The following is a 57,671-nucleotide window of genomic DNA, read 5'->3' as shown; positions in this document are numbered from 1 at the left end:
AACCCGGCTGCGAACCCGCTGCTACTTCCTTTTTCAAACGCTCGCGAATCTTCGGGTCCTTTAGCCGTTGCACACCTTGTTCGACTCCCTGCTCGAACACCCAGTTGGGCACGGTGATCTCCAGGCCGGTGCCACCGGCCGGGTAGACATACATATCTGCGGCAATGTTGACACCCCGCGCTCGCGCAGCCTCGATCAGTCGGCCCGCTTCGGGCACGAGCTTCCCCCAGCCGGGTGCATAGGCGCCCTTGAAGTGGAAGATCTCTACTTGAATGCCCGACTTCTCGCCGATTTCGATCGACTCGCCAATTGCTTCCAGCAGCTTCGCGCTCTCATCACGCATGTGGCTCGCGTAGATGCCGTCATACTTCGCGGCGACGTGCGCCAACTCGATCAGATCTTCGGTACTCTGAAAGCTGTGAGGCGGATAGATCAGTGCTGTGGCGATGCCCATGGCGCCAGCGCGCATCGCTTCGGCCACATGCGTCTTCATCTTATCCATCTGCGCAGCAGTGGGCTTGCCGGCCACGTCGCCCATCGCTTCTACGCGCGCCTGACCCGCGCCGTAGTACGTGCCAAAGTTGAGCGAGATTCCTTGAGCCTGGAGCTGGGATAGATAGTCGGCAACCTGTGCCGATGGCACCGGCGTGCCGCCCTCCCCAGCAATCGCCGTTGTAACGCCTTGACGTAATTTGTTCTCGGCGAGGCCGTTCTTCAACAGCACCTCGCCGGACTGGTCCATCATGTCGATCCAACCGGGTGAGACATAGTCGTTGGACGCGTCAACCTCGCGGCGGCCTCGTCCCTCCACGCGACCGATCTTGGCGAAACGACCGTCCTTGATGGCGACGTCCGCGCGCACCCAGGGATTACCCTGGCCATCGAGCACTCGGCCGTTGCGGATCACCAGGTCATAGTCGTATGTCGGCTCGTCGGCCCGCACGAGCGCAGCCGATAACAACATAACTGCACCCAACGCCATAATGGCCCGTGCGGGACGGCGGCAACTGGTCGACATTCGATCGCTCATTCTCAATGTTCCTAAACTCAGCAGGCGCGCCCCAGCCTCACGTGTGACTCGGAATCGATGCGCTACTTTTCGAATTTGACAATCTCACCCTCTGCCGGGATCGCCATCGCGCGCGCCTCGGACTTGCCGGGGTCGGCGAGTTGCGCATTGATCTCGTCGCGCCCGACTTCAATGGAGCCCTGAACTTCGAAGGTACGCAGGGCATAAGGAAAGCCCTCGGCGCCCAGCGGCTCGGGTGAATTAGAAACATGGAAGTGCAGGTGCGGCTCGGTGGAGTTGCCGGTGTTTCCGACCAGGCCGATGACCTGGCCACGGCGCACCTTGTCACCTGCTTTGACTCGCAGCGAGCCAGGCTGCAGATGCGCGTAGAACGCATACAGTCCGCCGCCCAAATCGAGCTGGACGAAATTGCCGCCGACATTCGCGAGCGTAATCGGCTGAGCGCGCGAATCGATGCCCGGCACATTATTCGGAATTCCATCCAGCACCGCGGCGACGACTCCGTCCGCCACGGCCAATGCGTCGCGGCCGAAGGCGTAGTAGCTCTCGTTGTCTTTCGGATCGCCGCTGTAGGTCTTGCCATCGTTGCCCACCTGCACCCAATCGATGGCAAAGCGCTGCGCGATGGCGGCGTGTCCCTCGATCGGAATCAACGATCGACGGTGAGCGGATGTGTTGGATGGGCCGTTCGCTGCGACCCAATGGTCCCCACTCAGCGGCGCGCCAATCACTAGAGGATTCTTGGCCACCGCGAGCGCGCGAGTCTGGACGTCGATCGTCTCCGGATAGTCACCCACCTTGACCTTGAAGCGATTGCTCAACTTGGCCGGCGCATCCTGCAAGCGATCGAACGTCACCCAGACGAACACGACATCGGCCTTCTGCGTTCCCAGCACCGTCTTCTCGCTGGCCTGACGCATCATGCGTTCGAGATCGGCCTGACTGAAAGTTGCAAGTACCCGCGACGCGTCGTCGCCATCGACCACTTCGAGCGATAACAGCTGCAGATCCCACTGGCCCAGGTTGGTGATATGGAGCTCATAAGCCAGATGAGCCTTGCCACCGGCGCTGAAAGCCGTCGGCGCGATCGGCACATTCACATTCATCGCGACGGCGAACGGCTTGCTGGCGGGTCCCTTCTGCGTGGCAGACGGGTTGGCGAGCGCCTCAAAAGGAATATTCAGGATCGGATACTGCTGCCAGTCCTTGAAGTCGAAGTGCCACCATTCCGTCTCATAAACCGCGAAGCCCTCTCGCTCCATCGCCGCGCGCAGCAAGTCACGAAGCCGTCGCTGCTCTGGCGTTCCACCCGCGTAGCTCGGATAAGAACGTTCGGACATCTCGTCGTACACGCCTGGCATTTGTACCGCTGCGCCCGTCCTCAGATCGTACAGCGTCAGATCAACCGCGCAGCCGCGGTTGTGACGTGAGCCCTGGGCCGGATCGGCGACGAACTTGCGCCATTGCACCGGCGTCGCTTCCCAAAAAACTTTCGTGACCCACCAGGGACGATAGGCGTCGTGGATCAGCAGGCCGTACCCTTGCTTCATCAAGGCGCGATGCGCGCGCGACAGTGCTTCGGCGGCAGGTCGCTGCAGAACGGCCCGCGGCTGGTCGTACAGCGGCGTGCTCAGGAAGTTGTCCGAGGTGGCGTACCGAATGTCGAGCTTGATGGTTGGATCGAGCGTCGTGAGATCCGCCAGTTCGGCTTCACGAAACGTTCCTTGTTCCTTCGGTGGCTGCGCGGCCATTGCCTCTTCGCGCAGCTCGGCTACCGGCCGCAGCGGCTCGATGCGGAAGATCCCCTGCTCGATACCGGCACCGTGGCAAGCGCTCGCAAACGCGAGTGAAACAAACAACAGCCCACCCAATCTCAGACTCTTGGACATGCGTTCACCAGACGATTACTGCGCAGGTAGCGATCCCGGATCGCTCACATCAGAAGCTCGCACGCAAGCCGAGCGTGAAGTACCGGCCGACGATATCGAAGTACGGCGAGTTCACGGCCGCGAGCGGCGGCTCCTTGTCGAACACGTTCTGAACATTGCCAAAAATGGTCAGACGGGTATCGTCCATTATCGGCAGATAGGCGCGCAGACCCAGATCGACGTAGGTGCGGCTGGCGATGCGATTGTTGCCGATGTCGGCTAGCACGTTCGGTGGCGCATAGCCGCCGCCATCGAGATAGCGGGCGCGAAGGTCGGCGCCGAGCACATCGCTTTCGTAACTGGCCGTCAGCGAGCCGCGCCATTTCGGCACCAGGAATTCGGCTTGCGCACCGAGGTAGCCCGCGCCCTCGATCGTGATGATCCCATTGTCTACCGACAGCGTGTCCACATAGTTTACCAACGCGCGAGCGGTCAGCTGACCGGCGAGGAAAGGCATCTTGTATGAAAGCTCGAGGTCGTAGCCCTTGTTGTTGAACTCCGCGATGTTGATATAGGTCGCGTCGATCTGCGACAGCGTGCCGGATGCGTCGCGTGTGAGCTGAGCGCAGGCGGCCTGAGTGCCCTGCTGATAGCAGCTATTGATGATCTGCTGCGCCGTCAGCGTGCTGATCACGTCCTCGATCTCGATGTCGTAGTAGTCGAGCGACACTTCCAAGCCGGGCAGGAGCGACGGTGAGTACACCGCGCCGACAGTCACGGTATCGGCGATCTCGGGGTCCAGGTTCCGATTGCCGCCAGTGAACAGGATCACCTGATTTTGGGTGGGCGGGGACCGCGAGATGTCCTGGACGTTCGTAAAGAACGTGCTTGGCGCCGAGAACAGCTCTGTCAGGTTAGGTGCGCGAATGTCTCGAGAACGAGTCGCGCGGAACTTGAAATCGTCCACCAGTTGCCAGGTGCCACCGAGCTTCCAGGACCAGATCGAACCGCTGGTGCTGTAGTCGGAGATGCGCGCGGCGCCGTTGAAGTTGAGCGACTCGACCAGGGTCATGTCGGCCAACAGCGGCACGGCGACTTCGACGAAGGCTTCCGTCACGTCGTTACCGGTGCGCGGGAGGTTGACGCCGTTGATGGTAGCGAAGCGCTCGGCGAGCGAGTTCTCGTCGTAGACTTCCTCGACCTCCTGCTTGCGATACTCGACGCCCGTGGCGAACGACACGGGCTGATTCCACAGCTGGAAGGGCTCACCGCTCAAGACAATGCCGGCGGTCTCCAGCCAGGTCGTCTGGACCGGATGCCAGTCCGCAGTGACGTAGTCGATGGCCGCCGGATCGGCGCGGCCGGAGCCGAACAGATTCAACGGACGGCAGGCGGTGCTCGGATTGGTCAGTGCGACTCGGCACACCGGCGCTCCGCCCGGCCCCGCAACCGCGTCAATCGCTTCAAGGAACGGTTCCGTCAGCACCAGGTTATGCAGGGTCGAGTCATGTTCTTGCTTGCCGCGGCCGTAGTAAGCGTTGTACCGCCATTGGCCGTCGGCGAATTCGCCGTCGATGCCGACCGTGGCTTGCAGGGCGTCACGCTCGTATTCAAAAGTCGCGAGCGCGACGTCGGTGACTGCGCGGCCCATTGTGAACGTCGTCTCGCCCGCCGCCTGCACCGCGGAGCGCTGCGCCGGCGTCAGATTCAAGAAGGGGTTGGCATACGACATGGGCAGTTGCGCGATGGCGAGGTCGGGGAAGTAGACGCGCTCGTCGCCCACGTTGTTGTAGTTGACCTCCGCCCACACCTTCATGGAATCGGTCGCTTCGAAGGAAAAGCGGGTCAGAAAATTGGTGCGCTCGATAGGCGCCGTGACCGAGCGGAATTGATCGACGTGATAGCCCTCGCCACCGACGAAGTAACCGGAACTGGGCGTCTCACCGGGATGGAACGGACGCAGGCTGCCGTCGGGATCGAACTGCAGGCCGGCCAGCACGCCGGTGTTGATCAAGCCTCCTTCGGTGCGCGTCGCCTCGCGAACGTTTGCGGTTGGGTAGAGCTTGTTGTCGGGCCCGAGCGTGAAGGCCGTCGCGCCGATCTGCGGCCGGCGGGTGCCCGGAATGATGCCGTCATCTTTCAGATAGTCGGCACCGATCAGGATATGACCGCGACCGTCGAACAGCTTGCTGCCGAAAGAGGCCTCGACCAAAGTCTTGTCTGCGTCGCCATGCGTGGAGCGACCTCGTTGAACGCCGATCTCGGCGCCTTCCTTATCGTCATCGAGAAGGATGTTGACGACACCGGCGACGGCGTCCGAGCCGTAAGCCGCCGAGGCGCCGCCGGTGACGACATCGATGCGCTTGACCAGCGAGTACGGCACGGTCTGCAGATCGTTCGAGCCGATGTAGCGACGGTTGTTGACCAGCACGAGCGTGCGCGAAGTGCCCAAGCCGCGCAGGTCGGCAGGCGTTTGACCCGACTCGGTGGTGGTATTCGTGGTGGCGCCGGACACAGTTGAACGGAACTGGGGCAGATCGGTCAACGTCGCCGCGATATCGGTGCGGCCGGCCTGGCGCAGCTCGGCTTCGCCCAACACCGTGGTGGGTGTAGGTGCGTCGAATCCCGCGGTGCTGATACGCGAGCCGGTGACTACGATCTCGGTAACGCCTTCGGAGGCAGCATCCACGGACCCCGCGGCGGACTGGGCATGAGCGGATCCGCAGGCGATCGCCACTGCGAACGTGATAGCACAGCTGCGGACTTGTGCTAAACGATGAAAGCCGTCGACTACAACCATGACTCTCCCCTTCATGCGTTTTCTGTTTGAGCGGTGCGCGCGCCGAGTTTTTTATAGCGAGCTCCGCGCTATGGGCAATGCACGATTTCTATCTGCAATCGATAGAAATTCTGCTAAGGGTCGATGGCCAACAACGTGAGGGTTTCTTTCTGTGTTCGCGCCAAGCCGCCCGCCAACCATGCGGCGAAGCGCGCGCAACGTGAGTCGGCGGCCTCTTCGGCCCGCGACAGCACTCGGTAATGAGCGCTTGGCACTGGCGGAATATTTCCGCCGAGAACGAGACTGCCCGTCTTGAGCAGGCCGTTGACGATCACCGAGCGCCCCATCGCCATGCCCTGTCCATGGATTGCGGCCTGATACGCGAGAGAAGCGAGATTGAAATGTCGGTCGGTATTGATCGCGAAGTCGCAACTGCTACCGGCGAGCGCCAGCCATTCCTGCCACTCGGCGCGCGGCGGCTCGCCTTCGCGCCATGGATCGTCATCATGCAGGGCAGTGACGAATCGTTCTTCAATCGGTTGGGCGCGCAAGTGGTCGTGATAGGCGCGCGAGCACACCGGGAAGGTCAGCTCCTGCAGCGATGCGAGCTCGATCAGACCGGCCGGGCGCGCGCGATTGTGGGTGATCACCACGTCGACCCCTTCGTTCTTCATCCATTCTGCCGTCGGCCGACTCATCTCGGAGCGCACAGTCAACTCGACGTCAGGGCACTCGCGATAGAACTCCTGCAGGTGTGGCATCAGCCATTCCATCGCAAGCGATGGCGTGCAACTCACAACGATGCTGTCGTGTTGCTGACGCCCCAGGCGCGAAAGAGCGTTGGTCAGCGTCGTGGACACGCCGTTCATTGCTTCGAGCACAATGCTGCCGGCTGAAGTGAGCGCGAGTCTCCCCTTATCGCGCTGGAACAGCCTTTCCTTTAAGCGCGCTTCCAGCCGCAACACTCGCTGGCTGACTGCGCCAGCCGTGACGTTGAGCTGCGCGGCAGCGGCGCTCATGCTGCCGGCGCGCGCAACTGCCCTGTACACCCACAGATCCGAAAGCAGCTGAGCGTCGAGCCGTCGAAGCTCCCGTTCTGTCTTGTTCGGTCTCGTATGTTCCATTTGCTCTGCGTGTTCGATGCGGAATCCCCACGCTAGTGCGTTTCCTTGCGACCGCCATCGACATGCGCGATCACGATCGGACCGGATGGCGTGTAGATGATGCCAACCTCGTTCGTGACCGAACCCGTATCGCCCGTCTTATTGCCGGACGGAACGGAGAGATAGTGCGGAATCTTGTGGGTAACCTGCTGACCTGCTCTGGCGTGAGCCCCCTAGATTTAGGGCGGCCGCCGGCAGTCGCCCCCACCTCTTTACGGCACGAATAGACATGAATGCCCCCGATCGGACCGGCGTCGACGCACGGAGGCATGGTATTGATGATTGCCTAAATAGGCAACTTATTCTCTAATCCGGATAACATTCTCTAGAGCCTCATTGTCCGCCATTGAGGTGGCGGCGGAACGCTGTATGTCTGCCGCCGCTCAATGACCTTGCGCTGACGAGCGCTTGCCGCACGTCGATGCATCCGTGCACCCGGAGAATTTGTGTTCTGCGAGCAGTGCGCGGAACACGGGTACCTGGAGTTTTGCAAAGTCCTCGGTGACGTGATTCGCGTCTTTGTAGACCAGCACGCCAGACTTCACGCCGGGGCAGGTGAGGTCATCGCAAAACTCAGCCGTGAGGTCACCAAATGCGGCGCCCGTCGATGCGGCGACGGCGCTTTCGAGCGCGGTGAGTCTGGAGTCGATCGCGTTTGTTCGCGGAACGTCGCAATCCGATTCCGGTGTGCCGCGCCATCGTGCGCGACCGATGCAGTGGCCGATGTTCTCTCTGGGTAAGGGGCTGTCTCGCAGCAGTAGGACGGGGACCTTGGCTGCTTGCAGTTGCTGCAGAGAACGACGTAGCCCGGCTTCCCATTGCTCATGAGTGACGGCGTATCTACCGCGAGAAGTCCACGGGCCGTGAATGAAGCCATTGGACATTTGCGAAACAATGACCAGATCGGGTTGCAATCGGCGAATCTCTGCGAGCGCGTTAGCTCGCCATCTTGCGCATTCAGGCCAATAGCGCCTCCAGCGAGGGTTGTAATCGACGATATCCGCCACCGAGCACGTGGCCTTGAGAAGCGTGACCAGCCGCCAGCCTTGCTCGGTGGCCAGCTGCGCGAGCGGAGTCGACCATTGATCGGCATGTGAGTCGCCGAACAGCACCACCGTCCTGGGAGAGCCAGTTGCTCCGAAGGTGCAAGTGACGGGCTCGCTGTACTTGAACATGAGCAGGCAGTTTTGTCTGCTGCCACTCGCCAGAGGTTCTTCGTTGATTGACCGGATGAGTGACGCATGTTTGGGCTGCGCCGAGAAAACGCGCACGGCCTGTGCAACACTCAAGGCGATCAGACAGCCGACAAGCATCAGCGTTGCGCCAGTCCCGACCGATCGCAAGCGGTTCGCCGCGAGCCATGGGCTCGATGTAACGGGATGCTCCACCCACCGAACGCTGATCGCGGCGCAGATCAATGTCAGCACGCCGCAGATCGCGATCATCGTTGGCTGGTCGCCGATCTTCAGCACCGTGGCGAACATGATGATGGGCCAGTGCCATAAGTAGATGGAATAGGAGTGCTCGCCCAGCCATTGCAGCCAGGAGAACTTGAGAAATGCAGCCGGCCCGCCGCGTCGGCCACTCACACCACTGATGAGAATAGCGGCAGTCGCCAGCACTGGCACTGGAGCAATCCATCCGGGGAAACGTGCGTCCTCGGTCAATAGCAGAATGGTCGCGCACAGCGCCGCAACTCCCAGCCAACCGAGCGGTACAGCAACTCTGGTGCGCCGAGCCCAGTCCGTCACTGGTCGCAAGGCCGCCAGAGCGCCCACGCCGAACTCCCAGGCGCGGGTGGGTGTCGCGTAGAAGGCCCAGGATTGCTTTCGATAACTCAACCAAAGACACAACGCGAAGGACAGCAACGTCACCGCCGTTATCGCGAGCGTCATGGTCCGTGCTGTTGCTCGCCAGCGCCAAACAAACAACAGCAAGACAGGCCACGCCAGGTACAACTGCCCCGCGGCCGAGAGCGCCCAGGTGTGCAGGAACGGATTGAAGGTACTCTCCGGCGCGAAGTAGTCGGGCAGCAACGTCATGAACCAGAGATTGCTCGCGTACAAGGACGAGGCGAGCGCACCCTTGGCCGCGGATGTTTGCTCGGCAGGAGAAAGAAACACTAGCGCTAGCAGCAGTGTCACGACCGAAACCAGCACGGCAAGCGGCAGCAACCGTCGCGCGCGACGGCCGTAAAAGCGCCACAGATCGATGGACCCGCTTCGTTCGAGTTCCTCGATCAGCAGACCGCCGATCAGGTAACCGGAGATGACGAAAAAGATGTCGACGCCAACAAAGCCACCCGGCAGGCGCTCGACCCCGAAATGAAACAGGACGACCGCGAGGACCGCGAATGCTCGCAACCCTTCGATGTCTTCACGGAACTGCTGTTCCAAGCTCACGGTCCTTGCGGTCACCTGTTCGACATCGCGAACGTGGCTGCATGTAGTTATCCTGGAGGATGCGCGCGGATGATGAGGGCTCGCCGCCCGGATGTCTACGCGGTGTTCTCCAGCGGCTGACATGACTTGATTGGTGCAGATCAAAGTCATGGTTGGAAATGTTGGCGAGCATTTTCTAAGGCCCATCTAATCGGCGGCTCCCGATCTGGTGCCCGAAGCCCTTCGCGGTGAGCGGCTGTGATTGCGCTCGACGGTCAACGGACGGGCGGCATATCTCTCTTGCGCGGCGGCCGCATTTGACGAACGAATCTCGACACCTGATCGGCAAGCGGATGCGGCGGCGTGCCGGCCGGCATGCAGGGGATGAGTGGCTGGGTCGTGAGCCTGTAAAATCCCTCACCGCGTTCGGCTTCAGTCAGAACCGGCAAAGTATCTCCGTGCGACGCCCTCGACGAGCGACTCGGGCCGCGAACCTTGTGTGTTGGTCAGAACAATGACTGCGACGTCGTCCTTCGGGTAAACAAAGAACGACGCGCGCATGCCGCCCGTACCTCCGGCGAATGGATGCGGTTCTTCCAGCCCCAAGACCCAGCCGAGGCCATACCCTCGCCAGAGCGACGGCGTCGGCGGTCGCTGGAAAATCGAACCGTCGACGAGAGTGGTCGGAGCCCAAATTGCCTTCAAGCTTGCTTCGGAAATCAGCTTCCCGCTCAACAGCGCCGTGAGCCAGTCGGCGAAATCGGAAATAGAAATGTTCAGTCCGCCGCCTGGGTAGGTCATCGCAGGCATTTCAGCATTGAGCACTTCCGCGTGGTCGAGAGGAACAGGGCGTGGGCCGCCATAACGGAACGGCGTGTAGGTTGTCGCGCGCTCAGTGACGATGGTTCGTGCGTCACCGAATACGGGCGTCCGCAGCCTGAGGGGTGCGAACAGGCGCTGTGCACAGAACTCCTCGTATGGCATCCCACTCACGCGCTCGATGAGCATCCCGAGGAGCACATAATTGGTCTGGTTGTAACGGTAGTTGCTGCCCGGCGAAAAATCGGCGGATCGTTTGGCGAGAACCTTCATCATCTCCGCCGGAGTCTCCGCGATCGCCGATGTGCCGTAGTCGTCGACGGCGATGTCTGGCAAGCCTGACGTGTGACTGAGCAACTGGCGAACAGTAATCCCATGCCACCCCGGAGGCAGACCGCTCAGATATGAGCCGATCGGATCATCCAACCGCAGCTTCCCTGATTCGACGAGCATCATCACGGCCACAGCCGTAAAGCTCTTGCTGATCGAAGCGACGCTGAACGGTGTAGAAGGTCGCACCGGAAGGCTGAACTCCTTGCTGGCCTGCCCGTAGATTCCGATCTTCCTGACCTTGCCACCTTGAATGACTGCGACGGCCATTCCGATAATGTGCCGCTCTGCCATCTCGTGGCGAAGGTAATCGTCAATGGCCTTGTCACTCGTGTCCGCAGATGCGGCCCCGATTCCGCCCGCGAAGACGAAAGTAGCCATCACGCTAGCCAGGAATGCCACCGAGCGGCTCGATCCGAAAAATATGCTCCGCGATCGCACTTGCCCTCCTCTGATTGGTAAGGACGCGCTATGGCGCCGACGGCACTTTGCTGCTGACCGTGGGCCATTCATTCAACAAGTACTGCACGACGCGATTGCCGACCTGATAGGCCGCCTCGATGGCGGGCCGACCTTGCTCGGGATACGGCGCCGTGGTGCTCCAGGCAGCACTCTGCCCTGGGGGCGGCATGGTGTAGTTGCTGGCCGTGCGCAGCACCAGAACACGCTGCAGGTCTACGAGCCCGGTGCGCGACAGGCGCCGCAACGCCGTCAGCGTGCCGCTGTCCTCCATGTTGGTCATCATGAAATTCCGCGCGGCGCCGGACTGCAGCCGGACCCAATCGTTGGCCCAGCGATTCAGCTGCTCGCCATGCCAGTAGGTGCTCGATGACAGACTCTCGCCCATCGTCACGAACGGCGGTCGCGTGGCGTTGACGTAGCCTTGGAACTGTTTGCGGAAGTCGGCGATCCCGGCGCTGTCCGGCACGGGATGATCCTTGGTGAGCGCATAGGCCCAGCGCGCCAGCGACTCATTCAGTGGAAAGTCGATGGTGTCCACGGTCCAGCCCTCCGCTTTGTCGTTGGGTTTCTTCGCGCCCAACGGCAACAGCCCGTACGGCCATTCGTTTGGAATCTCCCGCGCGTCGATTTCATACAGCAGATCGCCATCGACCACGCTGCGCGACCACGCCGCCGTCGCCAAAGAAACATCCAGCGGGTCGCCGCCGGCGATGCCGGCGACCAGCCAGTAGGCCTTGCTGAGATCGAAGCGCACATCCAGGCCCAACGCCATGATGGAAGTCGCCGCATTGGTAACACCACCGCCGGTGCAGATTGCCAGCAAACCGCGATCGTTCAGCCGCAGCTCGTACTCGCCCATGGGAAAGGGATAAACCTTATCGAGCTTCTCGCGCTCCACCCACAGCTGCAGTTCGCCGGGCTGATCGCCGGTGATCGCCCCGATCTCGTACATCGCGACCACCACGACCTTCACGGGAATTCGCTCGGCCGCGTGCGCCGAGGCCGCCAGCAGCGCGAACAGCGCCCAATACCAGGAACGGATAGAAAGCATGCGATACCCCGTTTGTTAGTTGTGATCAGGCGCCGGTGTGCCGGAGCCAGAGCTTCAGTGCAAATTGTCGGCCAGCGTCGGGCAGTTGCATCGGCGTGTGGCGCGGACCGGCTGCGTCCCAGCTTGGGGCAATGGCGCCGAAGGCGCGCACCGCCAGCGATCGGCAGACAAGATCATTGGCAAACGATTCGGCCCTGCGCCACGCCCGCGGCCTGGCCTCCTAATTGCACCGGCTTCAATGGCTGCTACAACGACACGAGGTGCGCCATGAAAGCTTTTATCGAGAACCTGCCCAAAGCCGAGTTGCACGTCCACCTCGAAGGGACGCTCGAGCCGGAGCTGAGCTTCGCCCTCGCCAGGAAGAACGGCGTGGCGTTGGAGTATGAAACGCCCGAAGCCCTGCTGGCGGCCTACGACTTTCACGACCTGCCCTCGTTTCTGGCCATTTACTACAAGGCCATGAACGTGCTCCGGCACGAGCAAGATTTCTTCGAGCTCACCTGGCAATACCTGCAGAAGGCGCATCAACAGAAAATCGTGTACGCGGAGATGTTCTTCGATCCGCAGGCCCACACCAGTCGCGGCGTGCCTTTCGACACGGTGATTCGGGGCATCCACCGCGCGCAGGAACGAGCCGCCAGCGAGCTCGGCGTGCAGACGAAACTGATCATGTGCTTCCTGCGTGACCTGAGCGCCGAGTCGGCGCTGCAGACCCTGCGACAGGCCTTGCCGTATCAGGACTGGATCGTCGGCGTCGGGCTGGACTCCGATGAGAAAGACAATCCGCCAGTGAAATTCGCCGAGGCCTTCAGTCGCGCCCGCGACGCCGGCCTCCGCCTGACCATGCATTGTGACGTGAACCAGCAGAACACGCTGCTGCACATCCGCCAGTGCCTGGAAACTATTGGCGTCGATCGCATCGACCACGGGGTCAACTCGCTCGAAGATCCGGCACTGTGCGACATCATTCGCGAGCGTAGCCTCGGCCTGACCGTCTGTCCGGTTTCCAACCGTTTCGTGGTCCAGAGTCTCACTGCAGCCGAGATTCGACGCATGCTCGATCTGGGCCTGCGCGCCACGATCAATTCTGACGATCCTGCGTACTTCCGCGCGTACCTCAACGAGAACCTGCTGGCGCTTCATCAGGATGGCGGCCTGACGCGTCATGAGATCGTGCAGCTCGTGAAAAACAGCTTCCTGGTCGCCTGGCTCGACGATGAGAGTCGCGCGGAGTATCTCCTGCAGGTGGATGAATATCTGCAGCGGGCGGCGTGAGCTTTCACAGCCGCAGTATCATTCGCCGCCCCCGGGAACGAAGTCGCGATACTTGGACCAGTTGCCCGCGATCTCATCGACAACGGCAGCACCGACCACGTACGCCGCCTCCACCGAGGCCTGCAGGCCCGCGTATCCTTCGTTCTCCTTGAGCAAATGCTCGGCGGCGCTCATCCCCGGCGGCGGCATGGTGTAGTTGCTCGCGGTCCGCAGCACCATCGCGCGGGTCTTGTCGACCTTGCCGGTAGGATGCAGATACGTCAGCGCTTGGAAGCTGCCCGTATCCTCCATGGCGGAGGTGACAAAATTACCCTTGCGGTCGGTCCAGTAGCTCACCCACCGATCCGCCCAGTCGTTCAGCAGCTTGCCGTGCCAGAAAGTCATGCCGGCCAGATTGTCGCCCTTCAACACGAACGGCGGCCGCTGCGCGTTGGGATACCCTTTGAATGCCGCGCGCGTTTTCTGCAACTCCGGCGTGTCCGCAAGCTGGATCGCCCGCGTGCGCTGATACGCCCACTGCGTGAGCTGCGGATTGAGACGGAACATCTCGCCGGTCGGCGCCGGCTTGTTTGGGTCGTATGGCTTACGCGTGGAGCGAGCGAAGTAGCCGGTCGGCCAATCGGCGGGAATCTCACGCGCGTCGATCTCGTGCGCAAGATCGCCGTCCACCAGATACTCAGCCCACGCGGCGGAGCCGATCGACGCATCGGCGGGATCGACTCCGGCGATGCCGGCGATCAACCAATAGCTCTTGGAAAGATCGAATCGCGGATCGAGCCCGAGCGCCATCACGGCTGTCGCCGAGTTCGCCGTGCCAATCCCCGTGACCATGCCGAGCACGCCGGTGGCGCGATTCAAGTACAGATCGTGATGGTGCGCGAACGGCAGCCGTTCATCGAGTTTCTGCCGCTCGCGCCACAGCTGAAATTCGCCGGCGGCATCGCCCATGTCAGCGCCGATCTCGAACATGGTGACGACGACGACCTTCACCTCGATGGGTGGCGGCGTGGCGGCCGAGGCGCTCAGGCTGGCGGCGATCGCCGCCACTGCGACCCAGATGTTTCTCAACATGCGCAATTTCATCCCGCGACTAGAATTTATACGACGCCGACACCAGGACACTGCGTGGCAATTCCGGCAGCACCACCGACGAACCGAACAAGTCCGGGAAATTGGAGCGGAAGTACCTTTCGTCGGTGAGATTCTTGCCCTGCAATCCCAGTTTCCAGTGCTGGTTCTCGTAGTACACGCTGGCATTCAGCAAGGTGTACGAAGGCAGTTTCACCGTCTTGGAGAACCCCGACCAGACCGAGGCGACATGGGTCGCACCCAGTGTGCCCGTAAAGCCCGATAACATGCCGCCAAAGCTGAACATGCCGTACAGGCTGAACATCTCATCCGGAATACCTGCCTTGCGCGACGCCTCCCTGCCATCGACCATCACGAGCGACGGCAATACGCCGCCCAGGAACAGCGTCGGATCGACGCCCGGCACATCAGCGGCGCCCGCGAAGCTGAACTGCGTGCCGGCGTCCTCGGCGCCCAGGTTGTAAACCTTCAAACCCGTATACGCGCCCGTCAGCGTGACGAACGGATTCACCACCCAGCGCGCCTCGAACTCGTAGCCCTTTGCTTCCGTGGTGTTGTTCGTCACCGTGTCCTGCGCGTTGTAGTCCACGCGTTCCTGCTCGAAGTAGTCGATCGCGACGTAGAGGCGGTTGTCGAGCATCTGCGACTTGATACCGAACTCCTTCAACTTCGAATCCGCCACCGCATTGCCTTCGGCCAACGTCGGTTTCGGAATCTGACCGCCCTGGCCGAGAATCAACGTCGACTGTTCCGCATACGTGACATACGGCCGCAATCCCAGCGGCAGCTCGTACGACAGACTGCCGGAGAACGACGTCGCGCTCTCGGTGTCATCCGCGCTGGTGCCAGGATCGTCGAACGGATTGTCCGGATCGTCGATCGAGTCCAGCTCCTGCGTGGACTCCATATCCAGGTAGTCGTAGCGCACGCCGCCGATGAAATTGAGTTTCTCGAAAAAAGTGACATCGGCCATCATCGCCAACGCGTAGTCGGTATAGCTGCCGGTGGTGTGCGCGCTGTAGATCTCCTGGCCGCGCGTCGCCATGGTGCGGCGATCGACCGGCGAGCCCGGCTGGGTCAGGTCGCGGCGATCGAAATATTCGTAAGCGAAGTTGTCGCCGTGCTCGAAATCCTGATGCCGGATCGACGGGCTCACCTGCAGGCCCGCCTTCACCGGGCCCGTGGCGGGCAGGTCGAACGAGAAGATCAGCTGATCTTCGACCACCCAGGTATCGGCGAACTGCGAGAAGCCGTAGATATTCTCGTTGTTGTTGTCGAGCGATTCGAAGAAGGTCTTGTTGGTGACTTTCATGATGCCACCGCCGTCGTAAATGTAGTCGAAGTACAAGGTCAGCACCTCGTCCTCCAGCGTGTCGTCCTCCTGCACCAGCACCTGGTTGCCATTGAGCCTGGCGGTGCCCGGATTCACCAGCGCCATGTTGGGCCGCGTGTCGCGCAGGTCCGCGCTGATCTCCGCCGGATCCGAGATCGTCGGGCCGAAGATGAAATAGGAAATATTGCCGGCCTCGGATTCCACATCCGACAGCAGCCCGTCGCCGTTCGTGTCGAGCGACGCCGGGCTGCCGGTGATGTACGTGCCATTGTCGACCAGGTCCTGGGTCAGGCGGTTCCAACCGGCCACCTGGTTACCGCGAAAATCGTGATACATGCCGCCGAACTCCAGCCGCACGTTGTCGCTGACGCTTACGTCGAACGACGCCTGGTAGATGCTTTGATCGGTCGTGGTGTTGTCGTAGTAGCTGCCGGAGTTTTCGAACTCCGTGTACAGGTAGTAGCCCATGGGCTTGCCGAACAGCTCGCCCGGCCCGCCCACTTCGGCGTGAACGATCTTCTTGTCCCAGCTGCCCGAGGTCACACCGAACTCGCCCTGCGCCTCGTTCAGATAACTGCCCGAAGTGGCGCGCGCCGACTTGGGCACGAAATTCAAGTAGCCACCGATCTTCGACGGCCCGTAGATGGGCGACGCCGGACCACGGACTACGTCGATGCGATCGCTCGCGCCGATGGGCGTCGGGTAGTTGCCCGGGTTATCGATACGTTTGACGCCGCGGAAGTAGTTCTCGCCGGGCGTGCCGCGCACGTCGAGCGAACCGGCGACGCCGAAGAACGATTGCGTGAACGAGCCTGGCGTCAAAGCCACCAGATCGTCGATCTCCGTGATCATCACTTTGTTCAGCATTTCATTGCTGATCGTGGTGATGGAGCGAGGCGTCTCCACGGCGCTCTTGCCAAACCCGAACACCGATTCGAGCGGCTCGGTAGGAATCACATTGATGCGATCGCCTTCGACCACCACCGTGTCCAATGTCGCTCCGTCCTCGGCGCGCGCCGGCGATGTGCTCACCGCTGCGGCGGCCAACGATAGCGAACAGACCGCGCGGACACTTCGAGACAGCAAAGAACGCTTCATTGATATTGTTCCCCGTGTAGTAAGACGTGGTCCGGCCAGGACCGATCGTCATTGCTAAAGCAGGTTTGAGGCCAAAATGCTGTCCGACTGGTCAATTTTTTGGAGCGAGCGAGAAATCCTCCAGCAAATCAGCGATATAAATTTCTAGCGTGTGCGGATTCAAGACGCGCTCGCGGGCCGACTCAGGTCGCCGCGCGCACATCTATTGGGAAAATAGATATCACTGCCGCACCAGCGCAGAGCGCTGCTGCAAACAAAGTTCGTATTGTTTGCACAAGAATGAGTAGCTCACCGGCCGCACGTGCCCGAGCGCGTCCCAACCTTTGCTCCGAAACTGCTGCGCGAACGCCTGCACGCGCTGCTCGTAAGCCGACAGCAGCTTTTGTTTGTTCGGCTCGTCCAGGAAGGAATAGCGCAGCGAATTGCGTCCCAGCTGCACCAGTTCCTCCCACGACAGGTTGAACTGCCGGACCGCGACGAAATATTCATCGGTCAGGTTGGAATCCCACATGCCGCGGTCGTCGGTGGACAGCGCCACCGGAATGCCCAGCCGCAGGTACTCCGGAAACGGATGCTGGGTGTAGTCGCTCACGTACTCCAGCAGCAGGTTGCTGATCAGGTTGATCTCGACCATGTAAGGGCCGTTGCGCATCAACAGCATGGTATCGGCGTCGGTGATCAGGTTGACGCCATGGCCGATGCGCTTCGCGCCCAGCAGCAGCGTGTCGCGGATGTGAAAGTTGGGCTCGTCCACTTCGCCGGCATGGATGGACAGATTGATATCGGGATACTGGTGGCGCAGCTGCCTGAGCACCGGCAGAAAGCGCAGGGGGTAACCCTTATCGTTGTCCTCCCGCCCGACCATGTTGATGCCCACGTACAGATCGCGGTACTTGTCGTTGAGCGCGTAGAGCTCGCGCAGCCGATCTTCGGCGTTCGGAGCGAAACGCAGCAGCGAGTTCTGCAGGCGCACGGTTACGCCGGTGGCGACGGCGTCGCTGGCGGCCAGTCGCTGACGAAAGATGTCGGCAACTTCATCGGTCGAGAACGGGGCGCCATCGGCCCTGAGGTAGCCGTCGATGGGCACCTGGGTCTCCAGGTACACCATGCCTTCTCTGCCGAACGCCTCCATGTTTCTATACAGGATGTCGGCGATCACATGAGGGTTGTCGAGAATCTCGCCGATGCGGGTCCAGTGCGCCTGGAAGAACTCGTCCCGACCTTCGAACTTCTGATCCAGCCGCATGCTGTTCAGCCAGCCGTTACGCTCCCGCGCGTCGAGGTCCTGCAGACGCTTGTACTCGCCCTTCTCGCAGTCGCCGAGCTTTTTGTAGCTGGTCTCGCGCAGGTTCATGAACAACAGCAGATACGGGCGCGGCCCGAACTCGTTGGTGCCGTACTCGAGACAGTTGTTGATGCGCACCTTGGTGTAGTAGGTGTAGCCGCGCCGCTGCTGAGCCAGCGCGGATTCCCACAGCCATTCGGAGAGGATGGAACCTTCCAGATGGTTGTGCAGGTCGCCGCCCTTGGGCAGTGCATAGAGAAAAGTGTAGAGCTGCTCGGGCGAGGCGCTCTTCTTCACATCCTCGAACCAGCGCTCGGCCGCGAAAACTTGGTGCGACAAGCACATCAGCAGCGGAGCCAGGACCGCGGCGGCGGCAAAGCGGAACCACATAGCTACAGTATCCTCGGTCGTTGTTTCAAATCTGGCCAGAGAAGGCTCATTCAAGCCTCTCGCGCGACAGTGCCGGCAACTGGCCGCGGCACGTCGACTCCAATCCCTCGCAAGACAACCTGCGTCAGCGTCCGCGTCGCGGCCTCATAGTCCTGTTCCGTGAGCGACTCTTTGCCGAGCGACGCGTTGATCTGGCACGCGAAATCGGCGTAATGCTGAGTCGAGCTCCACAGCAGGAATATCAAATGCGCCGGATCGATCGGGACGATCTTCCCCTGCTCTGCCCACGCGCGGAACACTTCGGTCCGGCCCCGGAACCACTCGCGATACTCATCGTTGAAGTAGCCCTCGAGATTCGGCGCTCCGTTGATCATCTCGATCGCGAAAATCCGCGACGCCAGCGGGTATTCACGCGAGAAGCGCATCTTCGCCGCGATGTACGCGGGCAGCACCGCCGCCGGATCATCGTCGGCGTGCAGCTCGTTGAGCGTGCCGTCCCACAGCTCGATGATGCCGCTCAGCACGGCCGCATACAGCTCCAGCTTGCTGTTGAAGTAGTAATGGACATTCGCTTTGGGCAAGCCCGCGCGTTGCGCGATGCCATTGACCGTCGCGCCCTTGTAACCATGTCGAGCAAACTCCTCCTCGGCGGCCGAGAGGATCAACTGCTCGTTCTTCTGGCGAATCCGCCCGGCGACCTTGCGGCCCCGGTGGGCGTCGATATGAAACAACATGGAGAGGCCGCGCGAGATCCGCTACTTGGGAATGGAGCCGGCGACGCCATCGACGTACCAGTTCAGCGCCGTCAGCTCGTCGACTGTCAGGGCCTTGCCAGCGGGCACCTTGAGTGCACCGCTGTTGTCCTTCAGCGGACCGGCGAACGGGACCAGCGTGCCGTCGGCGATGGCTTGTTTCTTTTGCTCGAACAGCTGCGCGACATCGGCCGGCACCGCCGGATTCAGTTGGGTAAGCACGATGGCCTTTTCTTTCAATCCCCAGCGCGTGATGCGATTGCCGGTCCAGGTCCCGGCGAGCGCCTGGTTCGCGACCTGCAAGTAATATCGCGACCAGTCTTGCGTGTTCGCAGTCAGATGCGCCTTCGGCCCGTACTTCCGCATGTCCGAATCCCAGCCGAACGCGTACTTGCCCTTCTCTTGCGCGACCTGCACGGCGGCAGGCGAATCGGTGTTCTGGCTGAGCACGTCCGCGCCCTGCGCGATCAATGTCTCGGCCGCCTGGCGCTCCTTGCCCGGGTTGTACCATGCGTCCACCCAGATCACCTTGGTCTGCACCTTGGGATTCACGCTGCGCGCGCCGAGCGTGAAGGCATTGATGTTACGGATCACTTCGGGAATGGGATGCGAGCCGATGAAGCCCAGCGTGTTGGTCCTGGTCATCTTGCCGGCGAGCACGCCCAGCAGGTACGCCCCCTCGTAGAAGCGCACCTCGTACGCCGCCACGTTCGCGGTCGTCTTGTAGCCGGTGGCATGTTCGAAGCGCACCTTGGGAAACTGCTTCGCGACCTTGAGCGTCGACTCCATGAAGCCAAACGAAGTTGTGAATATCAACGAGTTGCCGCCAGCCGCGAGGCGGCGGATGACCCGCTCGGCATCGGCGCCTTCGGCGACGCTCTCCACATACGATGTTTTTATCCGCGACCCGAGCGTCTGCTCCAGCGCCAGGCGCGCCAGATCGTGCTGATAGGTCCAGCCGCCATCGCCAATGGGTCCGACATAAACAAACGCCACTTTCAGCGGCTCGGCGGCGAGCGCCACGTGGCCGACTGACAACAGAGCGAGTCCGAGCCACAGCGCGGCGCACGTGTCGCGCCATCGAGTCATTCGGGAAGCCTTCATCGGTGCGGAGTCCTGCCGGTCTGTTATTACCTGACCACTTGGTCAAGACTACGACACGATTCTTGCATCGTACACAGCAACCATGAGCATGGCCGGAAAAATATTTGCTCGACGCGCAGATCGACGACCACGATGCACCAAAACTTTCTCAGCGCCCCAACCTCATGCACCAGAGTGAATCTTTTGGCGCGTGCTCGAAGCCGGATGTAATGCGATGGGCAGGCTCACCACACATGTTCTGGATACTCACGCCGGCATGGCGGCGGGCGGCGTACGCATCGAGTTGCACACGATCGTGTCTGGCGCGACTCGATCGATCGGCACATATATGACTGCGGACGACGGCCGCGTCACTCACGCCTTGCTGGAGGGCGACGCCTTCCGCCGAGGTCGTTATCAGCTGACCTTTCACATCGGCGAGTACTTTCGCGGTCGCGGCATCCCGCTGCCCGATCCCGCCTTCATCGAAGAAGCCATCGTGCGCATCGGGATAGCCGATGCGAGCCAGCATTATCACGTACCGTTGCTGGTCACGCCGTGGAGCCACTCGGTGTATCGGGGAGGATGACGGTGACTGGGCGCGCCACGGTCCGCTTCGTGCTCGATGAGCAGATCGTCGAGCTCTCCGACGTGCCGCCGACATTGACAGTCCTGGAATATCTGCGCGAGGTCCGCGGCCGCACCGGGACCAAGGAAGGTTGTGCCGAAGGCGACTGCGGCGCCTGCACCGTCGTGCTGGGCGAATTGTCGAGAGATCGATCGCGCATCGACTATCGCGCGATCAACTCCTGTATTCGTTTCCTGCCGACCATCGATGGCAAGGCGCTGGTCACGGTTGAAAGCCTGCAGGCATCCCAATCGCTGCTACATCCGGTGCAACAGGCGCTGGTGGATCATCATGGTTCGCAATGCGGCTTCTGTACGCCGGGATTCGTGATGTCCTTGTTCGGCCTCTATCTGAACGAGGCGGCGCCCTCGCGCGACGCCGTCGTGACCGCACTCGCCGGCAATTTGTGTCGTTGCACGGGCTATAAACCCATCATCGCCGCCGGCTGCGCGATGACCGAGTACCCGGAGCCGGCAGAGTGGAACCGAGCGGATGCTCAGTCGCCCGCTCGCATAGAACGACTTCGCGGCGTCCAATCCGGATCTGCGCTCGCGCTGCCGGGCTTTCACGCTCCGACCACGCTGGATCGACTCGCCGAACTGCTCGAAATCGAGCCGGGCTCCGTGCTGCTCGCGGGCGGAACCGATGTTGGCCTGTGGGTAACGAAGCAACAGCGAGCCCTACCCTCCATCATCTATCTCGGCGCGGTCGCCGAGTTGCAAGAGATTCGGCAGGATGCCGCGGGATTGAGAATCGGCGCCGCCGTCCCGCTCACGGAAGCATGGCGCGCCATCGTCGAGCTTCATCCAGAGTTGCAGGAGCTGGCGCTGCGTTTCGCCTCGCCACCGGTGTGCAACTCCGGCACGCTCTGCGGCAACATTGCCAACGGCTCACCGATCGGCGACGCCATGCCCATCTTGATCGCACTGGATGCGCAGTTGGAGCTGCGACAGGGTCGACGATCGCGCCGGCTGCCGCTGGATGAATTTTATCTGGGGTACCAGCGCAAGGATCTGCGGCCCGGAGAATTCTTGTCCGCGGTAAACATACCGAGCTCGCCAGCCGCGCAACGAATTGCAAGTTATAAAGTCTCCAAGCGCTTCGATCAGGATATCTCGGCGGTCTGCGCGGGCTTTGCGATCAGCCTCGATGATCAGCGTGTCACCGCGGCCCGACTCGCATTCGGCGGCATGGCCGCCACGCCTGCCCGTGCGCGCAAAGCCGAAGCTGCGTTGTTGAATCAGAAGTGGCAGCCGCAGACCGTCGAAGCGGCAGTGCTCGCGCTGAATGAAGACTTCCGGCCGCTGACGGATCTCAGGGCAAGCAGCCACTATCGCTTGCTCGTCGCGGGGCAACTGCTACGACGTTTCTATCGCGAGTCGCAAGGAAACACTGCCGCCTCGCTGCGCCAGATCGCGCCCGTTGCGGAGCTGTCATGAGCGCCCATCTGCTCGCGGCTGACGCTCCTGTTGGTAAGCCGCACCGACACGAGAGCGCACACCTGCACGTCACAGGCCGCGCTCTGTACTGCGACGACATCGCGCTGCCCGCGAACACGTTGCATGCAGCGTTTGGCCTGAGCCAGATCGCTCATGGAAACATTCGCTCGCTGGATCTCGCCGCTGTTCAATCGGCGCCTGGCGTGGTGACCGTGGCGTCGTCGGCGGATATTCCCGGCGAGAACAACTATGGGGGCGTTGTTCACGACGATCCAATCTTCGCCAGCGGCCTCGTGCAGTACGCCGGCCAGCCAATATTCGCGGTCGCGGCCACGTCCTACACGGCAGCGCGCCGGGCCGTGACCAAGGCAGTAGTCGAGTACCAGCCGTTGCCCGCCATTCTCGATATCAGAGCGGCACTCGCAGCGGAATCCTATGTGCTGCCTTCCCAACAGCTCGTTCGCGGCACTCCGCAGAAAGCATTGGCCAGATCGCCCCGCCGGCTGCGCGGCACCGTGGTCATGGGTGGACAGGACCATTTTTATCTGGAAGGTCAGATTGCAATCGCCCTGCCGCAGGAAGACGGCGGCATGTTGATTCACAGCTCGACCCAGCATCCCACCGAGGTCCAACACATCGTCGCCCGCGCGCTGGCGCGTCACGCCAACAGCATCACCGTGCAGTGCCGGCGCATGGGCGGCGGCTTCGGCGGCAAGGAAAGTCAGCCCGCATTGATCGCCGCAGCCGCAGCCGTGCTCGCCCACCGGACGCAGCGCCCGGTGAAGCTGCGCCTGGATCGCGACATCGACATGCTGATGACCGGCAAGCGCCATGATTTTCTCGGCGACTACGAAGTCGGCTTCGACGCGCAGGGCAGGATCCTGGCGTTGCAGCTGATGCTCGCATCTCGCTGCGGATACTCGGCCGATCTGTCGGGCCCCGTGAACGATCGCGCCTTGTGCCACATCGACAATGCGTATTACCTCGAGCATGTCGCTGTGACCTCGCATCGCTGCAAGACCCACACCGTGTCGAATACCGCCTTCCGAGGCTTCGGCGGCCCCCAAGGAATGATGATCATCGAAGCTGTTCTCGACGACATCGCCCGCACGCTGACGCTCGATCCGCTTGCAGTCCGGCGCGCCAACTTCTACGGCACAGTGACGCGCAACGTAACTCATTACGGACAGCGGATCGATGACAACGTCATTCACACGATCGTCGACCAGCTCGCACGCACCGGCCGTTATCACGAGCGGCGCCGGGCGGTCGATGCATGGAACGCGGCCCGTCCGACGATCCGCCGTGGCCTGGCGCTGACGCCGGTGAAGTTCGGCATCTCCTTCAACGCGACGCTGTTCAATCAGGCGGGCGCGCTGGTGAACGTGTACACGGATGGCACCGTGCTGCTGAATCATGGCGGCACGGAGATGGGCCAGGGTCTGCACACCAAGGTCGCGCAAGTCGTCGCCACCGAATTCGGTCTGCCGCTGTCGGCGATCCGGGTGACGGCCACCGACACCTCCAAGGTTCCGAACACATCGGCGACCGCCGCGTCTTCGGGCTCGGATCTCAACGGCATGGCGGCGCAGGCTGCCGCCCAAACGATTCGCGGCCGGCTGGTGGAATGGGCCTATCGAACGGACAGCGTACGTCCGGAGCAGGTGTGTTTTCACGACGGTCATGTTCACATCGGCCCACGACGGGTCGCGTTCGGCGAGTTCGCGCGACAGGCGCATGCCGCCCGTATCTCGCTGTCCGCGACGGGCTACTACCGAACCCCGAGGATTCACTGGGATCGCTCGACATTTCAGGGAAGACCTTTCTTTTACTTCGCGTACGGCGCGGCCATCAGCGAAGTGGCGGTCGATACCGAGACCGGCGAAACACGCCTGTTGCGAGTGGACATCTTGCATGACGTGGGACGCTCCCTGAACCCGGCGATCGACCTTGGCCAGATCGAGGGCGGCTTCCTGCAAGGCGTCGGCTGGTTGACGTCGGAAGAGTTGCGGTGGAGCGACGCAGGCGAATTGCAGACCCACGCACCGTCGACGTACAAAATCCCAACGGCGAGGGACTGGCCGATGGAGACTCACATCGCGCTGCTCGATGCGCCAAATCGCGAGGACACCATTTATCGCGCCAAGGCTGTCGGCGAGCCGCCGTTGATGCTGGCGATCTCGACGTTTCATGCAATTCGAGATGCCATCGCGAGCTGCGGGCCAACGCATCGCCTGCCGAATCTTCCGGCGCCCGCCACGCCTGAAACGGTAGTGCGCGCCATTCAACAGCTGCAGGTCGGAGGCGACGAATGATCGCCGCGCTTACATCTCCGGCGGAGAACCCTGCGTCGATTGGCCAGTGGCTCACGCCTTTGGCGAGCTGGCCGGCCGCTGCAGTCACTGCCGTGCAGGCCACCGGAAGCGTAGTTCGCATCGTGGTCGCATCGACCCGCGGCTCCTCGCCGCGTGCAGCGGGCACCTGCATGCTGGTCGATCGCGAACGCATCGTCGGCACGATCGGCGGGGGCCAATTGGAATGGTCCGCGATTGCCAGCGCACGAAATATGCTCGCCACTCCCGGCGCGGCGGCCGTGCAACTGCGGACCCTGGTCCTGGGGCCGCAGCTTGCTCAGTGTTGCGGCGGAGTCGTCGAGCTTTGGATGGAACGTTACACGAGCGCCGACCTGGCAATGCTCGACTCGGCGGAACGAGCCGCGGCACGTGGGCAAGCGTTTCTGGTAAGCAGACTGACCGGCGCCGTCATCGAACGGCGTGTAAATCGACATCCTGCTCTCGATGAGCATGCACGACGCATGGCTCGCGCCGGCACGCGCCTGGAGTTGGTTCGCGAAAACGACAGCATTTCGCTGCACGAACGACTCGATGAAGATCGGCCTGCCGTTTGGCTGTATGGCGCGGGACACGTCGGCCAGGCTTTGGCTCGCGTGCTGGTGACGCTGCCGATGCGGCTCACATGGATCGACTCACGACCGGAGTTTCTGCCGACGGGGGTGCCGGCTCATATCCTCGTTTCGGAACTGCCCGTCGCGACCGTGCGGACCGCGCCGCCCGGCACGCGCTTTGTAATCATGACGCACAGTCACCAGCTCGACTACGAACTGTGTAAGGCAGTGCTGGAGCGAGGCGATCAAGCATGGGTCGGTGTCATCGGTTCCAGGAGCAAAAGCGCGCGGTTCCGCTCGCGCCTGTGTCGTGACGGTCTCGAACCCGAACACGTTGCGCGGCTCACGTGCCCCATGGGCGTCGACGCCATCGAGAGCAAGGAGCCGGCCGCGATCGCGATATCGGTCGCCGCCCAGCTGTTGCAAACATTGAAACCAGCTCCAACGAGAACCGTAACGGAAGCTCATGAATGCGTCGCGGCGAGCTGCCGTGGCTGCGGGCATCAACCTGGGAACACCCCGTGACCCCTGCGAAAGTTGCATCGCTCGCCCCTCGCCTGGCTCTACACGGCATCAGCAAGCGTTATCCAACGGTCGTGGCCAACGATCGCATCGATCTGACTGTCGCGCCTGGAGAGATTCACGCGTTGCTCGGCGAGAACGGCGCCGGCAAGAGCACGCTGATGAAGATTGTCTACGGCGTCACACGCCCTGACGCTGGCCGTATCGAATGGGAAGGCCGCGCCGTGGATATCCGCAGTCCGGCCGACGCGCGCCGGCTTGGGATCGGCATGGTGTTCCAGCACTTCTCGCTGTTCGAGACCCTGACCGTCGCTGAAAACATTGCCCTGGCGTTGGATGGGCGTACATCTCCCGCCGCGCTCGCGACACGCATTCGGGACGTCTCGGAGAACTATGGCCTGCCCGTCGACCCGCAACGCCTGGTCCACAGCATGTCCGTGGGCGAACGACAGCGAGTCGAAATCGTCCGTTGCCTGCTGCAATCGCCGCGCTTGTTGATCATGGATGAGCCTACCTCCGTGCTCACTCCGCAGGCGGTACAGACATTGTTCGAGACGCTGCGACGGTTGGCGGCGGAACGAGTGAGCATTCTCTATATCAGTCACAAGCTCGATGAAGTACGTGCGCTGTGCGATTCAGCGACGGTGCTCCGAGGCGGCCGGGTGGCCGGAACCGCCGTGCCCCGCGAAGAGACCAACGAGAGCCTGGCGAGACTGATGGTGGGCAGCGAGCTTCGTGAGTGCCGGCGGACGCCGCAACCCGTTGGCGATGTCAGATTGCAGTTGCGCGATCTGACCCTCCGCTCCGTCGACCCCTTCGGCGCCAGCTTGAATGAGATATCGCTGGACGTGCACGCCGGCGAGATCGTCGGCATCGCGGGAGTCTCGGGAAATGGCCAGCGTGAGTTGCTGGCCGCCATTTCCGGTGAGACTCGTGCGCCGCACGCCGCGATCCGGATCTGTGGACGGCACGCGGGGTCGCTGGACCCGGCGCAACGCCGTGCGCTCGGCATGAGCTTCGTCCCCGAGGAGCGGCTGGGCCGCGGCGCCGTGCCCGACATGAGCTTGGCCGACAATGCGTTGTTGACTGCATATCACGCCGGACTCGTGCGCCATGGGCTGGTGCAATCCGAAGCAATAGAAACATTCGCGCGCGACACGATCAGACAATTCGCGGTGAAATGCGGTAGCGAAAGGTCGCTCGCACGCACGCTGTCTGGCGGCAACTTGCAGAAATACATCGTTGGCCGCGAGACGCGACTGGACCCCAAAGTGATGGTCGTCGCCCAGCCCACCTGGGGCGTCGACATTGGAGCGGCGCAATTGATCCGGCAGGCATTGATCGATCTGCGCAACCGCGGCGCGGCCGTGCTGGTCGTTTCCGAAGAGCTGGATGAGCTTTACTCGATCTGCGACCGGCTCGCTGTCATCTCGCGTGGACGGCTGTCGCCAGCGAGAGCCACAGCTGAGTTGCCAGTTTCGACAGTGGGCGTGTGGATGACTGGTGAATTTTCATCGGCGAGCGTCACGCATGAGTAGTGCACGCTGGCCATTCCGCATCGAGCGGCGCGCGGAGCCCTCGACCATGATGAGCATCGCGTCGCCGCTGCTCGCCGCGGCCGCGATGCTGTTGACCGGGGTCATTCTGTTCAGCGCATTGGGCAAGAGTCCGGCGGCGGCATTTCACGTCTTCTTCGTCGAGCCCGTGGCATCCCTCTATGGCGTGGGCGAATTGCTGTTGAAAGCGACGCCGCTGATGCTGTGCGCGCTCGGGCTCGCGGTCGGCTTTCGGGCCAACGTCTGGAACATCGGCGCCGAAGGTCAGTTCATCACCGGGGCATTGGCCGGTGGCGCCGTCGCCCTGTTCGCCGGCGGCCTGGGGATTGTCACGCTCCCGTTGATGCTGCTTGCGGGAGTCGTCGGCGGCATGACATGGGCGGCCATTGCCGCGTTCCTGCGCACGCGCTTTCACACCAGCGAAATCCTCGTAACTTTGATGTTGGTCTATATCGCGCAGCTGTTGCTTTCATACTTCGTGCACGGCCCCTGGCGCGATCCCGCGGGCTTCAATTTCCCGCAATCCGAGGCGTTCGAAGACCATGAGTTGCTGCCCCTTCTGATCGATGGCGCGCGAGTCAACGTCGCGCTGTTGCTCGCACTCGCGTTGGCGGCAGTGTCGTGGTTTTTCGTGAGTCGTACGTTTGCCGGTTATCGCATGCGTGTGGCCGGGCAGGCGCCGGCGGCCGCGGCCTATGCGGGATACAGCGACAAAATTAACGTCTGGCTCGCTTTGCTCATCAGCGGCGGCATGGCGGGCCTTGCAGGCATTTGTGAAGTCGCGGGGCCGGTGGGATTGTTGTCGCCGGGCATTTCGCCGGGTTACGGATTCGCGGCCATCATCGTGGCCTTCGTCGGCCGCCTGCATCCGGCAGGGGTCGTGCTTGCCTCGCTATTGATGTCGGCGCTGTATCTCGGCGGCGAGGCGGCGCAGATCGAGCTGCAACTGCCCGCCCCCGTCACCAGCCTGTTCCAGGGCGTCCTCTTGTTCTATCTGCTGGCCGCCGATCTGTTCATCACATTTCGTCTGCGCCGGGTCGCCAGCGCCCCAGTTGAGCCGGCCACCGCGCCCACGACAGTTCAGGTGAGCACCAGCCAATGAGCTTCGAGCAACTGCTGCCGATTCTCGCAAGCACGGTCACCGCTGCCACACCGCTGGTCATCGCAGCGCTCGGCGTGCTCGTCAGCGAGCGTGCCGGAGTGCTCAATCTCGGCGTGGAAGGCATGATGCTGATGGGTGCGGTGACCGCCTTCGCCATTGGCGTGTCGAGCGGCAGCTTGTTGCTGGGTTATCTCGCCGCAATCGCGGCGGGTGCCGGCATGGCGCTGCTGTTTGCCGTCCTGGTGCTGACGCTGCAGACAAATCAAGTCGCCACCGGCCTGGCGCTCGCCTTGTTCGGGACCGGATTGAGCGCCTTTCTCGGCCGAGATTACGTAGGCACACCCATCGAGCGTTTGCCACCGCTGGAGATTCCGCTGCTCGCCGACATTCCCGTGCTCGGACCGTTGCTGTTCCACTACGACACCGTCGTGTATCTGTCGGCATTGCTGTTCGTCGTGGTCAGCTGGTTCTTATTTCGATCGCGACACGGGCTGCGACTGCGCGCCATCGGTGAAGCACCGGCCGTGGCGCATTCGCTGGGTGAGCCGGTCATTCGCATTCGCTATCTCGCCACCATGTTCGGCGGCGCGATGAGCGGACTGGCCGGCGCATATCTTTCCACCGCACTGACACCGATGTGGGCCGAAGGCATGAGCGCCGGCCGCGGCTGGATCGTGCTCGCGCTGGTCGTATTCGCGACCTGGCGGCCGCTGCGCGTGCTGCTCGGCGCTTATCTGTTCGGCGGCGTCGCAGTGTTGCAGCTGCATGCGCAAGGCTTCGGCGTCACCGTGCCAAGTGAGTTCCTGTCGATGTTGCCGTACCTCGCGACCATCGTCGTGCTGGTGCTCATCTGTCGCGATCCAAAGGCCATTCTGCTGAACCAGCCGGCATCGCTGGGCCGCGGCTTTCATCCGGAGGCGTGATGGACGCCTTCCTCATCGAATGGCTGGCTCTGATCGGCAGGTGGGTGCACCTCATCACCGGCATCGCCTGGATCGGCGCGTCATTCTATTTCGTGTGGCTCGATAACCATTTGCTCGCCCCGGCCGGCAAAAGCCCGGATGGCGTCGGCGGAGAGCTCTGGGCCGTACACGGTGGCGGCTTCTATCACTCACAAAAATATCGCGTCGCGCCCGCGTCGTTGCCAGGCACTCTGCACTGGTTCTATTGGGAAGCCTACTCGACGTGGCTGTCGGGCATGTTCCTGCTGTGCCTGATGTACTACGGGCAAGCGGAGATCTATCTCGTGGATGCGCGGGTGGCGGCGCTATCGAAACCCGCTGCGATCGTCATCGGCCTTGCCTTCCTGGCTGGCACCTGGCTCCTCTACGACGCCTTGTGTCGGTCGCGGCTGGGTCGTGACGATCGCTGGCTCGGCCCGGTGCTCGGCATCGGGCTTGCGATCGAGGCGTATGCCCTGTGTCACATCTTCAGCGGCCGCGGCGCATTCATCCAGTTCGGCGCCGCCCTCGGCACGATCATGGTGGCGAATGTTTTCTTCGTGATCATCCCGGGGCAGCGTGAGTTGGTGAAAGCGAAGATGGCGAACCGCGAGCCCGATCCCGTGCATGGCCTGCGCGGCAAGCAGCGCTCGGTGCACAACACTTACCTCACGCTGCCGGTGCTGTTCACGATGATCAGCAATCACTACGCAATGACTTACGGCGCGCGTCATAACTGGCTGGTGCTGATCGGAATGTGCCTGGCGGGCGCTCTGATTCGCACTTGGTTCGTGGCCCGCCACAAGGCGCATGAGCGAGGTGGCCGCACGCCGGCGTGGCCTGCGGTGTGGGGCGTGCTCAGCATAGTGATCGTTGCGATATCCCTCGTTCCCGCCAGAGGCTCGCCAGGCAACGTTGCGCCCGCGAACTTCGCGCAGATCGAAAGCATAGTCAAAGCGCGGTGTGTGCCGTGCCATTCAGCCGTCCCCACCCAGCCGGGCTTCATGTCACCGCCCAAGGGCATCGAGCTCGACACGCCCCAGCACATCATCGACAACGCCCTCCGCACCCAGCCGCTGCTGATATCGCACACCATGCCGCCAGGCAACCTCACCGGCATGACGGAGGAAGAGCGAGCGGCGCTACTGACGTGGATCGATCATGGCGCACACCGGTGAGCTGAGCGCGCATCGCGCGGCGGTGCTGCAATTTCGCAGCGATCCAGGCGAGAGTGACAGCCCGGACGCCTACGAATACTGGCCGGACGGGTTGCTCATCGTCAGCGGCGAACATGTCGAACGCGTCGGTCCAGCCTCGGAGTTGATCGGCACCCTTCCGGCCGGCGTCTGCGTGCACGAACATCACGATGCCCTGATTTTGCCCGGCTTCATCGACACTCACATTCATTATCCGCAGACCGACGTTATCGCGGCTGCCGGCCGCGATCTGCTCGATTGGCTGGAGCATTACACGTTCCCGGCCGAGCGGCGCTTCGACAACGAGGCGCACGCGAAAAGCTCAGCGGAGTTTTTCCTGGATGAGCTGGCGCGCAACGGCACCACCACGGCGCAGGTGCTCGGCACGGTTCACAAGCTTGCAACGGACGTGTTCTTCGAAGCTGCCGCGAAACGCGGCATACGGATGATCGCGGGCAAGCTCCTCATGGATCGCAACTGTCCCGAATATCTGCGCGACACTCCGGCGGATGGCGAGCGTGACACGCGTGAGCTGATCGAGAAATGGCACGGTCAGGGCAGATTGCACTACGCCATCACGCCGCGCTTCGCGCCCACCTCCTCCAACGAGCAGCTGGCCAGCGCCGGTCGTATCGCGCGTGACCATCCGGATGTGTTCATTCACTCGCACCTCGCGGAGAACGTCGACGAGGTGGCCTGGGTCCACCGGCTGTTTCCGGAAGCGCGCAGCTACCTGGATGTCTATGACCGTTTCGGGCTGTTGCGCGAGCGCGCCACTTACGCACACTGTATCCACCTCGATGCCGCCGATCGACAGCGCATGGCCAGCGCAGGGAGCTCGGCGGCGTTCTGTCCGACCTCCAATTTCTATCTGGGCAGCGGTCTGTTCGATATCGCCGCCGCCGACGCCGCCGCGTTGCAGTTCGCGCTGGCCACCGATGTCGGTGGAGGCACCAGCTTCAGCATGCTTCGAACCATGGCCGAAGCTTATAAAGTCACGCAACTGCTCGGGCAACGGCTGTCGCCGCTGCGAATGTTTTATCTGGCGACACTGGGTGGCGCGCGTGTGCTGGGTCTCCACGATCGGATCGGTCAGCTGTCGCCGGGCGCAGAGGCCGATTTCGTCGTCCTCGATCCTCACGTCACACCGCTCATGAGCCGGCGTTTCAAACAATGCGCGACGCTTGCCGAGCGGTTACTGTTATTTGCCACCTTGGGCGACGAGCGCAACGTGGTCGGAACATACATCGTGGGGAAACGTGTGCACGCCGCGCCCGGAGTCATTCATGCCTGACGCGTACCCCAGAGATCTGATTGGCTACGGCCAGCGGCCTCCGCATCCGCGCTGGCCCAACGATGCTCGCATAGCGCTGCAATTCGTGTTGAATCATGAGGAAGGCGCCGAGAACTGCGTGCTCCACGGCGATCCCGCGTCGGAGACGTTTCTTTCCGAGATCATCGGCGCACAAGCCTTTGCCTCGCGGCACATGAGCATGGAATCCATCTACGAGTACGGCTCGCGCGCCGGACTATGGCGGGTGCTGAGAGCATTCGAGCAACGCAAGCTGCCGCTGACCATCTTCGCGGTCGCAATGGCGCTGCAACGACATCGCGAGGCGGCAGCGGCGTTCAGCGAGCTGGGCCACGAGATCGCCTGCCACGGTCTGAGATGGATCAGCTACCAGCAAGTCGACGAGGCCACCGAGCGAGCACACCTCCACGAAGCCGTGGCCATCATTCGTGATGTTACCGGCGCTGCGCCGCTTGGCTGGTACACCGGTCGCGACAGCCCGAACACACGGCGACTCGTCGTCGAGCATGGCGGCTTTGTCTACGACGCGGATTCCTACGCTGACGACCTTCCCTACTGGACGTGGGTCAACATCGAACGCGACGGCCACGTGCAGGCCGTGCCGCACCTGATCGTGCCCTACACGCTCGATTCCAACGACATGCGATTCGCCGCCGCTCAGGGTTTCAACTCCGGCGCCCAGTTCTACGATTACCTGAAGGACGCGTTCGATACGTTGTACCGCGAAGGCGATCCTGGGGGACTGGACGCACCCAAGATGCTGTCCATCGGCTTGCATAGTCGCATCATCGGCCGCCCAGCGCGCATGGCGTCGCTGGAACGTTTCCTAGACTACGTTTTGAGCCGCGAGCGCGTCTGGATATGCCGGCGCATCGACATCGCCCGTCACTGGATGGCCACGCACCCCGCGCCACAATCATGATCTCACTGGAGCAACTCAACGCCGCTTCCTTGCCAGACTTCGTCACCGCGCTCGCTGGCATTTTCGAATACTCGCCCTGGATCGCCGAACGGGCCGCCGCGGCGCGACCTTTCAGGTCGCGGGTTGCGTTGCATGAGGCAATGTGTGCCGTCATTGCCGCCGCGAGCGCCGACGAGCAACTGAAGCTGATTCGTGCCCATCCCGAGCTGGCCGGTAAGGCCGCGCTTCGCAATGAGCTCACGGCGGAGTCAGGCACAGAGCAGCGCGGCGCGGGCCTCAACTCATGCACGCCGGAGGAGCTCGCGCGGCTGCACGAGCTGAACAAGACTTACTCCGAGCGCTTCGCCTTCCCATTTATCGTGGCGGTCCGCGGCCACACTCCGGCGTCCATCATCCAATGTTTCCTGGAACGGATCGGGCACAGCCCCGCCGTCGAACAGCAAATAGCGCTGCATCAGATTGGTCGCATCGGTGGTTTCAGACTGGCGGACGCCGTCGCTAGCACGCCGGGTGAAGAAATCATGGCCATGATCGACAAACTCGCGCAACACTCCGACAGCCCGGACAACCTCACGTGCGCCTACCTGACTGCTGCGCATCGAGCCGTTGCCGAGCAGTTGCGCGATTGGATGCTCGCTGCCGGCATGAGTGTCGACATCGATGCCGTGGGCAACGTCGTCGGACGACTGCCCTGCGGCCAGGCCGGAGCGAAGACACTCATCACCGGCTCGCACTACGACACCGTCATCGATGCGGGCCGTTACGACGGACGCCTCGGCATCGTGCTGCCCATCGTTTGCGCTCTCGGGCTTCGACAGCAAGGCCGGCAGCTGCCGTTCGACCTGGAAATCGTCGGCTTCGCCGACGAGGAAGGAGTGCGATTCAAATCCACCTTCCTGGGCAGCAGTGCCGTGGCCGGCTGTTTCGACGAGGCGCTGTTGGACCACGTCGATGCCCAGGGAATATCCATGCGGGACGCGCTGCGCGCCGCGGGCTTCGATCCGACGGCAATTCCCGCTTTGGCGCGCAAGCCAGAACATTTGCTCGGCTACGCCGAAGTTCACATCGAGCAAGGTCCCGTGCTACTCAATGAAAACCGCGCGCTCGGTGTGGTGACAGCGATCGCAGGGAGCGTCCGTTATGCCGTCACTGTGACAGGCATGGCCGGGCATGCCGGCACGGTGCCCATGCACGTACGGCGCGATGCGGCCGCGGCTGCGGCGGAAATGGTGTTGGCCGTGGAGAAACTTTGCTCGGCGACGCCCGGACTGGTCGGCACCGTCGGCAAGCTCAGCGTGCCGAACGGCGCCGTGAACGTCATTCCCGGCAGATGCGAATTCACAATCGATCTGCGCGCCGGTGACGATAGCTTGCGGGACGCGACCTCGCGACGAGTGCTGGAAGAGATCGAAAACATCGCAGCCCGGCGAAATGTTGGAGCTGAACCGCGTCTGCTGATGACCGCGGCTGCCGCAGTCTGCTCGCCAAACATGCAAGAACGGCTGGCGCGCAGTATCCAGCGGATCACCGGCGAGGCGGCGCCGCGCCATCTGCCGAGCGGCGCCGGGCATGACGCCATGAAAATGGCGAGTGTCACCGACATCGGCATGCTGTTCGTGCGTTGTGGCAATGAAGGGATCAGTCATCATCCGGCCGAGAGCCTGACGGTGGCGGATGCCGAGCTCGCCGCGCGCGTCTTCATCGATTTTCTCGTCACTTACCAGGATGCCTGAATGTCCGACTCCGCCCGCGCCATGGTGCATGCCTTTCTGGAGCGCGAGTCCCTCCGGCAAGTGGAGTTCCTCGCCGAGCTGGTGCGTGTGCCCAGCGACAATCCTCCCGGCGATTGCACTCCGGCCGCGGAGCGCGCTCGTGAACTGCTGGAAAGCTTGCTCGATCAAAAGGTGGAAACGGACCTCGTGCCCGACGAGATAGTGAAAGCGAACGGCATGATCTCCGCCACCAATCTCATCGTGCGCCGCCGTTTCGGTCGCGGCGGGCCGACCATCGCACTCAATGCACACGGCGATGTCGTTCCTCCCGGTCAAGGTTGGACGCGCGATCCCTACGGCGCGGAGATCGTCGACGATCCCGATCATGGCCTGGTGATGTTCGGCCGCGGCGTGGCGGTCAGTAAATCCGATTTCGCGACTTACACCTGGGCCTTGCTGGCGCTGATCGAGTTGGAAACATACGGCGTGCCGTTGCACGGCACGGTGGAGCTGCATTTCACGTATGACGAGGAGACCGGCGGCGACATCGGACCGAAGCGGCTGATAGAGCAGCAGCTCAGCAAGCCCGATTTAGCGATCTGCGCGGGCTTCTCTTACGCCGTCACCAGCGCGCACAACGGTTGCTTGCATTTTGAGGTAGCGATCAACGGAAAGTCCGGCCATGCGGCGATTCCGTCGACTGGCGTCGACGCGCTCGAGGCGGCGACGGATGTGCTGAAGGCGCTGTATGCGTATCGGGACGAGTTGTCGCAGGAGCACTCCGAAGTTCCCGGGATCGATACGCCGACGCTCAATGTCGGTTTGATTCAAGGCGGCATCAACACCAACGTCGTGCCGGACCGCGTCACGCTGCGTCTCGACCGTCGCATCATTCCCGAAGAGTCGGCCACGGCAGCGGAGGCACGGTTGCGCGCCCTGATCCAGGCGGCAGTCGCCCATCGACCCGCCATCTCGGTGGAAATCGACCGAATACTGCTGGCCGAACCGCTGCTCGAATTACCCGGCGCCGCCCGAATGATCATGGCTCTGCGCACGCACGCCGAAACGGAATTTGGCGTCTCGATTCCGGTGCACGGCGTGCCGCTGTACACCGACGCAAGACATTACTCGACCGCCGGCATTCCCACCGTGCTGTACGGCGCGGGCCCTAAAACGTTACAAGAAGCAAACGGCCACGGCGCGGACGAGTGCCTGCGACTGAGCGATCTGCGCAAAGCAACCGCAGTCGTCGCCCTGGCGCTCGTCGATCTGATGCGGCCGGCTGAGGACACCGGCACCGATCGGTCTCGCGAATGACGCCATCCCGGTCGTCAGCGCGGCGATCGCAGGGAGATGCCCTGCATGCCTGCCTTGTTTCTAATGGCTGAAGCCGTGCGCCGCAGATCCGCAGCGATCGTCTCGACAGGCGTGCCGCTGGCCGCCAGCTCACGTAAGCGCCGCAATTCTTCGCTCGACCAGTCGTTTCGGCGGCTGCGCCGGGGATAACGCGCGGCCTCATACATGCTCAACCCATTCACTCGCTACTTCTCCGCAACAACCCACGTGGAAAGGCACGATCGAGCGCCAGGTAGATCACCGGCGTCGTGTAAAGCGTCAACAACTGACTCACGAGCAATCCCCCGAACACGGCGATGCCCAGCGGCTGTCGCAACTCCGAGCCAGTGCCGAAGCCCAGCATCAGCGGCACCGCGCCTAGCATGGCGGCCACCGTCGTCATCATGATCGGACGGAACCGCACGATGCATGCTTCGTGAATCGCCTCGCTCGCCGTCGCGCCCGCGCGTTGTCGCTCGAGCGCGAAGTCGACCAGCAGAATGCCGTTCTTTTTCACGATGCCGATCAGCAGCACCACGCCGATCAGCGCCATGATGGAAAAGTCCTGACCCACGCCCCACAGCGCGAAAACGGCGCCCACGCCCGCCGACGGCAGTGTCGAAAGAATCGTCAGCGGATGCAGGAAGCTTTCATACAGCACACCCAGGATGATGTAGACGGTGACCAGCGCGGCCAGAATCAGCCAGGGCTGAGTCGCCAGCGCTTCCTGAAATGCCTGCGCGTTGCCCTTGAACGTGCCTTCGATACTGGCTGGAGCGCCGACCTCTGCTGCCGCTTGCGCAATCAATTTCACCGCGTCGCCCAGCGCGATCCCCGCCGCCATGTTGAAAGAGATCGTCGCCGAAGGAAACATGCCGTCGTGAGTGATGCTCAGCGGGCCGACCGTCGGCGGTTCGACCCGAGTCACCGCCGCGAGCGGCACCATCCGGGCGGATGACGGCGAGCGCAAATAGAAGTGCTGCAAGCTGTCGGCCCGGCTGCGCTGTCGCGGGTCGGCCTCCAGGATGATTTTGTATTGGTTGATCTCGTTCTGATATTCGCTGATCTGGCGCTGGCCGTAGGCGTCGTAGAGCACCTGGTCGATATCTTCCGCCCGCAGCCCGAAGCGCGCCGCCGAGACTCGATCGATTGTGAGCTTGGTGACAGCCGCGCGCAATTGCATCTCGTTGGACACGTCGCGAAACTGCGGCATGGTCTGCAGTTTCTCCGCGAGCCGGTTGGCCCACTCGCCAAGCTCGCCGCTATCGGCGCCGCTCAGCACGTATTGGTACTGCGATCGCGAGCCCCGGCCTGCCAGATTGATGTCCTGCTGAGTTCGCAATACCAGATTGATTCCCGGCACCTGATTCAATTGCGGGCGCAGCCGTTCGATCAGCTCCTCGGAGGACACGTCGCGATCGCTGCGATCCTTCAGCACCAGATAGAAACGCCCGTTGGCCAGATTCGGGTTGGGCGCAGCGGCGCCGACCACATGACTGATCGCCTGAATGGCGTCGTCTTTGCTCAGGATGCGCGCCAGCGCCTGATGCTTTGCCACCATGCTGGAATAGGAAACATCGTCGGCAGCGCGTGAGGAGCCGACGACGTACGCGGTGTCCTGCAGCGGAAAGAAGCCCTTCGGCACGAACACATAACCCGCGACGGCAACGGCAATCGTCAGACCGAACCCGACCAGCACGGCACGCTGATGCCCGAGCGCCCAGCGCAGACCGCGATCGTAGCTCGCGACCAGCCGATCGCCGAAGCTCGGCTTGCCGTGCACATGCGCCGGCAGCGCCTTCATGAAGCGCGCGGCGAGCATCGGCGCAAGCGTCAGCGATGCGATCACGGAAAACAGGATCGCCGCCGTCAGCGTCGCGGCGAATTCACGAAACAAGCGACCGACCACGCCGCCCATCAGCAACAAAGGAATGAACGCGGCGACCAGCGACAGGCTGATGGAAACCACCGTGAAGCCGATTTCAGCCGCGCCTTGTAACGCCGCGTCGGGCATGGCCTTGCCTGCTTCCAGATGTCGATGGATATTCTCGACCACGACGATGGCGTCGTCGACCACGAAACCCACCGCCACCACCAGCGCCACGAGCGTGAGATTGTTGAGACTGAACCCCAGCACGTACATCGCGGCGCTCGTCGCCACCAGCGCGACCGTCAGGACGCAGGCGACGATCACGGTCGCCGACAGCTGTCGCAGGAATGCGCCCATGACCAGAATGACCAACACGAAAGTCACGAGCAGCGTGAGTTGTACTTCGTGCAATGAGGAGCGGATGGTGCGAGTCCGGTCGTTGAGAACGGCGAGCTCCACGCTGGCTGGCAGCCGCTCGCGAATCGTCGGCAATGCGGCTTGTACAGCTTCGGAAGTGGCAACGATGTTGGCGCCGGGCTGTCGGCGCACCATGATGTAGACGCCCGGCTTGCCGTTCTGCCAGGAACCCACGTAGTCGTTCTCCGCGCCGAGCGAGACTTGCGCGACATCGCGCAGGAACACCGGTGCGCCCTGCCGATACGCCACGATCAAGTTGCCGTACTCCGCCGCGCGAAAGATCTGATCGTTGGTGGCCAGCGTGGAGACGCGTCCCTCGCCGTAGATCGCGCCCTTGGCGCGATTGACGCTGCCGGATTGAATGATCTGGCGCAGATCGGCGAACGTCAGTCCCAGCGCCGCGAGTTTCTCGGGCGACGCCTGCACACGCAGCGCCGGTTTGCGCTGGCCGTAGATGTTCACTTCGGACACCCCGCCGATCTGACTGAGCTGACGCGCGACCGATGTTTCCGCAAGATCGCTGAGCGCGGTCAACGTCATGACTTCCGACTGCATCATCAGCCCGAGAATCGGACTGTCGTTGGGATTGGACTTGCGCCACGTCGGCAAACTCGGCAGCTCCGCGGGCAACCTGCCCGCCGCCGTGTTGATCGCGGCCTGCACCTCCTGCGCGGCCACGTCGATATCTTTATCGAGCTCGAACAGCAAAGTGATCGAGGTGCGACCGAGCGAGCTGCTCGACGTCATCTCACGAATGCCGGGCACCCCGCTCAGCTGCACTTCCAGCGGCGTCGCGACGGACGACGCCATGGTCTCGGGACTTGCGCCGGGCAGCGCGGCGCTCACTTCGATCGTCGGCAGATCCACTTCCGGAATGGGCGCCACCGGCAACATGGGATAAGCGACGAGGCCAAGCAGGATCAAGCCAATGGTCAGCAGCGTGGTTCCGATGGGGTGCGCCACGCACCAGCTCGAAAGGGTCGCGCGAGCCAGGCTGGCCTGGGCGCGACTGATCGGCGCGGGCTCAGGTTCCAACGACATCGGCCTCGCCCAGCATCGATGCTTTCACCTTGGCACCCGGCTTGAGGCGCGATTGTCCGTCGATCACGACCATGTCGCCCGGCGCCACGCCGGTGGCGATGACCGCGATCTCATCGTCGAGGTAGCTGGTGACGACGTCGACCGGTTGCGCAATCGCATCTTGCACGCGATAGACAAATGCTCCGTTCAAGCCCTGTTGTATGCAGTGGGCGGGCAGCACGGTGGCGTTCGCGCTCATGCCGGTCTCCAGTTGCAAGGTCACGAACTGCCCCGGCCACAGATCGCTGCTCGCATTGTCGAACTCAGCGCGCAAACGTAGCGTGCCAGTTGCGACGTCGATCTGATTGTCGAGGGTGGTAAGGCGGCCTCGCGCGAGCGGCGAGCTGCCGTCGCGATCGAACGCGGTGACATGCATCTGCCGACTTTCCTTGGTTGCTTCGCGCAGCCGTGGCAGCGTCTCCTGAGGCAACGTGAACACGATGGAAATCGGGTCGATCTGAGTCACGGTCACCAGGCCCTGCTCGTCGCCGACCTGCACCAGATTGCCCGGATCGATCCGGCGAATGCCGACGCGGCCGCGCACCGGCGAACGAATCTCGGTAAACGAAAGCTGCACGCGCTGCGCCTCGATACGCGCTTCGCTCGCTAGAATCGTTGCTTTGAGTTTCTCGACCAATGCCGCCTGCTGCTCGATCGTTTGCCTCGGAACAATGCTCCGATCGCGCAGACCGGTGTAACGCGCCAGATCCAGCTCGGCGATGCGCAGATCCGCCTCGCTGCTGGCTTTCTCGGCTTGCGCCTGTGCGAGCGCCGCCTTGATGGAACGATCGTCGATCCGCGCAAGCAAGGCGCCGCGCTCGACCAGCTCGCCTTCTTTGAAAAGCACCACGGTGATGGCGCCTGAGATCTGAGGCCGCAGCACCACGGTGTGCAGCGACTGCACTGTGCCGATCGCGGACATGCGTTGAGGCACATCCCGGCGTTCCGCTGCAATCACGGTCACTGGAACGGCGGAACCGCCAGCCGCCGGGGCGGCGGTGTTCGCTGGAGCTCGTGCATGCCACCAATAACCGGCGGCGAGCAGCACCACTGCGCCGATCGCCGCCGCCCGATATCCTTTCGTCATGATCCCCAGTCGATGCGAAAACCGATCCTGAAAGTGCGACCGAGATAGTCGTATAGCGCGCGATTGATGCCAGGCTCGACATTGCTGCTGTCGCCAGGCCCGAGCCCGACCACCACGGGGTCCTTGTCGGTGAGGTTGTTCACCTTGAAGAAAATCTGATTGCGCATGCTGTCCGTCTGCAGCGTCCAGGCAATGAACGCGTCCAGATAGAATGCGCCGTCGATGTGGTTGGTGTTGATGGTGCGATTCAACGCCGTCGACTGCGGACAGCCGGACGTGCACTCGATGTATGTATTGTCGTAAGTGCCCGAGCTGATGCCGCGTCCGGTGAGTTGCACCGTCAGCTGTTCCAACGTGTACGCAGCCGACAGACGATACTGCCAGTCCGGCGGGCCGCCGTTGGTGTTCTGCCCGGCGCGGTCGGTCTCCGGATCCACGCCATTGTTCGAGGACATCTCGAGATAGTGCGTGGCCAGCGACCGCAGCGTGATATTGCCGGGCAAGGCGCTGCCGACATCGGAGAATGCAAACCGATAGCTCGCCTCCAGATCCAGTCCCCTGGCGCGCTCTGAAACAAAGTTGAACGGGCTGTTGCTGATCAGCAGCTCGTTGCCCGAGTCGGAGCTGGGATCGCGCGTGAAGGCGTCGCAGAAGGTTCGATTGCCGTCGTAGCAGCGATCGACGATGTCCTGCGCGCTCACCATGCTGATCGCGTCCTCGATCTCGATGTCGTAGTAGTCGGCCGACAGCGCCAGTCCCGGCGCGAACGATGGCTGATAAACGACCCCGAGCGTCAGCGCATCGGCCTTTTCCGGCTGCAGCGTCGTGTTGCCCATGGTCGTTTCGGTGAAGCGCTGCGAGATGTTGTTGAAGAATGGGTCCGTGAGCGAATTGGTGCGCCGGCGCCCGGCCTGATACAACTCCTCGAGATTCGGAGCGCGAATATCACGGGACAGCGTCACTCGCGTCCGCAAGTCCGCGAGCGGCGACCAGGCGAGCCCCGCTTTCCAGGTCGTCACGAAACCGGACGTGCTGTAATCGGTGCCGCGCGCCGCGCCATTGAACTCCAGATTCCACGGCAGCGACACGAGCGTCTCGAGATACGCTTCACGCACCGTGTAATCGCCGAAAGTGGGCAGGAAGTTGCCGACGATCCAGTTTTCCCGATACTCCGGCGCGACGTAACCCGAAATCTCCTCGCGCCGATACTCCACACCGAACGCGACGCCGATGGGGTCGAGCCACGGATTGCTCACTTTGGTGCTGAAATTCAGCGCCGCCACGTCCTGCTCGAACTGCTGCGTGCGCTCGGGATGGCCCATGAAATATGCCAGCGCCTCGGGACTGTTGACGCCGATGCCCATGCGATTGAACGGCACGCAGCCGTTGCCGGGATTGGCGATCGAGGAGCGGCAGACGATCTCGCCGGTGGTCGGGTGAAGAACGGCGTCCTGCGCCAGTCGCAGTCGCGCCGTGTTAGCGGAATACAAACGTTCGTCGGCGTCGGTGACGCCGTGCTGATAATAAGTATCCCAATCCCAATCCAGCCCGAGCAGGAAAGAGCCCTCCGCGCCGAGCACGAAGCGCTTGACCGTGCGCTCGTTGTCGCTCTCGCGAGTGGGAATGTCCGCATTCGACGAGCCGAGATTGAACTGTGTGATGTCGGCTGACGGCAGCGCGTTGTACTCGGCGATGCGCTGACGCACCGAGTCCGGGATGAACGCGTTGTCCGCCATGATGATGATGGTGCCCTTGTCGGATTGCACGCCGCCCCACTGCCTGGCGCTGTTGCGATTCCAGGACGCTTCGGCGAACAGCGAGGTGCTGTCGGTCAGATCCCAGGACAGCCGGGTGAAGGCGCCGTCGCGATCGCTCTCGGGTTCCAGCGAGGTGAGCTGGTTGGATTGACCGAGTTGCCAATCGCCGCCGATGGTCCACGGATCGCGCGTGGCGCCGTATGCGAATTGATTGACCGATCCGCCCACGCCGAAATACGTGCCCCGCAAGGCCGTATTCGTGATGATGCCGCCAGGTGTCATCACGCTTTGACCCGCGCTGTTGGTCACGAAATATTCGGGCGCGCCATTGCCAGGCTGATACGCCGGATTGTTCACCATGTACCAGCCGTCGTCCGCCCACTCGCGATGCATGCCGTAGATGCCGTCGCGACGCGCGGACTCTGCATTGAAAAGCAAATGTCCACGGCCACCGGCGAGGGGCAGGCCCGCTGTGAACGTCGCCTGCCAGTTCTGATCGTCGCCGTGCGCGGTCTCGCCGGCCTCGACATTCACCTTCATGCCCGTGTAAGTCTTGTCGAGAATGAAGTTGACGACACCGGACACCGCGTCCGAGCCGTAAGTGGCCGCGGCGCCGCCGGTGACGATCTCGATGTTTTTCACCAGGCCTTGCGGAAACGTATTGATGTCCACCGTTCCCTGCGCGAGCGAACCGACCGAGCGGCGGCCATCGAGCAGCACCAGCGTGCGCGCGTTGCCGAGCGAGCGCAGATTCACCGAGCTGATTCCGGCCGCGCCATTGCTCAGGCTGCGATTCGCGGTCGAAGGCGAGCTGCTGCCCGCGACTGAAGGCAGCTCATTGACGAAGTCCGCGATGTTCGGCTGGCCGGAGGAGAGAATGTCCTCGGCCCCGATGACCGTCACCGGCGTCGGCGTTTCGTAGCCGCTGCGCGCGAGGCGGCTGCCGGTGACGACCACATCTTCTATGGGGCTCTGTTCGGCCGCTACCGGAGTGCTGACCTCCTGAGCCACGGCCGGCGTTGACATGGCAAGCGCAAATAAAACATTCAGTCCCTTGATTGAGTGCCCGATCCGCCTGATCTTGGGAGCTGACTCGAACAACGGCGCAACCTCGCATGCAATGGGTACCGCAGCAACGCTAGCAACAGTCGCGCCAAAGCTGCATGAAAAGGCAGTTCTCCCGCATAACGATGGGTTATACGCACCGTGCTTGCACTCGCGACGCGCGCCACGCACTGTTTGGTCGCAATTTCGTCTCGTGTCGGCGCCCCAAAGAGTGCAACGTTTCGGACGCGGCGAATTTTTTAGTGCACGGTCGAAAAATCATGCACGCCGCGGCGTTGTGACAATACGATGCCCGTCATGAGGCGAGTGACGATGCACGATCTCGCCACGGCGTTGCTGCGTGGCATGAATTCTGCAACTTTACCCAGCCGACACGGCATTGCTGGGGAGACGCATGCAATCGACAGTGCGCGACACGAACGCCGACCTTGCTCCATTGGGGGTCATGCATCTGCGCTACATCGAAATGTTTCAAGCCATTCTGCAGGCGGGCACGCTGACCGACGCCGCCTCGCTGCTGAACATTTCGCAGCCCGCGGCCACCAAGCTGCTGAAACAGGCGGAGCGTCGCCTCGGCTTTCCATTGTTCGTGCGCCTCAAGGGTCAGTGGCATCTCACGCCCGAAGGCCGGCTATTGCAGGGACAGATGGAGCGCATCTTCGAAGAGTTGCGCGACCTGCAACGGCTGGTCTCGAACATCGCCCGGGCCGAAAAGCTGCCGTTGCGCGCGATCAGCACGCCGACGCTCGCCAACGCCATCATTCCCAAGTCGCTGGCGCGCATGCGACAGCAGCTCGGCCAGAGCTCGGTGGAGCTATCCACGCAGCATTCGCCCGAGATGCTGAAATCGATCATCCTGCGCGAAGCCGACGTCGGCATTACCCTGCAAGAGCTCGCTCATCCGGACATTCGCTGTGAGCATCTGTGCGAGGGTCCGCTGGTGCTCATCGCGCCCAAGGAAACCTGGTCGCGCACCGCCGCCCTGCAACCCATATCGATCGACTCGCTCGCCAATTCATCGCTGCTGGGAATTACTCGCGCCGATCAGCTCGGTCGCCAGTTGCAGGCGTATCTGGAGCAACTGGATCCGCCGGCGCGCATCACCACCTGGGTGCAGACCTATCAGATCGCCAAGGACATCGTCTGCAGCGGCGAAGGCCTGGCGCTGGTCGATCCGTTCACCGCGGTGTCGGCGGGCGCGGAGCTGCAGACTCGCGTGGTCGAACCCATCATGAAGATCAACTTGTATGCCGTGTATCGCGCCGACGGTCCGCTCAACAGCGTGCAGAAGGCGTTCGTGCAGTCGGTGAAGACCATCGCCTCGGAGTCGATCAGCTTTCTAAGGAATAGAGAGCGGCGGCTGCACGCCGTGCAATGAGCCGCTGGTTTGCGATCCTGCTGCTGTTAGCAGCCTCGATGCACGTGGATTGTGCCCAGGCGCAGTCCGGGAGCGAGTCGTTCCTCTCTTTGTACGTGGACCAGGCAAGCGTGCGCGGCGAATGGCAGGTTCCGCTCGTGGATCTGGACGCGGCGCTGGCCCTGGACAGCAACCGCGATGGCGACATCGCCTGGCCGGAGATCCAGGATCGTCGCCAGCACATCGAAGCCTATCTGGAAGCAAACCTGCGCATCCTGGCCGACGGCCAGGATCCCGGTGTGCGCTTTGACCAGCTGAGCTTCGGCTCCCGACAACAACAGCCCTTCATACTGTCGAAGTTCTCCGCGACCGCAGCCAATGCCGTCGACTCGCTCGATGTCGATTACACCCTGCTCTACGAGCTGCGGCCCGAGCACCGCGCGCTATTGAAAGTCATCTGGCGAGGCGCCGGCTCGCAACGAGCGACGATCGCCGCGCCGGGCGGCGCCACTGTCTTCTCGCGCGCCGACTTAAAAAGGACGGAGTTCGCCGAGCTGCTCGGGTCCGGTATCTGGCACATCTGGATCGGCTACGACCACGTCTTGTTCCTGCTGGTGCTGCTGATTCCGGCAGTGCTCAGGCGTACCGCCAACGGTCGTGAAGGCGCCGATGAATTCGCCGGCCCCTTCCTTCGCGTCATCGCCATCGTATCGGCGTTCACCGTCGCGCACTCGATCACGCTGAGCTGCGCCGCCCTGGGCTGGATCGTGCTGCCCGGTCGACTGGTCGAGTCCTTGATCGCCGCATCCGTCATCGTCGCCGCGCTGGTCAATCTCCTGCCACGCACGGCCGGAGCGAGCGGAGTGTGGATCGCATTCGCCTTCGGGCTATTGCACGGCTTCGGCTTCGCCAATGTGTTGAGCGAAGTCGATGCCGAAGGCGAACCGGTGTGGCGCACGCTGCTGGGCTTCAACCTGGGCGTGGAGCTCGGGCAACTGGCGATCGTCGCCGTGTTCCTGCCCCTCGCCTACCTGCTCCGCAAGACTCGCTTCTATCGGACCGGCGTGTTGTATGGCGGCTCGTCCGCGGCTGCGGCGTGCGCCATGTTCTGGCTGTGGCAACGCGCGTTGTGAGAGGTTGCAGACGATGAGCTGGGGAAACCCTTGGGTGCTGCTGGCGCTGGTGTTTCCGGCCGTTGGATTCATCCTGCTGCGCCGGATGGCCCAACCGGGATCGCTACTACGCTGGCCAGCGATGCGACGGATCGCGATTTCCGGCAATCGGATCCGACCCGCGGCGCCCGAAAAAATGCACGTGACGATGTTCGTGATGCTCGCCATCGCGTTTGCCCTGATCGCGATCGCGCGTCCGCAGTGGGGCGAGGATACCTCGCAGTCGTACAGCCATACCCGCGAAGTCATCATCGCCATCGACCTGTCGCGCAGCATGCTCGCTGAAGACATCGCCCCCTCTCGACTCGACCACGCCAAGCTGGTTACCGAACACATGCTCGACAGTCTGCAAGGCGAGAGCGTCGGGCTCGTGGTGTTCGCGGGCACTGCGTTCGTGCAAGTCCCGCTCGGCCCCGACTATCGGATCATCCGCGAATTCATGCCCAGCCTCGACACCGACTACTTGCCGCGGGGCGGATCGGATTATTCGAAGATGCTCGACGCGGCCCTTGAAGGCTTCAGCGACACCGCCGACCGCGATCGCTATCTCATCGTGCTGAGCGACGGCGAGAGCAGCACCGAAGGTTGGGAGCAGCGGCTCGGACGGATGGCCGAGCGGGAGATCCATGTCGTGGCCGTCGGCCTGGGCACTCCCAAGGGCGCTTTCGTTCCGGACTTGCAGAACGGCGGATATCTCGCCGATGCAAACGGCGATGCCGTGCATTCCAAGCTCATGCCTGCGACCTTGGAAGCCCTGGCGCGCCGAACCGGCGGCAAATACTTCGATGGCGCCGCGCTCGCGGACAGCGACGATGTCAAAGCAATGCTCACGCAAACCGTCGAAACCGGTCGCAAGGGCCGAGTCGCCAACGCGGCTGGCAGCGCCGGCATCGAACGGTTCCAGTGGTTCCTGCTGCCAGCGATCTTGTTTGGCTGCATTAGCTTGTTGAGCGAGTTTCAGCAGCGGATCAAGCCGCGTGAAATCCGCCGCGACGATAAGACCCCGACCGAACAGACATCCGATCCGCCCACTCGCCTCGCGGCTGGTGTTGCTCTCATCCTGGCGCTCAGCTCCTCGCCGCCCGCCGGAGCGCACTTCGACTCCGAAGCGGAGTTTCAAGTGCAGGAGGTGTTCGACAGCAATCCGGCCGAGCGTCTGCGCGCCATCACCGAACACCTTGCGGAGTTTGGCTACGACGCATTCGATCTGCGCTTGATGGTCGAAGCATCGATTCGCTACGGAATCGACGCGCAACGCACCGGCACTGCAGTGGCAGAAGGTGTGATTCAAGATGCCATCGAGGCCACGCAACAAGGCGAGCAGCTCGATACGTCGATTGCGGACTGGTCCTACTACCGCGGTCAGCTCACCGCCATGCTCGAAGCGCCGCCGTCGGAAGCCACCGACGACAAGTCACAGGCGCCCGACGCCATCATGGACGAAGAGAACGAACGGCCCATCGTCACCGGCGACAGCAGTCAACAATCGGCGAACGATTCGTTCGGCGAAGGCGCCTCGGCCAAAACGGACGCCGCGTTGGGCGACTTGACCGCGGACAGCGAGACTGAGCCGCAGCGGAGAAACAAGCCGAATCCACCGAAGAACGCCCGCGCCGCCGCCGTCAGACCCGCTCGATCGAGCGGCGGTGACGACGCTGAAGATCCGATCCTCGCGCTCACTCGCAAGAATCTGGATGAAGCCGCGCGGCGCGATTCGCCCGGGCGCCTGCATCAGTTGCTGGCGCCCGAGGAGTCCCAGGCAGATCCAAATCGATTCGACTGGTAAGGGAGTCACCATGCAATCGTTACCTCTAGGCGAGATCGGCGCGACACCGTGGTCGCTCAATCCTTCGTGGTTTATCGCGCTCGCGTTCCTCGTTCCCGCGCTGCTCTGGTTCGGGCTCGCGTGGCGACGCGCCCTGCTCGAGTGCCCCAATCGCATTCGGCGCGCGGGTATCAAGGAAATGCGAAGGTTACTGGATGCTTTGCAACGCTCGAGCACGCCGCCTCGTCCAGGACACCTGCAGGCCTGGCTGCGCGTTACCGCTCGCTCTTGGGACATTCGCACCTCGGCGCCGTGCGTAGGTGAAGTCTCTCGAGCGGCACATACGTTGAGCGGCGGCGATCCTATCGTCAGTGACCGCTGGCGCGAGCTGTGGCAAGCGACGGAGCACGGACTGTACGCACCCGACGCGCAACCGACGCGAGATTGGGTGCAACGTGCGAGAAGCCTGGCGGCCAGCTTGGAGATGCCGAAGCGGGAACGTTTGTTTCCCAACCGTCTCGCGCATTGGTTGCCGTCGGTCGCTGGCGCTCTGCTCGTCATTGTAATGTCTGGCTCGCAATCGCTGGCCGACGTGCCGTGGTCCTCGCCTCCCGCTGCGGAAGCGGCGCCCGACGCTCCGCCGCCGGACGAGCTCTCTCCGCAGGCAGCTGACGACGCACGAGCAGCTTTGGCTTCGAATTGGAACGATTGGGCCGCGCATCGCAATCTGGCCGCTTTCCAAACTCAGCAGGGCGAGCTGAGCTCGGCGATTGCCCACGCAGCCGCGGCGTTCATCCAGCATCCAATCGGTTCGGATACTCGCGAGACGCTGCTCGCCGCGCTCGGAGAGACCGAAACCGTCGACAGAAATTTGCGTCAGTTGTTGTCCGGAGCATGGTATGAGCGCACTCCAACCCTGCTTTCGCCCGCTGGCTGGCAGCGCCTGGCGCTCATCGCCGCGATCGTCACGGTCGCGGCAGCGTGCGCTCTGATTTTTGTCTGGTACTCGCCAGCCAAGCAGCCTGCACGGTCGAGACTGCCAGTACTGTGGATCGGCCGTAGCGTTGCCGCCCTGGGAGCGATCGTGCTGCTGACATCGGTTGCGAGCTGGCATGCGTACGGCGCCTTCGGTCATGCTCGAGCAGCGATTCTCGTGGAGAATGCGAATGTGAGTCCCGTGCCCACCGATCTGGTGCCGACGGAAGAAACATCCCCGCTGTCGGCCGGCGCGGTGGTCGTCGCCGGGCACGACTTTCTTGGCTGGCGCAAAATCGACGCGGACCGGGAAATATCCGGCTGGGTTCGCGGCCATGCTCTGATGCCGCTCTACGCCGACCGGTAGTAACTCCAGTCGACGTGCCGCGGTGAGATCCACCGCGGCACCTTACAACTACGACTCAAGTCATCGGCAGCGGATAAACCACGTTCTTGCCATACGGATAGAACTTATCCAGCTTGAGATACTTATAGTTCAACGCCTCCAGGCGCACCGTGCCGACGAACGGCTCGTCGGGCTCGACCAGCAGGATGGTCTTGGCATAGCCGCTATCGTAGAAGCCGCGGCGGAAGTGCACGCGTGATTTGATGGCGAAGGCCTTGAACTGATTCGGATCGATGCCGAGCTGGGTGAACGACTGCGGCTGTACGATCTGGCTCAGGTACGGGCTGATCACGACCACGTTGTTGTCGCCGAACTTCACGCTGACCCACAGCTGCGAGCCGCCAGCCTGGCTGCTGCCCCGGCTCAGTCCGCCGCTCACTGTATGCACCTTGCCGACCACGCGCACCGGCTTGCCGGCGGAGACGTCGAGCTTGCCGCCGATTTCCATGTCGAAGGCATCGCCGACCTTCACGCCCTTCTTGCGCAGCGCGTTGATCGCGTCTTCGTCGGCGATGGTGCCGATGAGCGTGTTGCTGAGCTTTTGTTCGATGATCTGACTGAGCAGCCACGTGGCGGCGCCGGTACGATCGCTGTGGTCTGCGAGCACGATGGGCACCGAGCCCTTCTGCATTGCTTGTTTCGCGAGCGTCACGCCCTCCTTGTGGCGGTAGACCTTGGTGCCGTGAACCAGATCGTCGCGCAGGCGCCAGGCAGTCTGCGCCATGTCGTCGGCGATGTGCTTCGCCAGTTCCGGATTGCCGTTGGTCATGACCTGGAACGTCATGCCGGCATCGGCCGCGTCCATGAAAGCAAATCCGTAGTAGAAACTCACATACACATCGGTCTCGCGCGCTTCCCAAACCAGTGCGCGCTGGACCAGATCCATCCACGGCGACTGGCCGGTCCACTGCAACACCGAGGGCGTGATGATGGGCGGCTTCGCGGTCGCCGTCGTCGGCTTGTAGTCGCCCCGAATGCAGCGGATCAACGTGCGAGCGGCGCGCTCGCCCTGCAAGGCGCCGTCGTAGTGCGGATAGTACTTGATACAGAACGCGAGATTCGCATAGCGCAGGAACTCGTCATCCTCGTTGCCGTGCGGATCGAAGGTGCCGGCGATGAAACCTTTCGGTCCGATGACTTCACGAACGCGACGCGCCAGCGTCGCTTCGGGCTTGGCCACGTCGCGCACGCCCATCGCACCGTGTAGCGACAGGTAAGCGCCGTCGAACGGGCCCTGCGCCTTGAGATCGGCAATCATGCGCTCGGTAAAATGCTCGAACGCTTGCTTGGTGATCCAGCCGGAGCCCGAACCTTTTTTCGAGCCCAGCGGCGACTCGATGCCCACCAGCTCGACGTTGGCATGCTCGCGCGCGACTTTGACGAAGCCGCCCATGTAGCCTTCCGGCGAAGCGGACAGCAAGGCTTCGCCACGCGCCGGCGAGCCTTCGTAGATGAAATCTTCGGTGGTGGTGTCATACGGCAGGAACGTCACCGTCTCGTGCGAGAAGTGCATGCATGCAATGCGGATCTTGCGAGTGGCCGCGTTGGAGCGCGCGGCGGACTGAGCCCCTGCGGCCAGAGGCAGCGCGGCGGCGGCCGATCCCAAACCGAGGCCTGCCAGGACCTCGCGTCTCGAAATCTTCATGGTTCGATTCCTGTATGAGTGGTTGTGGTGGAAAGCCAAGGATCGATGCTCATGTCACGCCCTGCTCGCGCGCGGAGCGGAAATGCGCCTCATACGACGCGAGCGCCAGCAGCGCCACGCCGATGAGAGCAAAGACATGGAACAACTCGCGACTGATGAGTGGCGGCGACGCCGCGAATTCGACCTTTTGCGCTTCGTCGATGCGCGCAAAAGCGTCGCGGACCGCATTGGCGTCGGTGGCGCGAAAAAACAATCCGCCAGTACTGTCGGCGACATCGCGCAACAACAGCGAGTCGATCTCCGACTCCCGCATCTCGGTGCCGATGCGTTTGCCCGCGTAGTCGAAGACCGGCGTGGGCACCAGGCCTTCGGCGCCCGCGCCGATCGTGTAGATCGCGACGCCTTCGTCGCTCGCCAGTCCCGCAGCCTGTCGCGGATCGAGCGAGCCCTTGTTGCTCGAACCATCGGTCAGCAGCACGATGAAAGAGCCCTGTCGCGGTTGCCCGTCCGCCCTGCCCTCGCGAAGGCGGCGCATGGCCACTCCGATCGCATCGCCAATCGCGGTGCCGTCTTCAATCAGGCCGATGGACAGCCGCGCGCTCTGTTTGCGCAGCCACTCGTGATCGAACGTCAGCGGCGCAAAAGTGTAGGCGCGCCCGCCAAACACGACGATGCCGATACGATCGTCGGGCCGCTCGTTGATGAACGCGGAAATGATCGGTTTGACCGCCTGCAACCGATTGACCGTGGCGGCGCCGCGCTGGAAATCTTCCGCGTACATGCTGGTGGACAGATCGATCGCGATCATGAAGTCGTAGCCGCGTCGCTGATGATCGTCCATGGGCACGAGCACCTGCGGGCGCGCCAGGCCAATCACCAGCAAGGCGATGCCGACATACACACAGACCAACGGCCAGAGCGCCGATGACGTGGCGCCTGGGGAATGCCACTCGTGCGCGCCGGGCACGACCAGCGCGGACACACTGCGTCGCCGGCGCAGCCAGGCAATCGCCGGCAGCAGCAAGAGCAGTAGCAACCAGAGCGGATCCTGGAAAGTGGCGCTGGAGATGTTCACGTCCGCTGCCTGTGACGATGGAACCACGCGACCAGGCTTTGCAGCGGATCGTCCACATTGCTGACGATCATTCGATCGTCGCTGCGAGGAAACATCTCCAGGAAATAATCGTCGCGTCGCTCGCGCCAGGCGGCATGCGCCGCGCGCTCGGCGCTCGATGCGGTGTTCAGCAGAGTCAAGCGGCCGGCCAGTGGATCGTACGCCGAGAGCCTGGCGTTACGCGGCAGGTCCTGGTCCCATGGGTCGTCCGCCCGCACGCCGACCGCTTGATGCCGCTGCTGCAGCTCACGCCACAACTCGGGCATGTCACGCGGTGCGAATGGACCGAACCACAGCAACACACTGCCGCGAGAAGCGCTTTTCTTGACGAACGGCCAGGGCAGCGAGCAGTTAACCGGGCCGTCCAGCGACGGCGCGGGCTGGCCGAGCAACATGGCCGCGATCCGCATGATGCCTTTGCGGCCCGGTTGCGCGCGCTGGAACCATGACTGCCCCGGTGAGCTATACACCAAAGCAACCCGATCGCGATTGATCGCGCTGATCATCATCAGCAACGCAGCGGTCTTGAGCAGAGTCTCGCGGCGCGTGCGACCTTCGGAGCCGAACTGCAATGCCGGCGAGTCCTCGAAAATGAACGTGATGGTGAGATCGCGCTCTTCGACGAAGCGCTTGCGATACGGCTCGCCGAGACGAGCGGTGACATTCCAGTCGATGTCGCGCGGGTCGTCGCCCCACTCATATTTGACGACTTGATCGAACTCCATGCCGCGGCCACGAAACGCGGAGCGATACTCGCCGCTGACCGTGGTGTTCACGGCATGCCGCGCTCGCCACTCGAGGCGTTGGAGCAGCGCGGTTGGCGCGGCGGGCATCGCGGCGCCGGAGTTGGCTGGATTGGGCGCCGACATCTCAGGCTCCGCGCGCTGCGCTCTCCGGCACCGCCGTCTGATCGAGAATATCTCTGAGAATGCGATCGGCGGTGAGGCCACGCGACTCGGCCTCATACGTCAAGCCGACTCGATGTCGCATCACATCCGCGAACACTTCCTGCACCAAGGCCGGCGTCACATAACCGGTATCACGCAACCAGGCCAACGCCTTGCTCGCCTGGAACAGGCCAAGACAGGCGCGGGGCGATGCGCCATATGAGAGCGTCTTCTGCGAGCCCGCAGCGATGGCGCGAGTCGCACGCACCAGCTTGACGACATATCCCTGCACGGACTCGGCGACGTGGATGCGATCGACCTCTTCACGCAGGCGTAGCAACTCATCGCCGCTCGACACCGCGAGCAACTCGGGATGCGATGTGACAGAGCCCCAGCGCTGCACCATCTGCAATTCTTCCAGCTCGCTCGGATAGTCGAGCAGCAGCTTGAACAGGAAACGATCGAGCTGCGCCTCGGGCAACGGATACGTGCCTTCCTGCTCGACCGGATTCTGCGTGGCCATCACCAGGAACGGACTCGGCAGCGGATAGGTCACGCCGCCCAGCGTCACTTGCCGCTCCTGCATCGCTTCGAGCAACGCACTCTGCACCTTGGCCGGCGCGCGATTGATCTCATCCGCGAGCACCAGGTTGGCGAAGATCGGTCCACGATGCGGCGAGAAACGACCGTCGCCAGGCGAATAAACCATGGTGCCGACGATGTCGGAGGGCAGCAGGTCGGGCGTGAACTGGATGCGTTCGAACTGCATGCCGAGAGCCTGCGACAGCGATTTCACCAGCAGCGTCTTGGCGAGGCCCGGCATGCCTTCGAGCAGCACGTGGCCGCCGGTCAGCAGCGCGATCTGCAGGCGCTCGATGATGGTGAGCTGGCCGAGCACCGCCTTGCCGATCTCGCCGGCGACCCGGCTCGACCATTGCGCTCCGCTCTGCTGTCTGGTTTCGACGTGCACGTGACTGACTCGTTCGCTACGCATTGCTTCGTCTCACATCCCCATCGAGTTCGGCATCGACCGAGGCTTCGCCGGCCCGCGCCGGCGAATGCAGCTCGCCTTCCCATTTGGAAACCGCGGCCGTTGCGATGCTGTTGCCGACCACGTTGGTGGCCGAGCGGCCCATGTCGAGGAAGTGATCGATGCCCAGCAGCAGCAACATGCCCGCTTCCGGCAGATTGAATTGAGTGAGCGAGGCGGCAACGACGACGAGCGAGGCGCGTGGCACGCCGGCGATGCCCTTCGATGTGAGCATCAGCACCGCGACCATGGTCACCTGCTGTGCGATGCTCACCTCGATGCCGTACGCCTGCGCGATGAACATGATCGCGAACGTGCAATACATCATCGAGCCGTCGAGATTGAACGAGTAGCCGATCGGCAACACGAAGCTCGCGACGCGGTTGCTGCAACCGAAACGTTCGAGCTCTTCGAGCGTGCGCGGATAGGCGGCCTCGGAGCTCGCGGTGGAGAAAGCGAGCAGCACCGGCCCGCGAATGCCTCGCACCAGACTCAGTACGCCCGGGCCGACGAAGGCCACGCCGAGCGCAATCAAAATTCCCCACAGCACGGCGAGGCCCAGATAGAACTCGCCGATGAACAAACCGTAGACGCCAATGATGCCCAAACCCTCTTTCGCCACCGTGCTGGCCAGCGCGCCGAGCACAGCCAGCGGCGCGAACACCATCACGTAACCGGTAACCTTCAGCATGATTTGGGCCAACGCGTCCAAGGCCTCGACCAGCACCCGGCTGCGCTCGCCCAAGGCCGCCATCGCCGTGCCAAAAAACAGCGAAAACACCACGATCTGCAGGATTTCATTGCGCGCCATGGCGTCGATGGCGCTGGTCGGCAGCGTGTGCTCGATGAAATTTTTCAGCGTCATGCCGCTGGCCTGGAGGCCCGAGCTTGCCCCGTCGTTGGGCAACGGCAGGTTCAATGCCCTGCCCGGCTCGAAAAGCTGCACGATAATGAGGCCGAGCACCAACGAGATCAGCGAAGCGCCGACAAACCACGCGAGCGCCTTGCTGCCCACTCGGCCCACGGTTGCGATGTCACCCATCTTGGCGATGCCGACCACCAGGGTGGAGAACACCAGCGGCGCGATGATCATCTTGATGAGCCGCAGAAACGCGAACGGCAGCAGCCCGATGCCGTCGGCGAATTTGTCGGCGGTTGTCGCCGGCACGCCGACGTGCACGATATAGCCGAGCACCACGCCGACCACGAGGCCTGCGACGATGAAGGTGGTGAGTCGTTTGGAAGTCATCAGCGCCTCGACCACATCATCGCGGCGGACACGCAGCGCCGGGCAAGAATGTCGGTCGGGTCGACCAGCGTGACCCGATGGCCGCTCGCCGTGACACGCTCCGGTTCGGACAGCAACAATGGCAGCTCGGTGCAGCCGAGCACGATGACTTCCACGCCTTGAGCAGCGAGCTCGTCGATGGCGGCATCGACATCCGCTACGCTCGCGCCGCTAGTGAAGCCGGCTTTCACGCCTTGCGGGCCATAGATCGCGTTCATCACCCGCGCCTGCAGCGGCGCCGACGGCACGACCTCCTGGAAGCCGTGATCCTCCAGCGCCCGCCGGTAAACGCCGCTCGACACGGTGCCGCTGGTCGCCAGCAACCCCACCTTGCGCAGCTTTGGAAACAATTCCCTGATGTGCTTCACCGTCACGGTGAGCATGTTCATGATGGGAATGTCGAGCTCGGATTGAATGGCTTCGACGAACGCGTGCGCGGTGTTGCATGGAATCGCAATGAGATCCGCCTCGCCGGCCTGCAGCTTCTTGCAAGTCGCATACAGCGCCAGCGTGGGGTCCATGCCGTCGCCGACCAGATGCTCGGTGCGATCGGGGATCTGCGGATTCTGCTCGACCAGCAGCCGCAGATGATCCTGATCTCGCTGGGCCGGCGTGTTGCGCACGACCTTGTCGAGGAAGTCCACGGTCGCCGCCGGCCCCACGCCGCCCACCACTCCGAGCTTGAACGGCCGCTCGATCCCGGTTGCGGGATCGGCAACCAGATGTTGGGCATAAACACGATGCGGATCGAGCAATGGCGCCGTCATTTGCGACAGCTCGCTCGCGACCAGCGCCAGCTCGGTCACGCCAGGTAGCAGTAACTCCGCGCCCTGCGAAATCAGATCCGCGCAAGCATCGCGCAGCAGTTCGATCGAATAGCCGCTGCGACTGCCGCTCTTGATGCCGTTCCTGCCGTACACGGCCTCGGTGACCAGATCCAGGCCGTCACGCGGGCGTGCATACAGCAGCTGGAATTCATCCTGAGCGAAGTAACGTTCAAACAAAGCGGCGTCGCGCAACGGCGCGGAAGTCAGCACGCCGATGCGCCGTCGTTGCGGAAAGGTGCTACGCACGTGAAGCCGCAGCACTTCGATCATGTCGGCGATGGGCAGCGGCGAATTTTCCTTGAGCTCCTCCATGAAGGTATGACTCAGAAAGCACGGCAGCACCACCGTGCCGATACCTCGCGCCTTGAAGCTGTCGATCCTGTTGAAGATGTACAGCATGCGGGCCGTGTTGGCGGCGCTCGGCCCGTCGCTGCGGATGAACGGCCGTTGTTCGAACACGATCTCGAACTGACCCGCGTCGGCATGGCGCTCGGTCGCCTCGATCAGCTTCGAGAGCAGATCCGCATCCGCGATGGGCGACAGGCCGCCGATGATGCCGAACGAGCGTTCGCGCCTCACTGGTAGACTCATGGATGCTTCGCGTCACTTTTTCCAGGAGAGCGTGCCGACGCCGTTCTTGTAGCTGACGGCGGTGCCGAACGGAGCGGACACCTCGGCGAGATCCTTGAAGATCTGCTCGGCCTCGGCGGCCGGCGCCGGATAGGGCTGGCCACGCTTGCTGCGAGGCTGGCCGAACCCCATCGACACCGGATGCAGACGCACTTCCTGCAGCGTGCGCTCGTTGTCGTAAACCACCTGCGCAATCACCGATTGCCAGTACTTGCGGTCCGCCGGGAAGCCGACCGTGTCGTTCTTGGAACGTTTGCTGAAGTAATCGCTGGGCAGCGAGCCGTTGGCCAGCCCGGTCTTTTCGTAGTTGTCGGCAGGCTGCAGCTCGACTAGGTCGTTCTCGAAAATGAAGTTGGCGAGCGAATAAAAGATCGGCTTGCCCTTGTAGACTTCGATGCCGCGCAGGATGTGAGGACCGTGGCCCACCACCATGTCCGCGCCCGCGTCGATCATCGCGTGCGCGAACTCGACCACGAATTCGGCCGGCATCCACTTGTCTTTCGGGTTGGCTGCCTCGTGCGCATGGATGCTCACCACCACCCAGTCGGCCTGCTGATCCGCGTCGCGCACGCTCGCCTGCAGCTCTTCGATGTCGGTCTTGTTGGCCTTGGAGTTGATCTTTATCTCATCGCCGACTACGTACTCGGCGCCGCCGAACGACAGAGTGTTCGACGCGCTCTCGCCCATGTTCGAGCTGACCGGACCACGCAGCGTCGCGATCGTATCGTAGGTCGCTTGCGGCACCGTGTAGGTGACCGTGTGGCGAAGCGGATTCAAGCCCGGACGACCGGGCATGTCCTTGCGCTGCGCGCCGGCGACGATGGGTGCTGGAAAAGTGGACGAGGTGGAAATCAGCGCCACCCTGCCCTTGGGCGTGTCGAGATATCCGGGCTTGCGCGCCAGCGCCAGATTCTCGCCGACGCCGGAGTAAACAAAATTGGTTTTGGCCAGCGCGGCGACGGTGCTGCGCATGCCGTCGACGCCGTAGTCGTTGACGTGATTGTTGGCCAGGCCCAGCAGATCGAAACCGGCCCACGCCAGCTCGTCGGTGATGAAGCGCGGCGAACCCATGTAAGTGCCGCCGCTCTGCTGCGCCCCCGCCAGAGTGAAATCGTGAATCAGGGTTTCGAAGTTGGTGAACGCCACATCGGCGCCGCGAATCAGGGCGAACATGTCGTCGACGCCCGGCGCGCGAAACGTCGACAGCCGTCGATTGATGATCGCGTCGCCGGTCAGCGCGAACACGGTTTTGGTTTCCTCGCCCGCCGCCGACTCCCAGCCCCGCGCCGGACGCGGCGACGCCGCGTCCGCCGTCTGAGCGGCCAATAAACCCAGCAACACTGCCTTGGCAATCCGAGTGATATTTTTCATTTAGAAGTTCTTCGTGAGTCTCAGGGTCCAGACGCGTCCCATGGCGACGCTGTTGTAGACGGAGGGGTCGTATCCGGCGGCGTCGGCGGTCAGCGGCGCATCTTCATTGGTGAGGTTCTTGACGCCGACACGCACGTTCAGGTCGCTGAGCCAGCTCTGCTGCGCTGTAG

Annotated in this window: 41 protein-coding genes and 1 pseudogene (2 of these 42 only partly in view); 17 read left to right on the top strand and 25 right to left on the bottom strand. The window is 62.7% G+C overall.

Translation table 11 applies throughout. From position 1 onward, the window contains the following. From VGD45_RS26670 to VGD45_RS26640, 8 genes and pseudogenes are all read right to left on the bottom strand, one after another. On the bottom strand, window positions 1-964 hold the 5' portion of the coding sequence (locus VGD45_RS26670) for an N-acyl-D-amino-acid deacylase family protein (protein WP_331158424.1). It extends 665 nt beyond the left edge of the window; 964 of the gene's 1,629 nt are visible here — the first part of the coding sequence; its start codon is at window positions 962-964; the stop codon falls past the left edge of the window. A gap of 128 nt (window positions 965-1,092) precedes the next feature. Continuing rightward, window positions 1,093-2,919 (bottom strand): M15 family metallopeptidase, encoded by a 1,827-nt coding sequence (locus tag VGD45_RS26665; protein WP_331158423.1) that lies wholly within the window; start codon window positions 2,917-2,919, stop codon window positions 1,093-1,095. Between the two features lie 49 nt (window positions 2,920-2,968). Further along, window positions 2,969-5,698: a TonB-dependent receptor plug domain-containing protein gene (locus VGD45_RS26660; RefSeq protein ID WP_331158422.1), complete on the bottom strand. Its 2,730-nt coding sequence runs from the start codon at window positions 5,696-5,698 to the stop codon at window positions 2,969-2,971. A 113-nt stretch (window positions 5,699-5,811) separates the two neighbouring features. Then, entirely contained in the window at window positions 5,812-6,801 is a 990-nt protein-coding gene (locus VGD45_RS26655; protein WP_331158421.1) for a LysR substrate-binding domain-containing protein, read from the bottom strand. A gap of 32 nt (window positions 6,802-6,833) precedes the next feature. Further along, a pseudogene (locus VGD45_RS34455) lies at window positions 6,834-6,980 on the bottom strand (serine hydrolase); the annotation flags it as partial. Between the two features lie 243 nt (window positions 6,981-7,223). Beyond that, window positions 7,224-9,242 (bottom strand): acyltransferase family protein, encoded by a 2,019-nt coding sequence (locus VGD45_RS26650; RefSeq protein WP_331158420.1) that lies wholly within the window; start codon window positions 9,240-9,242, stop codon window positions 7,224-7,226. Window positions 9,243-9,653: 411 nt separating this feature from the next. Next, window positions 9,654-10,751 (bottom strand): serine hydrolase domain-containing protein, encoded by a 1,098-nt coding sequence (locus VGD45_RS26645; RefSeq protein ID WP_331158419.1) that lies wholly within the window; start codon window positions 10,749-10,751, stop codon window positions 9,654-9,656. Window positions 10,752-10,839: 88 nt separating this feature from the next. Continuing rightward, window positions 10,840-11,883: a purine nucleoside permease gene (locus VGD45_RS26640; protein ID WP_331158418.1), complete on the bottom strand. Its 1,044-nt coding sequence runs from the start codon at window positions 11,881-11,883 to the stop codon at window positions 10,840-10,842. A 267-nt stretch (window positions 11,884-12,150) separates the two neighbouring features. On the opposite strand from VGD45_RS26640, the gene VGD45_RS26635 reads away from it, so the two are divergent. Further along, complete coding sequence (locus VGD45_RS26635) at window positions 12,151-13,158, top strand: adenosine deaminase (protein ID WP_331158417.1); 1,008 nt, start codon at window positions 12,151-12,153, stop codon at window positions 13,156-13,158. 18 nt (window positions 13,159-13,176) lie between these two features. Here VGD45_RS26635 and VGD45_RS26630 read toward each other — a convergent pair whose 3' ends face one another. The 5 genes from VGD45_RS26630 to VGD45_RS26610 form a co-directional block, all read right to left on the bottom strand. Beyond that, complete coding sequence (locus tag VGD45_RS26630; protein ID WP_331158416.1) at window positions 13,177-14,229, bottom strand: purine nucleoside permease; 1,053 nt, start codon at window positions 14,227-14,229, stop codon at window positions 13,177-13,179. 19 nt (window positions 14,230-14,248) lie between these two features. Continuing rightward, complete coding sequence (locus VGD45_RS26625) at window positions 14,249-16,678, bottom strand: TonB-dependent receptor (RefSeq protein ID WP_331158415.1); 2,430 nt, start codon at window positions 16,676-16,678, stop codon at window positions 14,249-14,251. A 220-nt stretch (window positions 16,679-16,898) separates the two neighbouring features. Continuing rightward, window positions 16,899-18,353 carry an adenosine deaminase family protein gene (locus VGD45_RS26620; RefSeq protein WP_331158414.1) on the bottom strand — a complete coding sequence of 485 codons (1,455 nt, stop codon included), beginning with the start codon at window positions 18,351-18,353 and terminating at the stop codon, window positions 16,899-16,901. 50 nt (window positions 18,354-18,403) lie between these two features. After that, a complete protein-coding gene (locus VGD45_RS26615; protein WP_331158413.1) occupies window positions 18,404-19,087 on the bottom strand; it encodes a TetR/AcrR family transcriptional regulator in 684 nt (227 codons plus the stop codon). 21 nt (window positions 19,088-19,108) lie between these two features. Beyond that, complete coding sequence (locus VGD45_RS26610; RefSeq protein ID WP_331158412.1) at window positions 19,109-20,194, bottom strand: BMP family ABC transporter substrate-binding protein; 1,086 nt, start codon at window positions 20,192-20,194, stop codon at window positions 19,109-19,111. Window positions 20,195-20,423: 229 nt separating this feature from the next. On the opposite strand from VGD45_RS26610, the gene uraH reads away from it, so the two are divergent. Genes uraH through VGD45_RS26550 form a run of 12 tightly spaced genes read left to right on the top strand, consistent with a single transcriptional unit; the run spans window position 20,424 to window position 35,740 of the window. After that, window positions 20,424-20,777, top strand: coding sequence for a hydroxyisourate hydrolase (gene uraH / locus VGD45_RS26605; RefSeq protein ID WP_331158411.1), 354 nt, complete (start codon window positions 20,424-20,426; stop codon window positions 20,775-20,777). After that, window positions 20,774-22,255, top strand: coding sequence for a xanthine dehydrogenase small subunit (xdhA, locus tag VGD45_RS26600; protein WP_414717610.1), 1,482 nt, complete (start codon window positions 20,774-20,776; stop codon window positions 22,253-22,255). The genes uraH and xdhA overlap by 4 nt, the downstream gene beginning before the upstream one ends. Continuing rightward, window positions 22,252-24,570, top strand: a complete 2,319-nt coding sequence (xdhB, locus tag VGD45_RS26595; protein WP_331158409.1) for a xanthine dehydrogenase molybdopterin binding subunit — start codon at window positions 22,252-22,254, stop codon at window positions 24,568-24,570. The genes xdhA and xdhB overlap by 4 nt, the downstream gene beginning before the upstream one ends. Continuing rightward, complete coding sequence (xdhC, locus tag VGD45_RS26590; protein WP_331158408.1) at window positions 24,567-25,685, top strand: xanthine dehydrogenase accessory protein XdhC; 1,119 nt, start codon at window positions 24,567-24,569, stop codon at window positions 25,683-25,685. Before xdhB ends, xdhC begins: the two co-directional genes overlap by 4 nt. After that, window positions 25,631-27,220, top strand: coding sequence for an ABC transporter ATP-binding protein (locus tag VGD45_RS26585; RefSeq protein WP_349263367.1), 1,590 nt, complete (start codon window positions 25,631-25,633; stop codon window positions 27,218-27,220). Before xdhC ends, VGD45_RS26585 begins: the two co-directional genes overlap by 55 nt. After that, the gene (locus VGD45_RS26580) at window positions 27,213-28,340 is read left to right on the top strand and encodes an ABC transporter permease (protein ID WP_331158406.1); all 1,128 of its coding nucleotides are present in this window, start codon (window positions 27,213-27,215) and stop codon (window positions 28,338-28,340) included. The genes VGD45_RS26585 and VGD45_RS26580 overlap by 8 nt, the downstream gene beginning before the upstream one ends. Further along, window positions 28,337-29,263 (top strand): ABC transporter permease, encoded by a 927-nt coding sequence (locus tag VGD45_RS26575; protein WP_331158405.1) that lies wholly within the window; start codon window positions 28,337-28,339, stop codon window positions 29,261-29,263. Before VGD45_RS26580 ends, VGD45_RS26575 begins: the two co-directional genes overlap by 4 nt. Further along, on the top strand, window positions 29,263-30,459 hold the full coding sequence (locus VGD45_RS26570; protein ID WP_331158404.1) for a urate hydroxylase PuuD: 1,197 nt from the start codon (window positions 29,263-29,265) through the stop codon (window positions 30,457-30,459). Before VGD45_RS26575 ends, VGD45_RS26570 begins: the two co-directional genes overlap by 1 nt. After that, entirely contained in the window at window positions 30,443-31,771 is a 1,329-nt protein-coding gene (gene guaD, locus VGD45_RS26565; protein ID WP_331158403.1) for a guanine deaminase, read from the top strand. The genes VGD45_RS26570 and guaD overlap by 17 nt, the downstream gene beginning before the upstream one ends. Next, window positions 31,764-32,711, top strand: a complete 948-nt coding sequence (gene puuE / locus VGD45_RS26560) for an allantoinase PuuE (RefSeq protein ID WP_331158402.1) — start codon at window positions 31,764-31,766, stop codon at window positions 32,709-32,711. Before guaD ends, puuE begins: the two co-directional genes overlap by 8 nt. Then, window positions 32,708-34,444: an allantoate amidohydrolase gene (locus VGD45_RS26555; protein ID WP_331158401.1), complete on the top strand. Its 1,737-nt coding sequence runs from the start codon at window positions 32,708-32,710 to the stop codon at window positions 34,442-34,444. The genes puuE and VGD45_RS26555 overlap by 4 nt, the downstream gene beginning before the upstream one ends. Continuing rightward, window positions 34,445-35,740: a M20/M25/M40 family metallo-hydrolase gene (locus VGD45_RS26550; RefSeq protein ID WP_331158400.1), complete on the top strand. Its 1,296-nt coding sequence runs from the start codon at window positions 34,445-34,447 to the stop codon at window positions 35,738-35,740. It abuts the gene before it with no gap. Window positions 35,741-35,754: 14 nt separating this feature from the next. Here VGD45_RS26550 and VGD45_RS26545 read toward each other — a convergent pair whose 3' ends face one another. From VGD45_RS26545 to VGD45_RS26530, 4 genes are read right to left on the bottom strand one after another with little or no spacing between them, the layout of a single operon-like run. Then, on the bottom strand, window positions 35,755-35,961 hold the full coding sequence (locus VGD45_RS26545; protein ID WP_331158399.1) for a hypothetical protein: 207 nt from the start codon (window positions 35,959-35,961) through the stop codon (window positions 35,755-35,757). Then, the gene (locus VGD45_RS26540) at window positions 35,958-39,086 is read right to left on the bottom strand and encodes an efflux RND transporter permease subunit (RefSeq protein WP_331158398.1); all 3,129 of its coding nucleotides are present in this window, start codon (window positions 39,084-39,086) and stop codon (window positions 35,958-35,960) included. Before VGD45_RS26540 ends, VGD45_RS26545 begins: the two co-directional genes overlap by 4 nt. Continuing rightward, entirely contained in the window at window positions 39,070-40,212 is a 1,143-nt protein-coding gene (locus tag VGD45_RS26535) for an efflux RND transporter periplasmic adaptor subunit (RefSeq protein ID WP_331158397.1), read from the bottom strand. Before VGD45_RS26535 ends, VGD45_RS26540 begins: the two co-directional genes overlap by 17 nt. After that, entirely contained in the window at window positions 40,209-42,995 is a 2,787-nt protein-coding gene (locus VGD45_RS26530) for a TonB-dependent receptor plug domain-containing protein (protein ID WP_331158396.1), read from the bottom strand. Before VGD45_RS26530 ends, VGD45_RS26535 begins: the two co-directional genes overlap by 4 nt. 433 nt (window positions 42,996-43,428) lie before the next feature. On the opposite strand from VGD45_RS26530, the gene VGD45_RS26525 reads away from it, so the two are divergent. From VGD45_RS26525 to VGD45_RS26510, 4 genes are read left to right on the top strand one after another with little or no spacing between them, the layout of a single operon-like run. Further along, complete coding sequence (locus VGD45_RS26525) at window positions 43,429-44,412, top strand: LysR family transcriptional regulator (protein ID WP_331158395.1); 984 nt, start codon at window positions 43,429-43,431, stop codon at window positions 44,410-44,412. Continuing rightward, window positions 44,409-45,524 carry a HupE/UreJ family protein gene (locus VGD45_RS26520; protein WP_331158394.1) on the top strand — a complete coding sequence of 372 codons (1,116 nt, stop codon included), beginning with the start codon at window positions 44,409-44,411 and terminating at the stop codon, window positions 45,522-45,524. The genes VGD45_RS26525 and VGD45_RS26520 overlap by 4 nt, the downstream gene beginning before the upstream one ends. Window positions 45,525-45,537: 13 nt before the next feature. Beyond that, window positions 45,538-47,349, top strand: a complete 1,812-nt coding sequence (locus VGD45_RS26515) for a vWA domain-containing protein (RefSeq protein WP_331158393.1) — start codon at window positions 45,538-45,540, stop codon at window positions 47,347-47,349. Between the two features lie 10 nt (window positions 47,350-47,359). Beyond that, on the top strand, window positions 47,360-48,670 hold the full coding sequence (locus VGD45_RS26510) for a hypothetical protein (RefSeq protein WP_331158392.1): 1,311 nt from the start codon (window positions 47,360-47,362) through the stop codon (window positions 48,668-48,670). 55 nt (window positions 48,671-48,725) lie between these two features. On the opposite strand, the gene VGD45_RS26505 is transcribed toward VGD45_RS26510, so the two are convergent. The 8 genes in view from VGD45_RS26505 to VGD45_RS26470 are tightly spaced (at most 49 nt apart) and all read right to left on the bottom strand, a layout consistent with a single transcriptional unit that may run on beyond the window. Beyond that, window positions 48,726-50,354, bottom strand: coding sequence for a M81 family metallopeptidase (locus VGD45_RS26505; protein WP_331158391.1), 1,629 nt, complete (start codon window positions 50,352-50,354; stop codon window positions 48,726-48,728). Window positions 50,355-50,403: 49 nt separating this feature from the next. Beyond that, window positions 50,404-51,429, bottom strand: coding sequence for a VWA domain-containing protein (locus VGD45_RS26500; RefSeq protein ID WP_331158390.1), 1,026 nt, complete (start codon window positions 51,427-51,429; stop codon window positions 50,404-50,406). Next, complete coding sequence (locus VGD45_RS26495; protein WP_331158389.1) at window positions 51,426-52,337, bottom strand: DUF58 domain-containing protein; 912 nt, start codon at window positions 52,335-52,337, stop codon at window positions 51,426-51,428. Before VGD45_RS26495 ends, VGD45_RS26500 begins: the two co-directional genes overlap by 4 nt. Before the next feature lies 1 nt (window position 52,338). Further along, window positions 52,339-53,349, bottom strand: a complete 1,011-nt coding sequence (locus tag VGD45_RS26490) for an AAA family ATPase (RefSeq protein ID WP_331158388.1) — start codon at window positions 53,347-53,349, stop codon at window positions 52,339-52,341. Continuing rightward, window positions 53,342-54,634, bottom strand: a complete 1,293-nt coding sequence (locus tag VGD45_RS26485; protein WP_331158387.1) for a dicarboxylate/amino acid:cation symporter — start codon at window positions 54,632-54,634, stop codon at window positions 53,342-53,344. Before VGD45_RS26485 ends, VGD45_RS26490 begins: the two co-directional genes overlap by 8 nt. Continuing rightward, window positions 54,634-56,091, bottom strand: coding sequence for an amino acid racemase (locus tag VGD45_RS26480; RefSeq protein ID WP_331158386.1), 1,458 nt, complete (start codon window positions 56,089-56,091; stop codon window positions 54,634-54,636). Before VGD45_RS26480 ends, VGD45_RS26485 begins: the two co-directional genes overlap by 1 nt. Window positions 56,092-56,103: 12 nt before the next feature. Continuing rightward, a complete protein-coding gene (locus VGD45_RS26475; RefSeq protein ID WP_331158385.1) occupies window positions 56,104-57,501 on the bottom strand; it encodes a CapA family protein in 1,398 nt (465 codons plus the stop codon). Beyond that, window positions 57,502-57,671 carry the 3' portion of a TonB-dependent receptor domain-containing protein gene (locus VGD45_RS26470; protein ID WP_331158384.1) on the bottom strand. It continues 2,911 nt past the right edge of the window, so the window shows 170 of its 3,081 coding nt (coding positions 2,912-3,081); the start codon falls outside the window, past its right edge; its stop codon occupies window positions 57,502-57,504.

Source organism: Steroidobacter sp., from assembly GCF_036402275.1.
Taxonomy (GTDB): Bacteria; Pseudomonadota; Gammaproteobacteria; order Steroidobacterales; family Steroidobacteraceae; genus Steroidobacter.
This window is presented reverse-complemented; position numbering and strand designations above follow the sequence as displayed.

Excerpts from the sequence above, each read along its gene's own strand:
- VGD45_RS26475 (WP_331158385.1), bottom strand. The coding sequence starts at position 57,501 with ATGAAAAATATCACTCGGATTGCCAAGGCAGTGTTGCTGGGTTTATTG.
- VGD45_RS26490 (WP_331158388.1), bottom strand. The coding sequence starts at position 53,349 with ATGCGTAGCGAACGAGTCAGTCACGTGCACGTCGAAACCAGACAGCAG.
- VGD45_RS26485 (WP_331158387.1), bottom strand. The coding sequence starts at position 54,634 with ATGACTTCCAAACGACTCACCACCTTCATCGTCGCAGGCCTCGTGGTC.
- xdhC (WP_331158408.1), top strand. The coding sequence starts at position 24,567 with ATGATCGCCGCGCTTACATCTCCGGCGGAGAACCCTGCGTCGATTGGC.
- VGD45_RS26620 (WP_331158414.1), bottom strand. The coding sequence starts at position 18,353 with ATGTGGTTCCGCTTTGCCGCCGCCGCGGTCCTGGCTCCGCTGCTGATG.
- VGD45_RS26555 (WP_331158401.1), top strand. The coding sequence starts at position 32,708 with ATGATCTCACTGGAGCAACTCAACGCCGCTTCCTTGCCAGACTTCGTC.
- VGD45_RS26630 (WP_331158416.1), bottom strand. The coding sequence starts at position 14,229 with ATGTTGAGAAACATCTGGGTCGCAGTGGCGGCGATCGCCGCCAGCCTG.
- VGD45_RS26580 (WP_331158406.1), top strand. The coding sequence starts at position 27,213 with ATGAGTAGTGCACGCTGGCCATTCCGCATCGAGCGGCGCGCGGAGCCC.
- VGD45_RS26520 (WP_331158394.1), top strand. The coding sequence starts at position 44,409 with ATGAGCCGCTGGTTTGCGATCCTGCTGCTGTTAGCAGCCTCGATGCAC.
- VGD45_RS26645 (WP_331158419.1), bottom strand. The coding sequence starts at position 10,751 with ATGGCTACTTTCGTCTTCGCGGGCGGAATCGGGGCCGCATCTGCGGAC.
- VGD45_RS26525 (WP_331158395.1), top strand. The coding sequence starts at position 43,429 with ATGCAATCGACAGTGCGCGACACGAACGCCGACCTTGCTCCATTGGGG.
- VGD45_RS26665 (WP_331158423.1), bottom strand. The coding sequence starts at position 2,919 with ATGTCCAAGAGTCTGAGATTGGGTGGGCTGTTGTTTGTTTCACTCGCG.
- VGD45_RS26510 (WP_331158392.1), top strand. The coding sequence starts at position 47,360 with ATGCAATCGTTACCTCTAGGCGAGATCGGCGCGACACCGTGGTCGCTC.
- VGD45_RS26610 (WP_331158412.1), bottom strand. The coding sequence starts at position 20,194 with ATGACTCGATGGCGCGACACGTGCGCCGCGCTGTGGCTCGGACTCGCT.
- xdhB (WP_331158409.1), top strand. The coding sequence starts at position 22,252 with ATGAGCGCCCATCTGCTCGCGGCTGACGCTCCTGTTGGTAAGCCGCAC.
- VGD45_RS26515 (WP_331158393.1), top strand. The coding sequence starts at position 45,538 with ATGAGCTGGGGAAACCCTTGGGTGCTGCTGGCGCTGGTGTTTCCGGCC.
- VGD45_RS26585 (WP_349263367.1), top strand. The coding sequence starts at position 25,631 with ATGCGTCGCGGCGAGCTGCCGTGGCTGCGGGCATCAACCTGGGAACAC.
- VGD45_RS26530 (WP_331158396.1), bottom strand. The coding sequence starts at position 42,995 with ATGTCAACGCCGGCCGTGGCTCAGGAGGTCAGCACTCCGGTAGCGGCC.
- puuE (WP_331158402.1), top strand. The coding sequence starts at position 31,764 with ATGCCTGACGCGTACCCCAGAGATCTGATTGGCTACGGCCAGCGGCCT.
- VGD45_RS26635 (WP_331158417.1), top strand. The coding sequence starts at position 12,151 with ATGAAAGCTTTTATCGAGAACCTGCCCAAAGCCGAGTTGCACGTCCAC.
- VGD45_RS26575 (WP_331158405.1), top strand. The coding sequence starts at position 28,337 with ATGAGCTTCGAGCAACTGCTGCCGATTCTCGCAAGCACGGTCACCGCT.
- VGD45_RS26655 (WP_331158421.1), bottom strand. The coding sequence starts at position 6,801 with ATGGAACATACGAGACCGAACAAGACAGAACGGGAGCTTCGACGGCTC.
- VGD45_RS26550 (WP_331158400.1), top strand. The coding sequence starts at position 34,445 with ATGTCCGACTCCGCCCGCGCCATGGTGCATGCCTTTCTGGAGCGCGAG.
- VGD45_RS26535 (WP_331158397.1), bottom strand. The coding sequence starts at position 40,212 with ATGACGAAAGGATATCGGGCGGCGGCGATCGGCGCAGTGGTGCTGCTC.
- VGD45_RS26540 (WP_331158398.1), bottom strand. The coding sequence starts at position 39,086 with ATGTCGTTGGAACCTGAGCCCGCGCCGATCAGTCGCGCCCAGGCCAGC.
- guaD (WP_331158403.1), top strand. The coding sequence starts at position 30,443 with ATGGCGCACACCGGTGAGCTGAGCGCGCATCGCGCGGCGGTGCTGCAA.
- VGD45_RS26570 (WP_331158404.1), top strand. The coding sequence starts at position 29,263 with ATGGACGCCTTCCTCATCGAATGGCTGGCTCTGATCGGCAGGTGGGTG.
- VGD45_RS26505 (WP_331158391.1), bottom strand. The coding sequence starts at position 50,354 with ATGAAGATTTCGAGACGCGAGGTCCTGGCAGGCCTCGGTTTGGGATCG.
- VGD45_RS26615 (WP_331158413.1), bottom strand. The coding sequence starts at position 19,087 with ATGTTGTTTCATATCGACGCCCACCGGGGCCGCAAGGTCGCCGGGCGG.
- VGD45_RS26625 (WP_331158415.1), bottom strand. The coding sequence starts at position 16,678 with ATGAAGCGTTCTTTGCTGTCTCGAAGTGTCCGCGCGGTCTGTTCGCTA.
- xdhA (WP_414717610.1), top strand. The coding sequence starts at position 20,774 with ATGACGGTGACTGGGCGCGCCACGGTCCGCTTCGTGCTCGATGAGCAG.
- VGD45_RS26660 (WP_331158422.1), bottom strand. The coding sequence starts at position 5,698 with ATGGTTGTAGTCGACGGCTTTCATCGTTTAGCACAAGTCCGCAGCTGT.
- uraH (WP_331158411.1), top strand. The coding sequence starts at position 20,424 with ATGGGCAGGCTCACCACACATGTTCTGGATACTCACGCCGGCATGGCG.
- VGD45_RS26495 (WP_331158389.1), bottom strand. The coding sequence starts at position 52,337 with ATGTCGGCGCCCAATCCAGCCAACTCCGGCGCCGCGATGCCCGCCGCG.
- VGD45_RS26480 (WP_331158386.1), bottom strand. The coding sequence starts at position 56,091 with ATGAGTCTACCAGTGAGGCGCGAACGCTCGTTCGGCATCATCGGCGGC.
- VGD45_RS26640 (WP_331158418.1), bottom strand. The coding sequence starts at position 11,883 with ATGCTTTCTATCCGTTCCTGGTATTGGGCGCTGTTCGCGCTGCTGGCG.